The sequence below is a fragment of the Lysinibacillus sp. GbtcB16 genome (genome assembly GCF_019091145.1).
In the GTDB taxonomy this organism is placed as follows: Bacteria; Bacillota; Bacilli; order Bacillales_A; family Planococcaceae; genus Lysinibacillus; species Lysinibacillus fusiformis.
Genome location: NZ_JAGXJV010000001.1, coordinates 1,149,802 through 1,207,472 on the forward strand (window position 1 = coordinate 1,149,802; position 57,671 = coordinate 1,207,472).

General features: G+C 38.9%; 58 protein-coding genes and 1 riboswitch (1 of these 59 running past the window's edge). Of the genes, 43 read left to right on the forward strand and 15 right to left on the reverse strand.

The features are described from left to right. Positions 1 to 102 precede the first annotated feature (102 nt). Both KVT27_RS05555 and KVT27_RS05560 read left to right on the forward strand, forming a co-directional pair. Positions 103 to 1,782 (forward strand): methyl-accepting chemotaxis protein, encoded by a 1,680-nt coding sequence (locus KVT27_RS05555; RefSeq protein ID WP_150907797.1) that lies wholly within the window; start codon positions 103 to 105, stop codon positions 1,780 to 1,782. Positions 1,783 to 2,146: 364 nt separating this feature from the next. Continuing rightward, entirely contained in the window at positions 2,147 to 4,108 is a 1,962-nt protein-coding gene (locus tag KVT27_RS05560; protein WP_036146390.1) for a methyl-accepting chemotaxis protein, read from the forward strand. Positions 4,109 to 4,152: 44 nt separating this feature from the next. Here the strand turns inward: KVT27_RS05560 and KVT27_RS05565 are convergent, their stop codons facing one another. Then, positions 4,153 to 5,547, reverse strand: coding sequence for an alanine/glycine:cation symporter family protein (locus tag KVT27_RS05565; protein ID WP_217580905.1), 1,395 nt, complete (start codon positions 5,545 to 5,547; stop codon positions 4,153 to 4,155). A 187-nt stretch (positions 5,548 to 5,734) separates the two neighbouring features. On the opposite strand from KVT27_RS05565, the gene KVT27_RS05570 reads away from it, so the two are divergent. The 12 genes from KVT27_RS05570 (at position 5,735) to KVT27_RS05625 (ending at position 17,888) form a co-directional block, all read left to right on the forward strand. Continuing rightward, positions 5,735 to 6,433, forward strand: coding sequence for an aspartate/glutamate racemase family protein (locus KVT27_RS05570; RefSeq protein ID WP_217580906.1), 699 nt, complete (start codon positions 5,735 to 5,737; stop codon positions 6,431 to 6,433). A 1-nt stretch (position 6,434) separates the two neighbouring features. Continuing rightward, positions 6,435 to 7,493, forward strand: a complete 1,059-nt coding sequence (locus KVT27_RS05575; RefSeq protein ID WP_036125088.1) for a DmpA family aminopeptidase — start codon at positions 6,435 to 6,437, stop codon at positions 7,491 to 7,493. A gap of 223 nt (positions 7,494 to 7,716) precedes the next feature. Next, the gene (locus KVT27_RS05580) at positions 7,717 to 8,511 is read left to right on the forward strand and encodes a M15 family metallopeptidase (protein WP_254636050.1); all 795 of its coding nucleotides are present in this window, start codon (positions 7,717 to 7,719) and stop codon (positions 8,509 to 8,511) included. Further along, complete coding sequence (locus KVT27_RS05585; protein ID WP_217580907.1) at positions 8,508 to 9,302, forward strand: M55 family metallopeptidase; 795 nt, start codon at positions 8,508 to 8,510, stop codon at positions 9,300 to 9,302. The genes KVT27_RS05580 and KVT27_RS05585 overlap by 4 nt, the downstream gene beginning before the upstream one ends. A gap of 199 nt (positions 9,303 to 9,501) precedes the next feature. Then, positions 9,502 to 11,331, forward strand: coding sequence for a peptide ABC transporter substrate-binding protein (locus KVT27_RS05590; protein WP_254636051.1), 1,830 nt, complete (start codon positions 9,502 to 9,504; stop codon positions 11,329 to 11,331). Positions 11,332 to 11,414: 83 nt separating this feature from the next. Further along, positions 11,415 to 12,359 carry an ABC transporter permease gene (locus KVT27_RS05595; RefSeq protein ID WP_036125095.1) on the forward strand — a complete coding sequence of 315 codons (945 nt, stop codon included), beginning with the start codon at positions 11,415 to 11,417 and terminating at the stop codon, positions 12,357 to 12,359. Next, positions 12,359 to 13,333, forward strand: coding sequence for an ABC transporter permease (locus KVT27_RS05600; RefSeq protein WP_036146382.1), 975 nt, complete (start codon positions 12,359 to 12,361; stop codon positions 13,331 to 13,333). Before KVT27_RS05595 ends, KVT27_RS05600 begins: the two co-directional genes overlap by 1 nt. Next, positions 13,326 to 14,399 carry an ABC transporter ATP-binding protein gene (locus KVT27_RS05605; protein ID WP_217580909.1) on the forward strand — a complete coding sequence of 358 codons (1,074 nt, stop codon included), beginning with the start codon at positions 13,326 to 13,328 and terminating at the stop codon, positions 14,397 to 14,399. Before KVT27_RS05600 ends, KVT27_RS05605 begins: the two co-directional genes overlap by 8 nt. Beyond that, positions 14,386 to 15,339, forward strand: a complete 954-nt coding sequence (locus tag KVT27_RS05610; protein ID WP_254636052.1) for an ATP-binding cassette domain-containing protein — start codon at positions 14,386 to 14,388, stop codon at positions 15,337 to 15,339. Before KVT27_RS05605 ends, KVT27_RS05610 begins: the two co-directional genes overlap by 14 nt. Then, positions 15,336 to 16,268, forward strand: coding sequence for a S66 peptidase family protein (locus KVT27_RS05615; protein WP_217580911.1), 933 nt, complete (start codon positions 15,336 to 15,338; stop codon positions 16,266 to 16,268). The genes KVT27_RS05610 and KVT27_RS05615 overlap by 4 nt, the downstream gene beginning before the upstream one ends. A 7-nt stretch (positions 16,269 to 16,275) precedes the next feature. After that, positions 16,276 to 17,061 (forward strand): serine hydrolase, encoded by a 786-nt coding sequence (locus KVT27_RS05620; RefSeq protein ID WP_036125098.1) that lies wholly within the window; start codon positions 16,276 to 16,278, stop codon positions 17,059 to 17,061. Then, the gene (locus tag KVT27_RS05625) at positions 17,058 to 17,888 is read left to right on the forward strand and encodes a C40 family peptidase (protein ID WP_217580912.1); all 831 of its coding nucleotides are present in this window, start codon (positions 17,058 to 17,060) and stop codon (positions 17,886 to 17,888) included. Before KVT27_RS05620 ends, KVT27_RS05625 begins: the two co-directional genes overlap by 4 nt. A 123-nt stretch (positions 17,889 to 18,011) precedes the next feature. Here KVT27_RS05625 and KVT27_RS05630 read toward each other — a convergent pair whose 3' ends face one another. The 4 genes from KVT27_RS05630 to KVT27_RS26590 form a co-directional block, all read right to left on the reverse strand. Next, positions 18,012 to 18,455: a hypothetical protein gene (locus KVT27_RS05630; RefSeq protein ID WP_261613329.1), complete on the reverse strand. Its 444-nt coding sequence runs from the start codon at positions 18,453 to 18,455 to the stop codon at positions 18,012 to 18,014. A 109-nt stretch (positions 18,456 to 18,564) separates the two neighbouring features. Then, entirely contained in the window at positions 18,565 to 19,323 is a 759-nt protein-coding gene (locus tag KVT27_RS05635; RefSeq protein WP_036125103.1) for a glucosaminidase domain-containing protein, read from the reverse strand. 156 nt (positions 19,324 to 19,479) lie between these two features. Beyond that, positions 19,480 to 20,322, reverse strand: coding sequence for a hypothetical protein (locus KVT27_RS26585; RefSeq protein WP_254636054.1), 843 nt, complete (start codon positions 20,320 to 20,322; stop codon positions 19,480 to 19,482). Next, the gene (locus KVT27_RS26590) at positions 20,297 to 20,869 is read right to left on the reverse strand and encodes a hypothetical protein (protein WP_254636055.1); all 573 of its coding nucleotides are present in this window, start codon (positions 20,867 to 20,869) and stop codon (positions 20,297 to 20,299) included. The genes KVT27_RS26585 and KVT27_RS26590 overlap by 26 nt, the downstream gene beginning before the upstream one ends. A gap of 274 nt (positions 20,870 to 21,143) precedes the next feature. Between KVT27_RS26590 and KVT27_RS05645 the strand changes: the two genes are divergently transcribed. The 9 genes from KVT27_RS05645 to KVT27_RS05685 all read left to right on the forward strand — a co-directional run bounded on the left by KVT27_RS05645 (position 21,144) and on the right by KVT27_RS05685 (position 28,989). Then, on the forward strand, positions 21,144 to 22,097 hold the full coding sequence (locus tag KVT27_RS05645) for an ABC transporter ATP-binding protein (protein ID WP_036146363.1): 954 nt from the start codon (positions 21,144 to 21,146) through the stop codon (positions 22,095 to 22,097). Beyond that, positions 22,090 to 23,607, forward strand: coding sequence for an ABC transporter permease/substrate-binding protein (locus KVT27_RS05650; RefSeq protein ID WP_208704414.1), 1,518 nt, complete (start codon positions 22,090 to 22,092; stop codon positions 23,605 to 23,607). The genes KVT27_RS05645 and KVT27_RS05650 overlap by 8 nt, the downstream gene beginning before the upstream one ends. A 136-nt stretch (positions 23,608 to 23,743) precedes the next feature. Next, positions 23,744 to 24,382, forward strand: a complete 639-nt coding sequence (locus KVT27_RS05655) for a DUF2975 domain-containing protein (protein WP_217580914.1) — start codon at positions 23,744 to 23,746, stop codon at positions 24,380 to 24,382. Between the two features lie 11 nt (positions 24,383 to 24,393). After that, positions 24,394 to 24,606 (forward strand): helix-turn-helix domain-containing protein, encoded by a 213-nt coding sequence (locus KVT27_RS05660; RefSeq protein WP_008175687.1) that lies wholly within the window; start codon positions 24,394 to 24,396, stop codon positions 24,604 to 24,606. Between the two features lie 43 nt (positions 24,607 to 24,649). Beyond that, positions 24,650 to 24,973 carry a DMT family transporter gene (locus tag KVT27_RS05665; protein WP_036125112.1) on the forward strand — a complete coding sequence of 108 codons (324 nt, stop codon included), beginning with the start codon at positions 24,650 to 24,652 and terminating at the stop codon, positions 24,971 to 24,973. A 12-nt stretch (positions 24,974 to 24,985) separates the two neighbouring features. After that, the gene (locus tag KVT27_RS05670; RefSeq protein ID WP_217580915.1) at positions 24,986 to 25,357 is read left to right on the forward strand and encodes a DMT family transporter; all 372 of its coding nucleotides are present in this window, start codon (positions 24,986 to 24,988) and stop codon (positions 25,355 to 25,357) included. 65 nt (positions 25,358 to 25,422) lie between these two features. Continuing rightward, complete coding sequence (locus KVT27_RS05675; protein WP_036125114.1) at positions 25,423 to 26,085, forward strand: HAD family hydrolase; 663 nt, start codon at positions 25,423 to 25,425, stop codon at positions 26,083 to 26,085. 158 nt (positions 26,086 to 26,243) lie between these two features. After that, entirely contained in the window at positions 26,244 to 26,675 is a 432-nt protein-coding gene (locus KVT27_RS05680; protein WP_008175697.1) for a hypothetical protein, read from the forward strand. A 79-nt stretch (positions 26,676 to 26,754) separates the two neighbouring features. Further along, positions 26,755 to 28,989 carry a YheC/YheD family protein gene (locus KVT27_RS05685; RefSeq protein ID WP_081937013.1) on the forward strand — a complete coding sequence of 745 codons (2,235 nt, stop codon included), beginning with the start codon at positions 26,755 to 26,757 and terminating at the stop codon, positions 28,987 to 28,989. An 82-nt stretch (positions 28,990 to 29,071) separates the two neighbouring features. Here KVT27_RS05685 and KVT27_RS05690 read toward each other — a convergent pair whose 3' ends face one another. Next, entirely contained in the window at positions 29,072 to 30,283 is a 1,212-nt protein-coding gene (locus KVT27_RS05690) for an ATP-grasp domain-containing protein (protein ID WP_036146355.1), read from the reverse strand. A gap of 140 nt (positions 30,284 to 30,423) precedes the next feature. Here KVT27_RS05690 and KVT27_RS05695 point away from each other — a divergent pair, with 140 nt between their 5' ends. Next, complete coding sequence (locus KVT27_RS05695; RefSeq protein ID WP_036125116.1) at positions 30,424 to 31,818, forward strand: Mur ligase family protein; 1,395 nt, start codon at positions 30,424 to 30,426, stop codon at positions 31,816 to 31,818. A 146-nt stretch (positions 31,819 to 31,964) separates the two neighbouring features. Beyond that, a complete protein-coding gene (locus KVT27_RS05700) occupies positions 31,965 to 33,353 on the forward strand; it encodes a UDP-N-acetylmuramoyl-tripeptide--D-alanyl-D-alanine ligase (protein ID WP_036146352.1) in 1,389 nt (462 codons plus the stop codon). A 50-nt stretch (positions 33,354 to 33,403) separates the two neighbouring features. On the opposite strand, the gene KVT27_RS05705 is transcribed toward KVT27_RS05700, so the two are convergent. The 4 genes from KVT27_RS05705 to KVT27_RS05720 all read right to left on the reverse strand — a co-directional run bounded on the left by KVT27_RS05705 (position 33,404) and on the right by KVT27_RS05720 (position 36,628). After that, positions 33,404 to 34,750 carry a C40 family peptidase gene (locus KVT27_RS05705; RefSeq protein WP_217580916.1) on the reverse strand — a complete coding sequence of 449 codons (1,347 nt, stop codon included), beginning with the start codon at positions 34,748 to 34,750 and terminating at the stop codon, positions 33,404 to 33,406. Between the two features lie 243 nt (positions 34,751 to 34,993). Further along, on the reverse strand, positions 34,994 to 35,359 hold the full coding sequence (locus tag KVT27_RS05710) for a VOC family protein (protein WP_150907779.1): 366 nt from the start codon (positions 35,357 to 35,359) through the stop codon (positions 34,994 to 34,996). 79 nt (positions 35,360 to 35,438) lie between these two features. Then, positions 35,439 to 35,777, reverse strand: a complete 339-nt coding sequence (locus tag KVT27_RS05715) for a TetR-like C-terminal domain-containing protein (protein WP_217581358.1) — start codon at positions 35,775 to 35,777, stop codon at positions 35,439 to 35,441. A gap of 137 nt (positions 35,778 to 35,914) precedes the next feature. Further along, a complete protein-coding gene (locus KVT27_RS05720) occupies positions 35,915 to 36,628 on the reverse strand; it encodes an MBL fold metallo-hydrolase (protein ID WP_191967745.1) in 714 nt (237 codons plus the stop codon). Positions 36,629 to 36,813: 185 nt separating this feature from the next. Further along, positions 36,814 to 37,002, forward strand: a riboswitch (cobalamin riboswitch). A 30-nt stretch (positions 37,003 to 37,032) separates the two neighbouring features. Here KVT27_RS05720 and KVT27_RS27005 point away from each other — a divergent pair. The 9 genes from KVT27_RS27005 (at position 37,033) to KVT27_RS05760 (ending at position 45,463) form a co-directional block, all read left to right on the forward strand. Then, positions 37,033 to 37,155 carry a hypothetical protein gene (locus KVT27_RS27005; RefSeq protein ID WP_255350108.1) on the forward strand — a complete coding sequence of 41 codons (123 nt, stop codon included), beginning with the start codon at positions 37,033 to 37,035 and terminating at the stop codon, positions 37,153 to 37,155. A gap of 63 nt (positions 37,156 to 37,218) precedes the next feature. Then, complete coding sequence (locus KVT27_RS05725; protein ID WP_008175715.1) at positions 37,219 to 37,386, forward strand: hypothetical protein; 168 nt, start codon at positions 37,219 to 37,221, stop codon at positions 37,384 to 37,386. A 100-nt stretch (positions 37,387 to 37,486) separates the two neighbouring features. Then, the gene (locus tag KVT27_RS05730; protein WP_217580917.1) at positions 37,487 to 38,119 is read left to right on the forward strand and encodes a TetR/AcrR family transcriptional regulator; all 633 of its coding nucleotides are present in this window, start codon (positions 37,487 to 37,489) and stop codon (positions 38,117 to 38,119) included. A 16-nt stretch (positions 38,120 to 38,135) separates the two neighbouring features. Beyond that, positions 38,136 to 39,155, forward strand: a complete 1,020-nt coding sequence (locus tag KVT27_RS05735) for a 2,3-butanediol dehydrogenase (RefSeq protein ID WP_217580918.1) — start codon at positions 38,136 to 38,138, stop codon at positions 39,153 to 39,155. 408 nt (positions 39,156 to 39,563) lie between these two features. After that, positions 39,564 to 40,925 carry a PepSY-associated TM helix domain-containing protein gene (locus tag KVT27_RS05740; RefSeq protein WP_217580919.1) on the forward strand — a complete coding sequence of 454 codons (1,362 nt, stop codon included), beginning with the start codon at positions 39,564 to 39,566 and terminating at the stop codon, positions 40,923 to 40,925. Between the two features lie 181 nt (positions 40,926 to 41,106). Then, positions 41,107 to 42,585 (forward strand): sensor histidine kinase, encoded by a 1,479-nt coding sequence (locus KVT27_RS05745; RefSeq protein ID WP_036125129.1) that lies wholly within the window; start codon positions 41,107 to 41,109, stop codon positions 42,583 to 42,585. Continuing rightward, positions 42,563 to 43,249 carry a response regulator transcription factor gene (locus KVT27_RS05750; protein WP_036125131.1) on the forward strand — a complete coding sequence of 229 codons (687 nt, stop codon included), beginning with the start codon at positions 42,563 to 42,565 and terminating at the stop codon, positions 43,247 to 43,249. Before KVT27_RS05745 ends, KVT27_RS05750 begins: the two co-directional genes overlap by 23 nt. Before the next feature lie 140 nt (positions 43,250 to 43,389). After that, positions 43,390 to 44,100: an ankyrin repeat domain-containing protein gene (locus KVT27_RS05755; RefSeq protein ID WP_150907778.1), complete on the forward strand. Its 711-nt coding sequence runs from the start codon at positions 43,390 to 43,392 to the stop codon at positions 44,098 to 44,100. Positions 44,101 to 44,377: 277 nt separating this feature from the next. After that, positions 44,378 to 45,463 carry an Ig-like domain-containing protein gene (locus KVT27_RS05760; RefSeq protein ID WP_217580920.1) on the forward strand — a complete coding sequence of 362 codons (1,086 nt, stop codon included), beginning with the start codon at positions 44,378 to 44,380 and terminating at the stop codon, positions 45,461 to 45,463. A 58-nt stretch (positions 45,464 to 45,521) separates the two neighbouring features. Here KVT27_RS05760 and KVT27_RS05765 read toward each other — a convergent pair whose 3' ends face one another. The 4 genes from KVT27_RS05765 to KVT27_RS05780 form a co-directional block, all read right to left on the reverse strand. After that, the gene (locus KVT27_RS05765) at positions 45,522 to 46,127 is read right to left on the reverse strand and encodes a response regulator transcription factor (protein ID WP_036125134.1); all 606 of its coding nucleotides are present in this window, start codon (positions 46,125 to 46,127) and stop codon (positions 45,522 to 45,524) included. Next, positions 46,124 to 47,152 (reverse strand): sensor histidine kinase, encoded by a 1,029-nt coding sequence (locus KVT27_RS05770; protein WP_208704405.1) that lies wholly within the window; start codon positions 47,150 to 47,152, stop codon positions 46,124 to 46,126. Before KVT27_RS05770 ends, KVT27_RS05765 begins: the two co-directional genes overlap by 4 nt. 78 nt (positions 47,153 to 47,230) lie before the next feature. Then, positions 47,231 to 48,379 carry a DUF418 domain-containing protein gene (locus KVT27_RS05775; RefSeq protein ID WP_208704404.1) on the reverse strand — a complete coding sequence of 383 codons (1,149 nt, stop codon included), beginning with the start codon at positions 48,377 to 48,379 and terminating at the stop codon, positions 47,231 to 47,233. A 141-nt stretch (positions 48,380 to 48,520) separates the two neighbouring features. Continuing rightward, positions 48,521 to 49,117: a class I SAM-dependent methyltransferase gene (locus KVT27_RS05780; protein ID WP_309140231.1), complete on the reverse strand. Its 597-nt coding sequence runs from the start codon at positions 49,115 to 49,117 to the stop codon at positions 48,521 to 48,523. 294 nt (positions 49,118 to 49,411) lie between these two features. Here KVT27_RS05780 and KVT27_RS05785 point away from each other — a divergent pair, with 294 nt between their 5' ends. After that, complete coding sequence (locus KVT27_RS05785; protein WP_036146322.1) at positions 49,412 to 49,657, forward strand: hypothetical protein; 246 nt, start codon at positions 49,412 to 49,414, stop codon at positions 49,655 to 49,657. 51 nt (positions 49,658 to 49,708) lie between these two features. Here the strand turns inward: KVT27_RS05785 and KVT27_RS05790 are convergent, their stop codons facing one another. Continuing rightward, entirely contained in the window at positions 49,709 to 50,758 is a 1,050-nt protein-coding gene (locus tag KVT27_RS05790; RefSeq protein WP_036125138.1) for an NAD(P)/FAD-dependent oxidoreductase, read from the reverse strand. A gap of 147 nt (positions 50,759 to 50,905) precedes the next feature. Here KVT27_RS05790 and KVT27_RS05795 point away from each other — a divergent pair, with 147 nt between their 5' ends. From KVT27_RS05795 to efeB, 8 genes are all read left to right on the forward strand, one after another. Continuing rightward, positions 50,906 to 51,694 carry an ABC transporter ATP-binding protein gene (locus KVT27_RS05795; protein WP_036125139.1) on the forward strand — a complete coding sequence of 263 codons (789 nt, stop codon included), beginning with the start codon at positions 50,906 to 50,908 and terminating at the stop codon, positions 51,692 to 51,694. A gap of 16 nt (positions 51,695 to 51,710) precedes the next feature. Further along, positions 51,711 to 52,637 carry an iron-hydroxamate ABC transporter substrate-binding protein gene (locus KVT27_RS05800; RefSeq protein WP_217580921.1) on the forward strand — a complete coding sequence of 309 codons (927 nt, stop codon included), beginning with the start codon at positions 51,711 to 51,713 and terminating at the stop codon, positions 52,635 to 52,637. 23 nt (positions 52,638 to 52,660) lie between these two features. Then, the gene (locus KVT27_RS05805) at positions 52,661 to 53,662 is read left to right on the forward strand and encodes a FecCD family ABC transporter permease (RefSeq protein WP_036125143.1); all 1,002 of its coding nucleotides are present in this window, start codon (positions 52,661 to 52,663) and stop codon (positions 53,660 to 53,662) included. After that, complete coding sequence (locus tag KVT27_RS05810) at positions 53,655 to 54,662, forward strand: FecCD family ABC transporter permease (RefSeq protein ID WP_036125147.1); 1,008 nt, start codon at positions 53,655 to 53,657, stop codon at positions 54,660 to 54,662. The genes KVT27_RS05805 and KVT27_RS05810 overlap by 8 nt, the downstream gene beginning before the upstream one ends. 228 nt (positions 54,663 to 54,890) lie before the next feature. Further along, on the forward strand, positions 54,891 to 55,310 hold the full coding sequence (locus KVT27_RS05815; RefSeq protein WP_217580922.1) for a MarR family winged helix-turn-helix transcriptional regulator: 420 nt from the start codon (positions 54,891 to 54,893) through the stop codon (positions 55,308 to 55,310). A 13-nt stretch (positions 55,311 to 55,323) separates the two neighbouring features. Next, positions 55,324 to 56,526: an MFS transporter gene (locus tag KVT27_RS05820; RefSeq protein ID WP_150907772.1), complete on the forward strand. Its 1,203-nt coding sequence runs from the start codon at positions 55,324 to 55,326 to the stop codon at positions 56,524 to 56,526. A gap of 162 nt (positions 56,527 to 56,688) precedes the next feature. Further along, complete coding sequence (gene efeO / locus KVT27_RS05825) at positions 56,689 to 57,558, forward strand: iron uptake system protein EfeO (RefSeq protein WP_036125150.1); 870 nt, start codon at positions 56,689 to 56,691, stop codon at positions 57,556 to 57,558. 6 nt (positions 57,559 to 57,564) lie between these two features. Continuing rightward, positions 57,565 to 57,671: the 5' end (the start) of an iron uptake transporter deferrochelatase/peroxidase subunit gene (gene efeB / locus KVT27_RS05830; protein ID WP_036125154.1), read on the forward strand. The gene runs 1,153 nt beyond the window's last position; only the first 107 of its 1,260 coding nucleotides appear in the window; it begins with the start codon at positions 57,565 to 57,567; its stop codon lies off the right edge, out of view.

A 57,671-nucleotide genomic window follows, 5' to 3' on the forward strand; every position in this document is an offset into this window, starting at 1 on the left:
AAATTTTAGCGATGTTTTGTGAGGAAAGGTACATATTCTGTAGGATAATAGATTTAGGTAGGATATACTCAATGGTGATTACAGTAGAATTGAGGGAATCATATGAGATTAACTGTGGAACGTAAACTACAAATGGCTTTTGGTATAGTGCTAGCCTTCTTATTAATGATTACAGCCATTGCTATGTATTTCTTAACGAATAATAATAAGACACTAGCTGAAATCGAAGACAATACGGAATTAATCCATCTATATCAAGATATCTCGTTCCAAACTGTGCGTGCAAATGCAGCTATTCGAGGATATATATTATATGGTAAGGAAGAAATGTTGAACAATCATCATGAAATACGCAATACCTTACATACATCCATTAATCGCCTCCAAGAAATAGGCGCTCGCAATCAAGATTTTGAGCAATTTTTACAACAGCTTGATGATTGGGAAAAGGCGATAGATGGACAGATTATTCCGCTTTATAAACGCGGCGAAATAGAACAGGCTCAGCAAGTAGCCTTGCCGATTTTAGGGGAGGGCTCTTTGAAGCTTGTAGTCTTTGGTAAGACAATGGCTACTGCACAACAGGAGGACATGCTAGCACATATTGAGGCGACTAAGGAAAAAGGGGAAAGAAGTGGTATTGAAATAATGATATTGGCGGCAATTTCTCTCCTCATTAGCATCATTATTGCTACTGCATTTGGTAGAAGAGTTGCTAAAAACATCCAGCTAACAGTCAGAGAAATGGATACATTCTCGGAGGGGAATTTACACGCTCATCTACAATTCAAAACAAAGGATGAATTTGCACATCTAGCTGAGTCATTTAATAGCATGTCAGAAAAACTTCGCCAAATGATGAAGCAAGTTGGAGATTCCTCTGAGCAAGTAGCCGCTACCTCTGAGCAGCTAACGGCTAGTAGCTTGGAGGTTACACAGGCAACGGAAGTCGTCACTGAATCAATTCAAGACATTGCACAAGGAATTGATGAGCAGGATACGTTAACAGGCGATGTACGAAATTTATCGGCCCATATTTTGAAGAAAATGAATGATATTTCCACTAGCATTCAAAACGTTAATGATGCAACCGTCGAAACGAAAAATATGGCGAGTTTAGGTCGTTCTTCCGTCCATGATGCCACGGTACAGATGGATGAAATTTCAGCCAACACGAGTGAATTAAATACGCGCGTCCAAGATTTAGATGATAATTCAGCAGCCATTGTAGCAGCTGTGAATGTCATTAAAAGTATTGCGACACAGACCAATTTACTTGCAATCAATGCCTCCATCGAAGCAGCCCGAAGCGGTGAACATGGGAAAGGGTTTGCCGTTGTCGCTGAGGAAGTACGTAAACTAGCAGATGAGTCGAATCTTGCAGCAGTGGAAATTGAAAAAGTAGTAGCACAAATTACTGATAGTACAAGAATAATTGAAGAAGATATGGTGAATAGCAATGATTCGGTGCATGTAGGTCGTGATAAGGTCAATGTGGCAAGAGATAATTTTATACAAATTGATGATGCCATTACGGATGTACAAGCACAAACGGAATTAGTTACCGCAGCTATTCGTACTATCCATCAAGATATTGAAAAGCTGGTCCAAGAGATTGATTACATAGGCGAAGTATCTATGAAATCAAGCCGTCATGTGCAAAGCGTTGCCGCTTCTTCGGAAGAGCAAAATGCGGCGATGGAGGAAGTAGCGGCAGCTTCCACCCATTTAGCGAAAATGGCGATCGATCTACAGGAATCCATACAAACATTTAAATATTAAGCTCATGATAAAGGAGATGTCTAATGGTCCAATAGATTATTAGACACCTCCTCTTTTTTTACTTTCCAATCATTTCAGCAAGCTCAAATTCCTATAGAATCAGGATCAATAGTTGCCATTTATCATGTAGTTATGATTAGGAAGTGATGGGCTAATAGTTTGTTCTTACTGACAATTACAGGGATTTATAGTTATCTGTAAAGACTGAATAATAGAATAATCATAAATATGTTTGAAAAATAATATTTCATCCGATAAAAGCTATGGGAGAGATGTAAAACAGATACAGAGTGGGAATGGTTGTAGCAAATATCAGGCTGACAAGTGATATTTTTCACTTCAAGAAACAAAAGGAGAATAATATATGAAGAAAATATTTAGCAGTTTTAAGGGCAAGCTTTATACGCTATTTGCGCTAGTATTACTAATTCCTGTTATATCTGTAGGTAGTTTATCTTATTTATCAGCTAAAGATTCCATAGAAGAAGAAATCTTATTTAGTGCCAATGAAAGTGTAGGCATTTTAAATAAGCTTATCGATCAAACTATTACTGATAAGATGAATGACATTCAAGTGTTTAGTAGTGAGATAGATGCACAGCAATTTAAGCAATCACAAGCATCTATAGAATCGAAGTTTAAGCAGTATGGACAGCTTAATCCAGACGTTTTAAGTATTTATGTTGGAACCAATGATGGTTCGTTTTCTCAGGTACCAAAATTGAATGATGCGGATTATAATCCATTAGATCGAGATTGGTATAAACAAGCGACTGCTTTAAAAGGTGAAACTTTAATTACTAACCCTTATAAGGATGCAGGAACTGGTGATATGGTTGTAACGGTTGCTAAACAAATCAAGGACCGCTCAGGGGTTGTCGCTATTGATATTAAATTAACAAACCTTCAAAAAATTGCAGATTCCATTCGAATTGGGAAAAATGGGTATCCCTCTATTTTTGGAGAGGACAATCTGGTCATTTCACATCCTACATTAGAAGCGGGTGGCAAGCTCAAAGAAAGTTTCCTCGATAAAATGTATGAAAGTCCCTCTGGCACCTATGAATACGTCTTTAACGGTGATGATCGTATTTTGTTCTATACGACGAATGAGGTAACCAATTGGAAAATCACAGGTACGATCTTTTCTAAGGAAATTGATGAATCAGCTTCATCGATTTTATCTCATACCATCCTAGTTCTGCTTGCCGCTGTCGTTATTAGTTCTATAATCTTCTACTTCGTGATGAAGGCTGTCATTAAACCAATTAAAGCATTAAAAGATAGCGCCGTTACGATCAGTAAAGGTGATCTGACAGAGACTGTTACAATAACTTCGAAAGATGAAATAGGGCAATTAGGACAAGCCTTTAACGATATGCAGGAAAGTTTGCGGACGCTTATTCAAAAAATTGAACAAAATGCAGAGGAAGTGGCATCGTCTGCTGAAGAGCTAACAGCTAATGCGAATCAAACAAGTATAGCAACCGAAAAAGTCGCTATTTCTATTCAAGATGTTGCGTCAAGTGCAGATGGTCAAACGATTAGTGCCAATAAAAATGCAGAATCATTACATGAGCTTTCAACAGCCATTCTTCATATTGCTGAAATTTCTTCTGCTGTGACGGACCTTTCACAGCATGCGACATTACAGGCAGATGAGGGCGGACAAGCTGTCCAAAATACAAAGGATCAAATGCAGTCTATTCATTTATCTGTTGCAGATTCTAATGCTAAAATTCAAACCTTACATGAGCGTTCACAGCAAATTACATCCATTTTAGATGTTATTACAAGCATTGCGGATCAAACTAATTTACTGGCTTTAAATGCCGCTATTGAAGCAGCAAGAGCAGGGGAGCATGGAAAAGGCTTTGCGGTTGTCGCAGATGAAGTTCGTAAGCTAGCTGAGCAATCACAGGAATCGGCTAAACAAATATTTGATCTAATACGTGGGATTCAACAAGAAACAGAGCAGTCTGTTAGTATTATGGCTAAGGTAACGGAGGATGTTCAAAGTGGTTTACATATTTCTGATGAAGCCATTACGAAATTCCAAGTAATTAGGAATAGTATGAATGAAATTACACCGAAAATGGAAGAGGTTTCTTCTGCCTCAGAGCAAATGTCTGCTGGCGTACAAGAGGTAGCAGCGGTGACGGAAGATTTGGCCTTCTCAGCCAAAGGCAATGCTGCCGCTTCTGAAGATGTTGCAGCCTCAACAGAGGAACAATTAGCATCAATGGAAGAAATCAACGCCTCGGCACAAGCACTTGCACATATGGCCGATGAATTAAAACAACTCATTAGCCAGTTTAAATATTAAAATAAAACGCCCTTCCATTCATTAAATGGAAGGGCGTTCCTATTTTATCGATCTTCTTCCCAACAATCTGTATTTTTTAATGTCGGAATTGATTTGGCATAGAAGACAGGATTTTTACCTGCTTTGCGTTGGCCAGTAAAATCATCCAATACAAGGAAGGCAATTTTACCGAGAATCATGATGATAGCTATATTGATGAGAGCCATGAGCCCCATAAACAAATCTGCTAAATTCCATACAAGTTGAACTTGTGCTACGGAGCCAAACATAACCATGACTAGCACTAAAACACGATAAATAATCATCCAACCTTTATGGGCATTCATAAATTCGATATTAGATTCACCATAGTAATAGTTCCCGATGATCGAACTGAAGGCAAAGAAGATGATGGAAATGGCAATAAAATAAGGAGCCCAATCTCCAACATGAACAGCTAGAGAGTTTTGCGTCAAAATAATACCATCGCTTTCACCTTTATCATATAAACCAGCTAAAATAATGATAAAGGCAGTTGCTGTACAAATCATAATCGTATCGAAAAAGACACCTAAGCTTTGTACAAGCCCCTGCTTAGCAGGGTGAGAGGTATTGGCAGTGGCTGCTGCGTTTGGCACACTACCCATCCCAGCTTCATTGGAAAATAGACCACGACGAACCCCTTGCATTATCGCAACTCCAATTGCTCCACCAGCAGCTTCTTGTAGACCAAATGCATGTGTGAAAATTAATTTAAACACAGTTGGTATTTCTGATAAATTTGTCACCACAACAAAAAGGGCTACAAGTAAATAGAAGATGGCCATAACCGGTACAAGAACTTGAGTTACCTTTACAATTCTTTGTACACCACCAAAAATAATTAATGCTGTTAGTGCTACTAGTAAGATGCCAATGAGCTTTGGACTTATATCAAATGCTTCCCCAACTGAAGTGGCAATTGTATTAGATTGCACTGCATTAAATATAAATCCAAAACTTAGTGTTAATAGAATACTAAAGATAATACCTAGTTTTCTTTGACCTAACGCTTTTTCCATGTAATAGGCAGGTCCACCTCGGAACGTATCGCCATCCTTTACTTTGTAGACCTGTGCTAATGTACTTTCAATGAAGGCTGTTGCCATTCCTAATATAGCAATAATCCACATCCAAAATACTGCACCTGGTCCACCGACACCAATGGCTAAGGCAACACCTGTAATGTTCCCAGTGCCTACACGTGAAGCGGCACTAATCGTAAAGGCTTGGAACGGCGAAACCCCTGAATCGCCTTCTCTTTTTTCGACAATCAGACGAAACATTTCAGGGAAAAGACGTATTTGTACAAATTTTGTACCAAATGAAAAATATAGTCCTGCAGCTAATAGTAAGATAATCAGGATATATGTCCATAAAATATTATTTCCACTATCAACAATATTTGAAATCCATTCCATAAGTTGTTTCCTCCTTTCATAGTACGCTTTAGTCTACACTGTTTTTTTATGAAAAAGCAACTTTTCTAATATAATGAATTATAATACAATTTTGATTTTTATTAGAGTGATGTTAAATTCCGAAAATTCTCTTATTTTTATTCTGCAAACGCGTATAATAATAGAATAAAAGGAAGGAGATTGGATGATGAAAACAATCGGATTGATTGGTGGGATGAGCTGGGAATCCTCAGCCGAATATTATAGACTTCTAAATGAACAGGTCAAACAAAAGCTTGGGGGCCTTCATTCTGCCACATGTATTTTGTATAGCGTTGACTTCCAGCAAATTGAGCATTTTCAAGCGAGGGGACAATGGGACAAAGCTGGCTTCGTACTAGCTCAAGCCGCACAGTCACTTGAACGCGCAGGGGCAGATTTTATCGTTATTTGTACAAATACGATGCATAAGGTCGTAGCGGTTATTGAGGAGGCCATCACCATCCCTATTTTACATATTGCAGATGCCACAGCTAACCAAATAAAAGAGGCTGGGCTACAAAAAATAGCGCTCCTTGGAACTATGTACACAATGGAACAGGAATTTTATAAGTCGAGGGTAGAGGGGTATGGAATAGACGTTATTGTGCCAGATTACCACTCACGTATGGAAGTAAACCGGATCATATATGAGGAATTATGCTTGGGGAGCATTGTACCAAATTCGAAGTCCTATTATATCCAAGTGATCCATGACCTTGTGCAGGTAGGAGCGCAAGGCATAATTCTTGGCTGTACCGAAATTGGCTTACTTATACAACAGCAGGATATCGATGTTCCAGTATTTGATACAACGGCTATTCATGCACAGGCAGCTGTGTCGATGGCGATTCAGGAGGAAACGTAGTATGCAGGGAAAGGTAAGACAATTTGGCATTGAAGTGGGTACATTACCGGTTGGGCAGAAAAACTGTATTACTGATGTTGCTGGGGTACGAGTAGGACATGTCACATTGGATGAGTCACTAGATCATGAAGGTGGTTACGCCTGTACAGGAGTCACAGCTATTTTACCGCATGGGGGAAATTTATTTCAGCACAAAGTTACAGCGGCTAGCTATGTGTTAAATGGCTTCGGCAAAACAACTGGACTCGTACAGGTGAATGAGCTAGGTGTGATCGAATCACCGATAATGCTCACGAATACATTTGGGGTACCAGCGGTTACGCAGGGAACATTGCGATATATGCTCGACATGAATCAGGACATTGGGCATACGACTGGCACCATAAATCTTGTTGTGGGCGAATGCAATGATAGTTATTTAAATTCCATCCGAGCATGTTCAGTAACAGCTGAGCATGCCCTAGAAGCCATCAGTAATGCCTCTCCGAATACAGCGCAGGAAGGAGCCATTGGCGCTGGAAAAGGGATGATGTGCTTTGGCTATAAAGGAGGGATTGGCTCCTCTTCTCGTATTGTCAAAGTCGATAAAAATGAAATTAGCTATACGGTGGGCTGCATGGTGCTTAGTAATTTTGGTCATAGTTCTGAATTTTTAGCGGAACGTTATGTTGCTCCCATAAACCAATGTGCCTCGACTCTCGCTCCTACAGATGGGTCGATTATGATAGTCCTTGCTACAGATGCTCCACTTAGTAGTCGTCAATTGAAGAGAGTCATTAAACGCTGTGGGATAGGTTTAGGTCGGACAGGTAGTCATTACTCACATGGCAGTGGAGACATTGTGATAGGCTTTACAACTGCACATAACATCCCACATATGTCTGAACAACTTGTAGAAACAAGAATACAGCTCCGTGAGGATCATCCCGTTATGAATCAGTTATTTGTAGCTGCGGCAGAGGCAACTGAGGAAGCTATTCTCAATTCACTAGCTCAGGCACAAACAACAATTGGTCGCAATGGACATCAAGTTGAAGCCTACTCATTTCAAAAGGCATAGCGAAAAGGTTATTGAGACATAGACAATGTTTCAATAGCCTTTTTTGCGTAAGTACATAAGATTCATAATTTTTTTAGCATGTGTGGGTCATGAGATGAATAAATTCTTAACTAGAGGATAAAGGAGATTTTTCGACGATTTTTTGCTGAATTTTGAATCATTATAAGAGAATAGCCATTACTTTGTAATAATTGTATTTTTATCTAGTCAATGATAGAGAGATATGATACTATTCATTTTAAAAAAACTGAATTATCCAATAATTCAACGGAGGTGTTCTAGTATTGTAAACCTCTTTCAACCGATTGGAACGGCTTCAAATGGAAACTCTCCTGAGAGCCCATCTGTTAGGGAAAGCCAAGAGCCTCTAATACAGATTACAGCTGCACATAAAAGAATTTTTATAGAGCCTATCTACTATCAGCAAAAGATTCCTAATAGTTTACGAGCCATTTATGTACGTGCTGGTGTAGTTGAACGCTTGCAGCATGCTTTGACACTATTACCGAAGGAGTATAGCCTGCTCCTCTATGACGGCTATCGCCCATTCCAAGTTCAACAGTATTTATTTAATTATTTTTCACAGCAATTGGCGCACATTATGCCACACGCCACAGAACAAGAATTACTGCAGGCAACCAAAAAGTATGTCGCAATGCCAAGCGCAGATGCTGCTCATTTGGCACCCCATTTAACAGGTGGTGCTATTGATCTAACTCTTGCTGATAGACAAGGGAAAGCTTTGGATCTCGGTACAGCCTTTGATGAAATGAATGAAAAATCAGCTACACGCTATTTTGAACATAACCTAAACGAGAATCCAGAGGCTTGTCAACATCGACGTTTATTATACAACTGTATGACACAAGTAGGCTTGAGTAATTATGGAGAGGAATGGTGGCATTACGATTTCCATAATATGGCGTGGGCGAGACGAGTTCAAGCTAAAACAGCCTGTTATGGAGCCATTCAGGTAACGATACATGATCATGAAATAAAGGAGATTCGGTATCAATGAAAGTTTATATTAGCGCCGATATAGAAGGCATTACGGGTACAACTACATGGAGTGAAACGGAGTTAAATACACCTGACTATCAATTTTTTCAAAAACAAATGACTCGAGAAGTAGAAGCGGCCATTGAAGGGGCGATAGCGGGTGGAGCAACAGAAATACTATTGAAGGATGCGCACGATTCAGCACGCAATCTCGATATTTCTAATTTACCTATCAACTGTAAGGTAATCCGTGGCTGGACTTACGATCCGATGTGTATGGTAGCGGGTCTCGATCAAAGCTTTGATCGTGCGATTTTTATTGGCTATCACAGTAAAGGGGGAAGCGAGCGTAATCCGCTAGCCCATACACTTTGCACGTATGCTGATGTCAAAATAAATGGTGAGTATGCGAGTGAATTTTTAATTAATACGTATGCAGCAGCATTACATGGTGTTCCTGTTTCATTTGTCAGTGGTGATGTTGGCTTGACCGAAGAAATTCATGCCGTTAATAAAAACATTGTGACCTTCGCGACCAAAGAAGGAGTAGGGAATGCAACTATTAGTGTCAGCCCGAAGCTAACGCTTATGGAAACAAAGCGACTGGTAGCTTCCTCGATGAAGGTGCCACGTCAACATATTCAGGTACCATTACCAGAACGCTTTATGGTAGAAATCATCTATCGAGATCATACACGTGCCTATCGTAATTCCTTTTATCCAAATGCCACATTTAAACCACATAATACAGTAGAATTTTTCACAGGCGATTTTTATGAAGTATTACGTATTTTACAATTTTTAACTTGACTGTGAGGATGATGAGCTTTTGCTTAGAGCGTGTGAGCCAATAGGACACGCTGTTGTCATGTGGAATGAGTAATTTTGGATTCGTATATAGAGAGAGGGTCCATATAGAGGGACCTAGCTTATGTTTGAAAAATCCTATTGAAGGTCATGACATCGGTCCTTCCAATAGGATTTTCATTATAAAAAGATGACTAGGGGGATGCATGTGAGAAAATATTGGTGGCTTTTCGTATGTTTGGTCGTATTGTTTTGTGTAGCCTGCAATGATGAAAAATCGGGTGAAAAAGCATCGGAATATCGTGTGGTATATTCAGGGGAAATTAAAACATTAAATTACTTAAAAACGTCTGAAACAAATGAATTTGCGGTGGCGGCGAATATGGTAGATGGTCTTATTGAGTATGATAAATACGGGGTAGTCCAGCCGGGATTAGCGAAAGAATGGTCGGCAAATGAAGATGCAACCGTATGGACCTTCAAGCTGCGTGATGATGCCAAATGGGTGACACATGAAAGGAAGAAATATGCGGATGTAGTTGCACAGGATTTTGTGGACGGTTTGCAGTATGTCCTTGATGCCAAAAATGAATCCTCCACAGCCTGGATTGCGACAGTCGTCAAAAATGGAGAGGCATTCTATAACGGTGAAATGACAGATTTCAAGCAGGTAGGCATAAAGGCGTTGGATGAACATACAGTAGAATATACTTTAGAAGCTTCAACACCTTATTTTCTTTCTATGTTAAACTACGTTTGTTTCTTCCCAGTGAATGGTAAGTTCATTGCAGAAAAAGGGGCAGACTTTGGAACAACGCGTGAAAATTTCCTTTATAATGGCGCTTATATTTTAGATAAATTTGAGCCGCAAAATGAGCGTGTTCTTGTAAAAAATGATACGTATTGGGATCAAGACAAAGTACTGATTGATCGTATCCGCTATAGATATAATAAAGAAGCTGCAACGGTAGCACCCGAACTGTTTTTACGTGGAGAAATTGATTCCGCTAGTATTCCTACTTCTATTATTGATGAATGGTTTAAGGATGATAAGAAAAAATCTCAAGTTCGTCAAACACAAAATAACTTCTATACCTACTTCTACGCTCTCAACTTTAACCCACAATTTGACGCAGAATATGAACCAGATAACTGGAAGATCGCCGTCAACAACAAAGATTTCCGAAAATCAATATTCCATGCACTGGACCGTGTTTCCGCCATGTTAACGGTGGAGCCTTATAATCCAGCCGATTTGCTGAGCAACACGATTACCCCAAAAAACTTTGTAGATGTAGCAGGAGTAGATTACACACAATTAACGCCACTTGCAACTATTTCCAATGAAGATTCCTTTAATAAAGAACTAGCACTTGAATTCAAAGAAAAAGCAAAAGTGGCATTAGCGGGTAAAGCTACATTCCCTGTAAAAGTGTTATTGCCATATAATGCGGGTAGTCCAGACTGGGCAAATCGTTCTCAAGTAGTGGAGCAGCAAATTGAAAAATTACTGGGGACAGATTATATCGACATTATTGTAGAGGCAGGTCCAGCGACAGGTTTTTTATCTGAGGTGCGTCGTCCTGGGAAATTTGCACTTTTAGAAGCAAACTGGGGCCCAGATTATGCAGATCCATCCACGTATACAGATCCATTTACAGTGGACGGTACTTATAATAAACCTGAATTAGCTGAGGGTTACACAGAAGCCAATGGAAAAACGACGTATCAAAACCTTGTGGATGAAGCAAAGGTAACAATTGATGTGGCAAAACGCTACGAGCTATTTGCAAAGGCAGAGGCCTTTTTAATTGAAGAAGCCTTTGTGATTCCATATTCCGTTGGAGGTAGTGGCTATGTTGCATCCAAATTAAACCCTTTCGAGGCACAGTATTCACCATTTGGTGTGACAGCCGAGAAATTTAAAGGTCAGCAAGTATTGGAAAAGCCAATGAGTAATGATGAATTTAAGAAAGCGCTTGCTCAGTGGGAACAAGAGCGTGCTGACGCTTTAGCGAATGCTAAAAAGTAGTAGGGGCTCGTAGATGAAAAAGGAGATACCGAAAGGAACAGTCGGCATCTCCTTTAGTCTTTTTGACATAGGAGGATGGCGCGATGTTGCAATATATAGGAAAACGACTCTTACAATCTGTGTTAACCCTTTTTATTATTATTACAATTGTTTTTTCGTTATTACGATTAATGCCAGAGGAAGGATATTTAGGGGCGGCAGCCGATAAAATGTCACCTGCTCAGCAAGAAATTTATTTAACGAATTTAGGATTACGAGATCCATTGCTTATTCAGCTAGGAAACTTTTACACGAAATTATTACAAGGGGATCTCGGGAAATCGGTGACCTATCGTACAGATGTACCTGTTACAACGATTATTGCGGACAAAATTATGTATTCACTACTCTTTGGGTTAGGGGCCGTTGTCCTGTCACTCCTAATTGGTGTGCCGCTAGGTATTATGATGGCCTATCGTAAGGGGCGTTGGCTCGATCGACTTGGGACAGGCTATATTGTTTTTGTCGTTGCTGTACCTGCAGCCGTTTATTATTTAGTGATTCAAATGTATATTACAGATCTCTTTCAATTACCGATGCTCTTTGATGAGTATAGACCGATTACATGGATTCTCCCACTAACTTCTATGGCGTTGGCTCCTACAGCCTCCTACGCGATGTGGATGAGGCGTTATATGGTGGATGAATTGAACAAGGACTATATTAAACTAGCGAGGGCTAAAGGAGTAAAGGAACGAACATTAATGTTCAAGCACGTTTTGCGAAATGCCTTTATCCCAATGGCGCAATATTTACCTGCAACCATTTTGTTTACCATTACTGGCTCCATTTATATCGAATCTTTGTATTCCATTCCAGGGATGGGGGGCTTACTCGTTGATGCGATTCAACGACAGGATAATACGATTGTTCAAGGCTTAGTGCTGGTGTTCTCCTCCCTTGGTATTATCGGACTTATTTTAGGGGATATTGCCATGGCACTTGTTGATCCTCGAATTAAACTGGGCAAGGGAGGGGGAGTACGTTAATGGGCATGTATTCGAATGAAATTCATAATATTTCTAATAAATCACGGGAAACATTGTTTGAATTTGCGGAAGTTGATGCGCGACAAGCAGAAGAAACCGGTCATTCTAATTACTCATATTGGCGATCTACATGGCAATCCTTTTTGAAAAATCGACTAGCTGTTTTTTTATTAGTAGGCGTGCTTATTATTGTGGGCTTTACGATCCTTCAGCCGTATTTACCAGTACAAAAATCACCAACGGAAATTTACCTAGACGAGCAAACGGGGATGCAGGCACGTAATATTACCCCCAATGCTGAATTTTGGTTTGGTACAAACTCAATTGGGCAGGATTTATGGTCACGAATTTGGGCGGGGACAAGGACATCCTTATTTATTGGCTGTGTAGTTGCCCTAGTAGAAGCTGTGGTTGGGATTACAGTTGGTACACTATGGGGCTTTTCGCGAAAGCTAGAGGTGCCTATTACACAGCTGTATAACGTTGTTGATAATATTCCAACAACCATTGTACTCATTTTAATGTCTTATATTTTGCGACCAAGTATATCAACGATTATTATCGCCATGTGTATAACTGGATGGGTGGAAATGGCTAGATTTATTCGCAATCAAATTGTTATTTTGCGGGACCGTGAATACAACTTAGCCTCTAAATGTCTAGGGACACCTGATTACCGTATTATTGTAAAAAATCTATTACCCTATTTAATTTCTGTCATTATGTTACGTATGAGTCTAGCTATTCCCTTTGCTATAGGGGCAGAGGTGTTTTTAACGTATATTGGCTTAGGGCTGCCAATTAGTGAACCGTCCTTAGGTAATTTAATTAATGAAGGGCGTGTGCTCATGATGTCGCCAGACTTACGATATCAGCTAATTTTCCCGAGCATAGTGTTAAGTGTTATTACTATTGCATTTTATATAATTGGTAATTCCTTTGCTGATGCAGCAGATCCGAAAAACCATGTATAAGGAGATGGAATCAGTGACACCTAAAAAATCACGCCTATTAGTTATCCAAAATCTAGTTATTCAATTCACATTACGTGGTCGTGTTTTAACTGCAATTCGAGATATTTCTCTTGATTTATATAAAGGGGAAAGTCTAGCGATTGTTGGTGAATCGGGCTCGGGCAAATCTGTGCTAATGAAGTCTATTATGGGCTTGCTCGACAAAAATGGCAGCATTAAGCAGGGCAGAATCATTTACCAAGCACAGGATCTAGGACAATTTATGACAGAGCAAGAATGGCTCCATATACGAGGGAAGGAAATAGCGATGGTGACGCAGGACCCAATGACATCTTTAAATCCACTTAAAACGATTGGTAAGCAAATTGAGGAATGTGTGGTGTTGCATCAAGGCTTAAAGGGGAAGGAGGCTTATGAAGAAACATTAAAACTACTTATAGATGTTGGAATACATGATGTGAAAAAACGCTATAAGCAATATCCTCATGAATTTTCAGGAGGTATGCGCCAACGTATTGTCATTGCGATCGCGATTGCCTGTAAGCCAAATATTTTAATATGTGATGAACCAACAACAGCTCTAGATGTAACGATACAGGCACAAATTTTACAGCTATTAAAAAATCTTCAACTTAAGTATGGCTTAACGATCGTCTATATTACGCATGATTTAGGTGTGGTCGCCAAGGTGGCTGACCGTATTGCGGTCATGTACGCGGGTGATGTAATTGAGGTTGGGAAAACTCATGAAATTTTCTTTAATAGTAAGCATCCATATACATGGGCCCTTATTTCCTCTCTGCCGCAGCTCGGCTCTAAGGGAGAAGCGTTGTATTCGATCAAAGGGTCGCCGCCCAATCTTTTTCAGGAAATAAAGGGGGATGCTTTTGCGCCGCGCAATCAATATGCGCTGAAAATCGATTTTATGGAGCGCCCGCCTTTTTTTCAGGTTAGTGACACGCATTATGCACGAACATGGTTATTAGATCCGCTTGCTCCAAAGGTAGAACCTCCTGCTGCTTTACAAGCCTTTTTTGCAGAGGGGAGGCAGTATGCTAGTGAGTGAAAAAGAAATAGTACTAGAAGTGAAAAATTTAACCGTCAATTTTGGTAAGGGGAAGCATAAGTTTACGGCCATCGATGATGTCAGTTTTCATATTTTTAAAGGCGAAACATTTGGTTTAGTAGGTGAATCGGGGTCAGGAAAAACAACGATTGGTCGGTCTATTATGCGCATCAACGAGGTCACCGAAGGACAAATTTTGTATCATGGCAAAACTATTCATGGGAAAATTCCAAAAGATTGGGATAGGGAAATTACGCAGAAAATCCAAATGATTTTTCAGGACCCGATGGCGTCGCTCAATGAACGTGCCAAGGTTGATTATATAGTGGCGGAAGGACTATACCCTTCCAAAAAATATAAAGATGAAGCAGAGCGGCAAGAAAAGGTACGCAGGGCATTAATAAATGTTGGTCTACTTCCGGAATTTTCGAATCGATTTCCTCATGAGTTTTCGGGTGGTCAACGCCAGCGTATAGGCATTGCTCGTGCTTTAGTGATGGAACCAGAATTTATTATTGCTGATGAGCCAATATCCGCCTTGGACGTATCCATTCGGGCACAGGTGTTGAATTTATTAGCTAATCTTCAACGACAAAATCATTTAACCTTTTTATTTATTGCTCATGATCTATCCGTTGTCCGTTTTATCACGGATCGGACAGCCGTCATTTATCAAGGGAAAATTGTCGAGCTAGCTGCAACAGAACAGCTTTTTACCCATCCGCTTCATCCGTATACGAGAGCATTGTTATCAGCTGTACCGGAGCCAAATCCTTATAAGGAGCGAGAGAAAGTTGTAGAGATATATGATCCAACACAACATCGTTATGCGGACAGTCCTCCGTCATTTGTGGAAATTGAGGATGGCCATTTTATTTTAGCTAATGAAGAAGAGCTAACGGTTTATCGTACTTCATTGAAACGGGAGGTAAATGAATGATTTGTCCAAAAGCATTGAAAAAAGGTGACACAATTGGTCTAATAAGTGCTTCAGGTGCTACTCCACCCGATAGATTACAGCCAGCTATAGCCAGTATTGAAAAGCTTGGGTTGAAGGTGGTTGTAGGAGAGACGTGTCACGCGCGACATGGTTATTTAGCAGGTACTGATGATCAGCGGGCAGCGGATGTTCATCGAATGTTTCAAGATCCAACGATTGACGGTATTTTTTGTGTTCGCGGCGGCTATGGGGCTACTAAAATTTTACCGCTTTTAGATTTTGAGGTAATTAAGGCGAATCCTAAAGTCTTTGTAGGCTATAGTGATGTGACTGCTCTACATATAGCCTTCAACCAGCTTAGTGGCTTTGTTACGTACCATACACCAATGCCATCGACTGAATTTATTAGGCAGGAGATGGACGATTACACATGGCAATCCTTCTGCCAGCAAATAATGGCGGTAGGGGTAGAGGAGTATGACTTAGAAAATCCTGTAGACCAACCAATGTCCAAGTTCGTAGCTGGTAGTGCTACAGGTACACTTATTGGGGGCAATTTAACATTAGTGACTGCATCACTTGGTACACCCTATGAAATTGATACAAAAGGAAAAATCCTATTTTTAGAAGATATTGATGAAAGTGAGCAACGAGTTGACCGGATGTTAACGCAATTAAAACTGGCGGGGAAATTAGATGACGTAGCAGGTATCTTATTGGGAGCATGGACAAATTGTGGACCTGAAAATCCACAAAAGCCCGAGCAAAGTTTATCGCTACAAACGATCTTTGAGGAAATTCTAGTGCCTATTAACAAACCTATTATTTCAGGGATCACGTGTGGACATTGTTTACCAACGATGTCACTGCCTTTAGGAAGAACCATTACAATGGATGCAGACAATCACCGAATTCGTGTTGTTAGGTAGGTGTCTAATGGAGAATCAAATCCAAGATCTCATCCAAAAAACTCCCTATAAGGTGCATCTCTTTGTTAAAGATCCAAAAACCGAGCAATTCCTATTTAGTCATCAACTAGAGGAGTCATTTTCTAGCGCTAGTATTATAAAAGTGCCGATTCTTCTAGCTGTTTTAGCGTATACCGAGAAACACAACATATCCCTTCATTCAGCCTTAACAATCACTCCTGCTGATTGGGTAGATTTTAGTGTAATAAGTGAGCAACGTCTGACGCAAAGCACAGTTTACGAGCTATTAGTATGGATGATTATAACGAGTGACAATACAGCAACAAACGTCCTAATTGATGTAGTGGGAATGGATTTTTTAAATGATTATTTCCGTCAAATAGGCTTACAGGAAACATTGCTACAGCGAAAAATGATGGATGTCGAGCGACTTGCAATGGGGATCGACAACTTTACGTCTGCACGGGACATGGCCCATCTTTTTACACGAATATATCAACAGGATTTACTAGCATCACCTTACAATGAGCTGGTCATCGACATTTTAAGTAGACAGCGCGTACATGAAGGCTTAAAGCGCTACCTCGTGGATGATGTAAAACTGGCCCATAAAACAGGTGGGCTTGACACAGTCGATCATGATGCAGGAATTGTCTACAGTAGCTCGTTTGATTATCTGATCGGTGTTTTCATAACAAATGTAACGGATAATGATCTTGCTCGCCAACTTATTGGTCGTCTTTCAAAGGTTGTTTATGACTATATGATGGGGCAGAGGGAGGAACAGCAATGAAGTCTATCGTAACAGCCATGATTGCCAATTTGCATGCCAAGCCTGATGAAACTTCTGAATTAATAGATGAGGTACTTTATGGCATGACAGTAGATATTCTGACAGACTGTCATGAGGATTGGGTATATGTCCAAACTGCTTATCGTTATAAAGGATATTGTCAGAAGGCTGATTTGCTACTGGATGAAGAAACGGCCGCTAAATGGCACAGCGAAGCACAGCCTATCATTATTCAAAGCTTTGCAGATGTTTTACAGCAGCCTCGTATCCAAAGCACAAAGCTGATGACTCTTGTGAAAGGTTCTAGTATAGGCGTTGTTACGCAAGAGGACGTACCGGAAGAGTGGTCTGCGGTACAATTAGTGTCTGGAAAAATAGGCTATGTTCGCACAAAATGGCTACAGGAAAAGCCATCTCAAACTCAAATAACAACCGAGCATTCCTTTCGAGAAAACGTGGTCCAAACAGCGCTAAGCTATTTGGCTACACCTTATCGTTGGGGTGGTAAATCACCATTAGGCATTGATTGCTCCGGTTTATGTTCAATGGCCTATTTGTTAAATGGGGTTACTATTTTTCGGGATGCTAAAATGGTAGAGGGCTTTCCTATTGTGAAAATAGAAAATGAGGATAGACAAAAAGGTGATTTGCTCTATTTTCCAGGCCATATCGCTTTATATATGGGCGATAATCTATATGTCCATTCTTCACTTGGTGGTAATGAAGTGACCATTAATAGCTTAGATAAACAGCATGCACTCTATCGCCATGATTTAGCCACATCCCTAACAGAAGTAGGTTCTTTATTTCCGGAGAAGCCAAAATGATAGGCTTCTCTTTTTGATTTCAAGGACAGAAGGGGAGTAGTTAGGGCAAGGTTAAGAAGAATTAGCACTCTCCAATCACCGGCTAATCAATTCTGTCCATATTTATTGTCTTGCTTTATGAGGTCAAAACCTATAAAGCTTTTTTTTATGGTCATTATTTCGGATGGTTTGCCAAAATAAATAAACGACAAACGTACACATATTGATTATAAATAATGCGACCAGCTGCCATAATCCAATTAAAAAAGTGACCATGTATAAATCAAAGGCTGCTTCACCGAGAGGCATATGTGGGAAGGGCGTTAATTGACTATAATGCCACACGAAATAACAGGCTAATGCAGTACCTTGTCCTACATAAATAAAGATCCAATGGGTATAAAATGATATTTTTAGTCGCCAGCAACAAAGGAACAGGTTCAGGACAATAATGAATAGTGGGAACAGGAATATTTGAAACAAACTTTCAGCTATTTGAGTCATAAATAATAAATTGTAGCTAAGCTGAATGATTGGCAATAGTACTAGATTGATGATGATCAGGCTGAGCAGTTGTGTACGAGTCACTATATTCCTATCCTTTCCTTGCCTCATTTTTACATAAGGACGTTTGAAAAAAAGAATGGTTTCGCACAAAAAATCTCCATGCACAATGTCTGAGCATGGAGATTTTCGACTAATAGTGATAAATATTTAATTGCATACCAGCCTCAAGGCGATCTGACCGCAGCTGATTCCACTGTTTAATAGAAGTCACGTTGACATTATAGACCTCGGCGATATCTCCTATAGAGTCACCATCCGTGACCGTTATCGTTTTCTTATTCTTTACGGGGCTGTCATATTGTTGTAGGTCGTATTGCGCGATAAGTGAATTTAATTTTTCGTTATATTTTGAATCAGTGGCATAGGAGCCTGTTAAAAACTTTGTCGCATCTGAATAGGATTTGGTGTTACTTTTGAAAACACCTGCATAAAATTCCTTGTTCCACGAAACACCATTGCGCATTAGCTTTACATAGTCCTGCATAGAAGCCTCATAGGAGGGGTATTTGCGGAAATCAGCCATAATGGTTGACAAATTACCTGATCCATCATCTTCTGATGTTTCGAGTTTTACAGAATTATTCTGATAGCTGCCTTTCATGCCAAACAGATTATAGTTGGGGGCAGAGCCAAGGCCACTTTGTCCGCTCTCGCTTTCTAGTATAGCTTGTGCAATCATCACGGATGCATATAAGTCATTGTTGGCTCCAAGATTTCGTGCAGTTTCAGCGATTTTGCCAATAAATTCTTCCGCACTCGGGCGATCATCAATGACGACAGGCTCTTCTTTTTCTGTCGTATTAAACAACTGAGTCACCATAAAAAAAGAAATACAAATAACAACGACAGCAATCATAAGTCCTTTTAAAAAATTAACTACGTATTTCATGGTAGGCTTGATGTTGGTAGTGACCACATCTCCCTCCCTTCTATTAAAAGATTAGCTATCTCTTATTATGACAAAGAGTGAAAGAGAAATAAAGAACTGTATATATAAATAGCTTGTATCATTAATAGAACGTTGCGAACATTAAATAGTTCCATGTCATTCCGCTGAAATGTCTATCTTAAAATTTTGAGACATAAATTGTTTAAATCTCTCAAAATATTGTTCGGAAGCCTCCCAGCGTCTCGTATTTAAAAAAGCTATTTCGTGGCGACCAAAATGGTTGGGTGGTTGGTAGTGTCGAGAAACATAGGATGGATTTTCTAATGAATAAAAATAATACGCTTCATCAGGTGTCTTAATTTCAATACGGGCATGAATGAAATCACCATCTTCATCCGTATAGGCCTGACGAAAACTATAATATTTAGAACCGTCCCAGAAACCATCGTCATCCTCGTCAAGCCCTTGAATTTCTGGAAGTTGTAAAATTCGTTCTACATACTGAACCTCGATTTTAGGCACATAAAGGGTAGCAACATTTACACAAGTTAATAACATAATCCAGTGATCCTGAATATCCACTAATTGCTCCTGAGGTAAATCCGTAATGTCCCACCAGTCATCTCCTTCATCTAATGATTTTCTCAATAGGGAGACGGTTTGATCTTCATTGAGCCAAATAAAATAATGATACTGGGAGGTTTTCATATAAATGCTATCATTCGTCTTGTCTCCGTCATCATCGATATGCGCTCGCTGAACAGTGAAATGCACTCCTTGTTCCTCAAGGTCAAAATAAGGCTTGTCTCCAGTCATCAAAATACACTTAGTTAGCTTTAGTATATTTTCCACATCAATATGATTGTCCGTAAAATATACATGAGTTGCCTTCTTGATGTGGGGGTTTTCCTGTAAATTAGTCAGTGCGGAGCGTCCTTCTTTAAGGATACTCACCAATGTGACGAATGAAAATTCAAACTCTTCTTTCATCCATATCATAAAAAACCTCGTCAATTAACACATCTTGTATACGGATAGGGAGTTCTTGAAAAACGCCATCTCCGTGCCAAACGTTGACGATACATGGCAGTGACTTCTGTCCATGGACGTTGAAGCGATACTCATCATCTTGAACTAATACGGTTGCCTGAAGATGACCATTGACAATCGTTTCCCCATGATTATAGGAGCCACACAAAATGTCCTCTACTGTCAGATGACCGTGAACATAGATTTCCTGACCACCTACAGCTATATTTTTAGCTGTCAAATTGCCCATCACCATCAGTCCAATTGCACCATCCGTTTCTGCGTTGTATAGATGATCTACCGTCAAATGACCATTAATAAAAATAATGATCACATTGTCTTGCTGTGGGAAAGGAACGTCCCAATCCAAATCAAGAAAAGGAAGCTTCAAATCTCCTTCATAGTAAGCAACAAGGTCATTCTCACTAAATTCCGTGTAATGGCTTGCCCACCAAGAGTTTTCGGGAAACCTATCAGCTAGTTTGCTAATAGGTATAAATTGAAAGACATTACTCATAGTTCACTACCTCCCAATTGCCGTTTTTTTTATCTTCTCATACGGAGGAATTAACAGTCAATTTAGTAGATTGGTAGAGTTATGTGTAATTGGGAATAAAATGCTATGATAAATTTCAAAGAGGTTTTATGATCATTATTACCAATTGCTGAGAAGTGGGAGGTGAGGTGAACCAACTAGCTTTCGTACAGATGTTTGGAAGGGCTATTATTGGTGAAATATATAGACGAATATGAATTTACTATGTCATTAGCGAATTATAAGGAGCTGGCAGATGATAACATTTGATAATGTCTCAAAAATGTATAGTAACGACCATGTGGCTGTCAAAGCCCTCAATGTGGAGATTAAAAAAGGTGAATTCTTCGTTATTATCGGCCCGAGTGGATGTGGCAAAACTACTTTATTGAAGATGATTAACCGATTAATTCCATTGACGGAAGGAACTATTTGGATAAATGGAAAAAGAGTAAGTGATTATAATATTCACGAGTTGCGCTGGAGTATTGGCTATGTGTTACAACAAATTGCTCTTTTTCCGCATATGACTATTGAAGAGAATATTGCGATTGTCCCAGAATTAAAAAAATGGAGTAAAACAAAAATTCAGAAGCGAGTAGATGAGCTTTTGGAATTGGTAGGGCTTGAGCCTGAAAAGTATCGTCAGCGTAAGCCAAAGGAGTTATCTGGAGGAGAGCAGCAAAGAGTGGGCGTTCTTCGGGCATTGGCGGCTGATCCAGAAATTATTTTGATGGATGAACCTTTCAGTGCCTTGGATCCCATTAGTCGTACGAAGTTACAGGATGATCTACTGGACATGCAGCGTAAGATTCAAAAAACCATCGTCTTTGTCTCGCATGATATGCAGGAGGCGTTGAAGTTAGGGGATCGACTATGTGTCATGAAAGATGGAGAAATTGTTCAAATTGGATCTCCTCAGGAAATTGTAGAAAATCCAGTGAATGAATTTGTCCAACAATTTATAGGGGTAAATACAGTTCACAATAGGTTTGATATTCGGACGGTTATGCAACCAATCGTAAGTGTTAGTGAGCTAGGGGATACTATTACTATCAATGAGCCGATCACAACTATTCTTGAAAAACTGACAGAGCATAACGTTCTTGGCGTGGAAGAACATGGAGAGATGATTGGTATGGTGACTCGAACAACTATACTGCAATATGTAGCAAAGGATTTCAAGGAAAGAGGTCGAGCCCATGACTAATTTTGTAGCAATGTTTCAGGAACGAAAGGGACAGCTTCTATCAGCCTTACTCGAACATATACAAATCTCCTTCATAGCGCTATTTTTTGCTATCATGATTGCCATTCCTCTAGGTATCTATTTAACCAATAAAAAGAAAATAGCTGAAACGGTTATTGGTATTAGTGCAGTGCTACAAACAATTCCATCTCTAGCGTTACTTGGGTTATTAATTCCATTATTCGGTATTGGGAAAGTTCCTGCCATCATTGCCTTAGTGGTCTATGCACTGTTACCGATTCTCCGAAATACTTATACAGGCATTAAGGAAGTGGACCCTTCATTGAAGGAGGCAGCTTTGGCAATGGGCATGAACACGCCTAAACGTTTATTAAAAGTTGAATTGCCCCTTGCTTTGCCTGTCATCATGGCAGGTATTCGAACAGCGATGGTATTAATTGTTGGAACAGCCACATTAGCTGCTTTAATTGGAGCAGGTGGTTTAGGGGATATTATTTTACTAGGCATTGATCGTAATAATACCGCACTCATTATTTTAGGGGCTGTGCCTGCTGCGATATTAGCATTGATCTTCGATGTTTTACTGAAAAAGCTTGAATCGCTATCATTCAGAAAAACAGTAACAACTGTAAGTATCGTTAGTATTGCGGCTTTGATAATGGTCTGCATTCCTCTTCTCAATAACAAAGACCAAGATGAAATTGTCATCGCTGGAAAACTTGGAGCGGAGCCTGAAATTCTCATCAATATGTATAAGTTATTAATTGAGCAGGATACAGACTTAACGGTGCAATTAAAGCCAGGACTTGGAAAAACTTCATTTGTATTTAATGCGTTGAAGTCTGGCAGTATTGATGTATACCCAGAATTTACAGGCACAGCCATCTCGGAGTTTCTAAAGCAGGAAGCAATCAATAACAGTGAGGCAGATGTCTATCAGCAGGCGAAAGATGGGATGCTAAAGCAATTTGATATGGTTATGCTTAGCCCAATGAACTATAACAATACGTATGCGTTAGCAGTATCGGAGGATTTGGCTGAAACGTATCAGCTCCAAACTATTTCGGACCTTAAATCGATAGAACAAGCTGTTAAAGCAGGGTTTACATTAGAATTTAATGATCGTGAAGATGGCTATGTTGGCATTCAAAAACGCTATAATATTGCGTTTCCTTCTATTGCAACTATGGAGCCTAAGCTACGCTATCAAGCGATTGAATCGGGAGATATTAACCTACTCGATGCTTATTCAACGGATAGTGAAATTCGTCAATATAAGCTCCACGTATTAGAGGATGATCAAGCGCTGTTCCCCCCTTATCAAGGAGCTCCATTATTACGGCAAGAAACGCTGATCAAGTATCCAGAGATTGAAACATCTTTAAATAAACTGGCTGACCAAATTTCAGATGATGAAATGCGAGAAATGAATTATCAAGTGAATGTCGAAGGAAAGCTAGCAGCAGAAGTAGCAAGAGAGTATCTACTGAATGCCGGCTTATTGAACTAAACGATCAGGACCCTCGAGCATTAATATGCAAGAGGGTTTTATTTCTATCAATAATAATTTAATGATAAACGTTAATTTATTATTGATAGAGATAAATGAAACTGTATAATAAAATAGAGGGAAGGGGATGCTGACAATGGAGAAAACGATTCAAAGTAAAGAATTTCAATTGTTGACAAAGGGGCTTCGTACGATTTTTACAATCATCATGGTTCTCATGATTTTGGGCATGGCGTTAATGGCAGTTATGTTGGTTGGAGCAATAATTGTGTCAGAAAATAATGTAAATGGTTGGTTAGCCAAGGCAAGTGTGACAGCTTCCATCCATTTTGAGGGGGTGGAAATGCTGCTGTCCGAGCAGGCAGTTCAAGATATGCACTACTCCAAAATAGATGTCGTGAAATTAGTATTAACAGCTACAATATACATAACTATTTTATTTTTAATGGTTGTTCAAGTAAGGAAGATTTTAAATAATTTATCAAAAGGGATCATATTTTCGCTAGATAATAGTAAAAAAATAGAAAGAATTGCGTATTGTGTGATAGTCTTAAGCTTAACTGTGAGTGCATTCCGTACATATATCGTCTATCTAATGATGCAACCATTTAAGCTTGAATCACTATTTGTAGAGACGGATTTTATTACAGGGATTAGCTATCATTTCACAGGCATTAATTGGACACTATTACTTTGTGGCTTGGTGATTTGGACCATTGCGCGTATTTTCCGTTACGGTGCTTTTCTCCAAGATGAATATGATGCAACAGCTTAGGAAGTGAAAATATGACTATAATTATTCGCTTAGACCGGATGCTAGCGGATCGTAAAATGCAGCTAAGTGAGCTTGCAGAAAAGGTTGATGTGTCGATCGTCAATCTTTCAAATTTAAAAACAGGCAAGGTAAGAGCAGTGCGTTTCTCTACCTTAAATGCCATCTGTAAGGCTTTGGGCTGCCAGCCAGGAGATATATTAGAGTATGTCGAGGATGAAGATTAATTTTTGTCATCTAAACATAGCAGCAAGAAAGGGTTTTTAAAAAATGAAGGTTTTCAGTCTTTTATTCATCGCCATTGTAGCAGAAGTTTTTGCTAGCTCTATGCTCAAGCGCACCGAAGGCTTCTCCCGTATTTGGCCATCTATCGGTGTGGTGGTCGGCTATGGAACGGCCTTTTATTGTTTAGCCTTAACCTTAAAAACCATACCCATTGGCACCGCCTATGCAATATGGGCAGGATTAGGCACAGCACTAACAGCGATCGTAGGGGTTGTGCTATATAAGGAAATATTCAATCGTAAGAAGGTACTAGGGATTCTTTGTATTATTGTAGGTGTCGTGGTGCTCAATCTTGCGGGTGGTCATTAGGAGGCAAACGCGATGAAAGGCTATTTATTTTTAATATTATCGATTATTAGTGAGGTCTTTGCGACAACTATGCTGAAGCTATCGGATGGATTTACTGTTCCAGGACCATCTGTAGCGGTGGCACTTGGCTATGGAATTTCATTCTACAGCCTATCCCTATGCTTGAAAACCTTGCCATTAAGCCTAGCCTATGCCATCTGGTCAGGTGTCGGTACCGCTTTGACGGTGATTGTAGGCATTGTCATTTGGAACGATTTGTTTAACCTCTACTCTGCGCTTGGAATCGCACTCATAATAGGCGGCGTGATTTTGCTGAATCAAGGAGACCGAAATGGCAGAGAGGCCGATAGCAAAGGGGAAGAGCCTGATAGCATGCGTGGATAGACGGATAGCACCGGCAAAGTGCCGGATAGGATGCGGAAATAGCAGATTACCTTTTTGGTAGGAGGATGTTAATGAAGGCTATTATTTTTGATTTTGATGGGACGATTATTGATACAGAAACAGCTTGGTATACAGTTTTTAAGGATGCTTATGCATCATATGGTGTGGAATTATCGTTAGAGACGTATGCGAAATGCCTTGGGACAAATCTTCAAGATTTTAATCCTTATACTTATCTCGTGACACATCATCACATGGATTTGGATGTGGAGGCATTTCGTACATCTATTCAAGCAAGGCATACAGAGCTAATGGAATTGGAAGTGATACGACCTGGTATTTTAAATCTTTTGCAGCAAGCAAAGGAAGCGGGTTTAAAAATGGGTATTGCTAGTAGCTCAAGTCGTCAATGGATTGATCGGTTTGTGGATGCACTAGGAATACGCAAGTTTTTTGATTGTTATTGTACGGCTGATACGGTGACAAATGTTAAGCCACATCCTGAGCTGTATTTGCAGGCCCTTGAACAGCTAGGGGTAAGTGCTGGTGAAGCGATCGCTATGGAGGATTCGCCAAATGGAGCACGTGCAGCTTTGGCAGCAGGGCTTCATACGGTAGTTGTTCCCAATACCATCACCAAGCAATTACCTTTTGCTACAGGTCATTATACAATAGATACCTTAGAACAATATGATTTAGAAAATCTACTGGCATGCTTTATCAAATAATGAAATGCTTCGAACCTCTAACCATTCATTTCGAATGGTAGAGGTTTTTTTAGTTTCTTTGTGAAAAGGTCGTCATATTATTGATCGCTACATATTATAACGAGAGGGCAACTTACGGGGACCAAGATACTTATTCAGACTAGGAAGGGGGCTACGATTTGAATAGTGAGAAAAAAAGAAATCATTTTTTATGCGAAGCTTTATGCGATTTGAAGGATCTTCAGGATATTATGATGGATTTTCATTCTAAATATTTCGGTCAGCTGCTTGTCAAAATAGTTGGGAGTGATACGATTCCGTTTTTTTTAATTACCAATAGTGGCGCTCATTTAAGATTAATGGATACGGTAAAGAATTTTGAAACGGAATTTTTCCGTATAGAGGATGTCGATAAGGATCGATATCGTGGCACTGTGTCATTGCTGCGCGCCTTTGACTATGAGGGGAACGATACAAATTTCCTTGCAGATGTAGTGAGGCTAGAGAAAACAAGTACAGAAAAATCCATAGAACTTAGTGGCATTTCAGCGATTCAGCTATTAAAGCCAGATATGCTAAAAGGGAAATTTATCATAGAGCCTAAATGGTAGCCTTATATTAAACTACTAGAGCTAGAGCATCTGTCTATATATAAGGGATTAAGTGTGAATGTAATAGAGAGAGAATCTAATGAAAGGAAGTTTAGCTATGACGATTATTGGTATGCTGCATCATCGACTTGATCCAACGACAGTTCTCAAGTCTTATGCATATGCAGCAGTTGCAAAGGCAGAAGGGGCACAGTTTTTTTATTTTACACCTAAAAGTGTTGATTTTGCGAAACGTTCCATTCGAGCTAAGGTTTATGAGGATGGGCAGTGGCAGGAGAAAACAATGCCTTTTCCAGATGTTATTTATAATGCGGGGAGTCCCGAGAAGCTATCTGTGTCCAAGGAGATTATTGAGCGCTTAAAAGAAGAGATTCCCTTTACGACGTATTCGATAGGGAATAAATGGAATGTAATGAAGCGATTAAAGGAAGCCAAAGAATTCGAACAGTATTTGATTCCTTCTGAAATTGTCAAAGATGCCGATGTATTTCATAAGTTCATTAATTATTATAAAAGGGTTGTGTTTAAGCCGATTGATGGACGTAAAGGAAAAGGAATTTATTTTATTACGAAGGCGGGACCGAAGAATTTTGAGGTGAAAAAGGATAGTACGAACACAATCTATTCCAAGCCGCAATTAGATGCTTTATTAAAAGAGCAGTTAGCGTCTGGAACTTTTATTATGCAGCCTTATATTCAATCGATTACAAAGGCAGGCCAAGTATATGATTTCCGTCTGCATGTGCAAAAGAATGGGGAAGGAAAATGGGTGGTGACGACTGTTTATCCTCGGATTGCTCCAAATGGCTCTATCATCCCGAATATTAACAATGGAGGATTCACCAATTACTTAGATCCATTTTTAGAGCAAGAGTTCAAGGAAGAAGCCTACAACATTCGGCGAATGCTCGAGCATTTCTCTTTAGCACTGGCTCATCATCTAGATGACATACAAATGGAGAAATTTGGGGAAGTCATTGATGAAATTGGCATTGATGTTGGTTTAGATCAACAACAAAAAATTTGGATGTATGAGGTAAATTGGCGTCCAGGCTGTCCTCCTGCTTTTTATTTAGAATTAGATGTCGTGATTAATTCCATCCGCTATGCGATGTATCTTGCAAAAAATCCAAAACGTGTAAAAAAGAAAATTGTTCAACAGAAGAGCAATCCAGTGGAGGTCAAAAAGGAGATTGTACAACAAAAAAGCAATCCAGTGGAGGTCAAAAAGAACCTTCCTATTATTGCGATTACGGGAAGTGCGGGAAAAACAACAACCAAAGCATTTGTCGGTTCGATTTTATCAAAACAATGGAATGTGTTTGAATCAAAGGATTATTGGAATACGACAGAGCATACAAAAAAGCATAAGGAAGAAATTAATGATTCCCATCAGGCTGTCGTATTAGAGTATGGCATGGCCTACCCAGGTATTATTACGAATCACTGCAGCATCATTCAACCGAATATTAGTATAGTGACGAATATTGGTTTAGCCCATGTAGGTAACTTTGATGGGGATGTAAGAGGTGTTGCAAAGGCGAAATCTGAATTGATTCATGGGATGGATCAGCAAGGGCTATTAATCTTGAATAAAGATGATGACAATTCAAGATTTTTAGAGACCCAGCAATTTAAAGGGAAAATGCTAACAGTGGGCATAAAAAGAGATGCTGATTACCGGGCATATGATCTTCAGTATAAAGATATTGGCATGTCCTTTAAAATGAAGCTGCATGGGCAAGAAATAGAATTGTATATTCCAATTCTGGGAGAGCATCATGTTTACAATGCCCTTAATGCTGTAGCTGTAGCAGATTATTTAGGGTTTAGTCCATTGGATATTCAAGCGGGGCTCAACTTTAAAAAGCCACCAAGACGCTTAACGATTTATAACTTGCGCGATGATATTACGGTAATAGATGATACGGTTCACTCCCATCCACAAGGAGTCCGAGCAGCGATTGATGTATTGACGAATATTGCCAAGAAACGTAAAGTGGCGATTATTGGACAAATGCGAGAGCTTGGCGTGTTGAGGGAAGAAGAATATCGGAAGGTTGGCGAGTATATTTACGAGGAAGGCATTGATGAATTCATTACCTATGGATTTAGGACAGATGAAATGAGCAATGCAGCAATTGAAATGGGTATGGACCCATCTAGAGTACATCATTTTATTAATAAAGATGCCTTGCATGCACTGCTAGATAAACTCATCAAACCTCATGATACGATTCTCGTCAAGGGTGCTAGTAAAACGAATATGTTTGAAACGGTGAAATATTTGGACCAAACATTAAAAGAAGAATAATCAATGACGTCAAGGTAAATGAATGTATATAAAAACCCGAGTAACTGTCCACTGGCAAGCGGCAATTATTCGGGATTTTTTTTCATACTCTTAAAATAAATTTAATTTCTTTAGCGGCAGTTGTTGCATGATTCCGAGCTTCTGATAGAGTTGAGCCTTGTGCAATGACATAGGCATAACGGTGACCCATTGATAAAGGAGGGGTTAATAAAGTACCTTTCCTTGGCTTAACATAAACCTCGACTACTCCAGTTGAATTCGTCGCTCTTGTTCTGCCAATCACTTTTTCTAAAATTCCTTTGCTTTCCACAATGACATATTTTGTGTAAACAAACTTTTTATGTCTAGGCTTAAGATTAGGCTCTTCACCAAGAAGGAGCTTTAGTGTTTCTTCCACTAAACTAAATCCGAGAGCCGCTTGAAGCATATTGTTCATAGCACCTCCAGAAATCCTTGGGTTAATCTCAATGAGCTTCCAGCCGTTTTTTGTCAGGCGGAGTTCCAAATGAAGAGCACCATTTTCAATATCAAAAGCTTTAACGATGGATTGAAGAACTTCCTCAATGCCTGCCTGTATATCCAAAGGAGCTTTCACTAATACGCCATAGCCTGTTATGATAAACCGTTTTCCTTGGGTAATTTCCTGCTCAATAATGCCAATGACATGTGATTGACGTTGATATACGACCGCCTCCACTAAATATTGGGGGCCTTCCAAATATTCTTCAATCATAATCGTTTCATAGGGGTTTTTACTGCGCAATGCTTTGAGGTGGTTATTCAGCTGGTCGGCATCCGTTGCTAATAGTACATCTTTTGATCCTGTTGACTTTGGTGATTTCACGATTAATGGAAATGTTAAATTTTTCGCAATAGGTTCATTAGGCTTCATGAGTGAAAATTTTGGTGAGTAGGGTTGGTCTTTCAAATAATTTCTTGTTTTTTCCTTATCCTCCATAATTTCAATAGCGGAGGAGGATGTATAGTTATGACAAAATTCATCACATAGCATGGAAGCAACATGGACAAATGGATCAACAAAACTAACGATACTTTTTATCTCTAATCCGGTTTTTCCTAATTTATCAATTTCCTCTTTCATTCTTTCGATATTCAAAGTATCAATGAGTATCATTCTATGAATATCGGGGTAAGATCGGCGCTGCTGAAGTTGTTTTTCATTATTGGTGAAAAGTATTGTGAAATAGCCTAATCTTTCAGCTGCTCTTGTTGCTTCACGACTAGACCCGGATTTGTTTGTACCGATAAATACAATCGCTTTCAGGTATATCACTCCTTCTATTGGTACTTAGATACTTAATCACCTTTATATATATGCAACGAAATAGTTTTCTTCTAGTTGTGTATCTTGTCTACATCCAAGCAACTTTTAAGAGATTACATATACTAGAAAAGAAAGGAGGGAGAAAAGATATGAAGCCTCTTTCGGTGAAAAATTTAGCAATGATTACGGCGGGCTATTTAGTGCAAGGGTCTGAGGAAATGCTCATACAGCATGGTGCTTATCGATTAAAACAAGTGAAAAAGCCCAATACGGCCCTTTTTACAAGTAAACGTATTGTTAATTGGAAAAGTCTTGAGCCACTTTCTCCTCTTGTAATAGTGACCGACAGAGCATATCGGCCAAATGACATTCCAGCCCAAATCATCATCATACAGGTTGCGAATGTAGATGAGGCATATTGGAGATTTGTTCATTTTTATCGCAATCAGTTTCATATCCCGATTGTTGCGATTACGGGTACTTCAGGCAAAACAACAACGAAAGAGATGATTAAACATATTCTTTCTGCTGATCGACAAGTGACAGCAACGACCTTAAGTAGTAACTCAAGAACGGCATCATTGCAATATTTACTGAATATTGAAGATGACACAGAGGCAGCTGTATTTGAAACAGCTGTTGGCTCACCGGGGGATGTCACGAATGCAGGGAAATATTTTAAGCCGACTATTGGGATTATTACTAATATTGGTGCCCATCATTTGAATTATTGTAAGACGCTTGAAGGCTATATTCAGGCGAAGGGAGAAATGCTAGACATCATTCAGCCAAAAGGGACCCTCATCATAAACGCTGAGGATATGAATACTAAAAAGCTAGATATCTCTAAGTTTAATGGGCGCGTATTGAAGGTAGGCATCCATGATTCCTGTCATTTTCGTGCAAGCCATATCCAATATTATCAAAAGGGTATGAATTTTAAGCTGCACCATAATAGAAAAATCTATGACATTTTTGTACCAGGATTTGGCCAACATCAAGTGTACAACGCCCTTGCTGCCATTGCAGCGGCCTATGAAATAGGGGTACCCATTCCGGTGTCAGCCAATCAACTCCAATCTTTCCGTCAATTGAAAAAGCAATTACAGCTCTTTGAGGGCATTAATCATTCCATGCTTTTAGATGATACATGGAGTATTACTACAACTTCCTTAGAGGCAGGCTTAAAAGTGTTGAATGATCTCGGAGTAGGCAAGAAAAAAATTGCTGTTATTGGCACGATTACCGATTTGGGTTCATGGGGCTATATTATTCATGAGCAGGCGGGTGAATTAATTCACCGTATTGGTGTGGATGTGCTCATTACTATTGGAGAGCACGCGCGAATCATGGCTGATCATGCTGTGAATTTAGGGTTTAACGCTCCTGTTTATACCTATAAAAATAGCACGCTTGTTTATCCATTGTTACAGCAGATTGTAGATGAAAATACGATAGTCCTTATAAAGGGTGATATGTATAGTGAACAGGTTTCGAAATTAGCAGCTGAGCTTAAATTTAAACCACCACCTCCCACAGTTTAGCTCACTTCTTTATTTATAGGATATTAACTGTGTCATATAGAATGCCACTCTAATAAGGTATAGTAATTGATCAAAAATGTAGCATTCTTGTTCAAGAGAATTAATAGGTCTGTACAAGATTGATAAAGAAAGGAGGCGTAGTACACTTGCAATCCATTAGTGTGCAAAAAATTAGAAGCGTCCTACAGGGGAAAATTATCCATGGATCAGATCAATGGTCTGTGAAGCATGCAATCTACTATAATCGACATGATTTAATTCACAATCACACACTTATGTTTGTTAGTCGAAGTGATAAAATCAATTGGCAAGAGATTGATAGAAAGGGGCCATCCCTTGTCATTTCCGATAAACCAGCTACTGAGTTGAAAAATGCGTTAGATAATACAACGGTTTTACACGTCAAAAGCGTTGCGCAGGCATACTGGACATTTATCGAATATTACCGTGGCCTTTTTCAAATTCCAGTAGTGGCATTGACAGGAACCTGTGGTAAAACGACAACGAAAGAGATGCTAAAACATATCGCTAGTAAACATTGGCAAGTGCAAGCATCTGTTAGTAGTAAAAATGAACCAAGGCAATCATTGCCCTATTTGACGGGTGTTGATGATAAGACACAGGCAGCCATTTTTGAACTAGGCTTAGGGAATACAGGTAACATAAAACATCAATGCATGATCTATCAGCCGACTATCGGCATTATTACAAATATTGGTGTTCACCATTTAGATGGCTGTCTCAATCTTGAAGGTTATATTAAAGCGAAAGCAGAGATAGTCGAGGGAATTCGAGCAGATGGTACACTAATAATTAATGCAGATGATGCCAATATCGCAAAAATTTCATTACAAAAATTTAAAGGGAAAATGATTAGATTTGGCTTACAGGATTCGGCTGATTACAAAGCTTCCGCTATAGAATTTGCTCATACAGGCATGAAATTCGTGCTAGAAGTAGCAGACACTAAGTATAATGTGTTTGTACCTGGTTACGGTGAGCATCAAGTATATAATGCTTTAGCCGCCATTGCTGCCTGTAGCGAAATGGGACTTTCCATACGTCAAGCCATTGCAGGGTTAAGAACCTTTAAACAGATGGCGAGACATTTAGAATTTACGACAGGCATAGGTGACAGTACGATTATTGATGATACGTGGACCAATAATCCGACTTCTGTCGAAGCAGCCTTGAAAGTGTTAGATACAGTAGGGAAAGAGAAAAAAGTTATTCTTGTGCTAGGGGATATAAAGCGATTAGGGAATTTTGAAGAAAAATATCATCGGGAAATTGGCTCCAAAGTAGCTGAAAGACAGATAGATACATTAATTACAATCGGCAAAAGGGCAGAGGCAATTGCCGACCAAGCGAAAAAAGATGGAACTAAAGCAGAGGTTCATACGTTTAAAGATGTAACAGGTGTTTTAGAATTATTGAAACCAAAGCTTGACGCGGACACGATTGTTCTTATAAAAGGACCGATGTCGAGTAGATCTATGATTGAATTTGCCAATAATCTTAAAAATTTATCCTAATTTAAAAGGGTGTCTCTATTATTTGAGACACCCTACCATTTAAAGCTTTGTTATTTTAACACACGGCGAGCTGTAACATAATTCTTTTGCGCCCAAGTGGAACTTAAATTTTGTTTGACAACATTGTTAGTTGTCATACTAATATATTGATTATTTCCTAAATAGATACCTGTTTGTGTAATATTTGCTCCTCCATCATTCGTTGAGAAGAACAATAAATCACCTTTTTGAAGCTGAGACTTGAGCACTTTTGTACCAACTAAAGCCTGTTTGCTCGCTAGTTTATCCTTTAAATCAATGCCGTTCTTGTTAAATACATAGTACGTAAACCCCGCACTTGTGAAAGTTAGTGCACTCTCATTATACGTATAGCCAAATTTTGCTTTGCTAGTTAAACCTGAAGCTGTAGCAATAATTTTATCGGCAGACGTATTCGCTGAAGGTGCACTTACCGAGGGGGTGTCAGAGAAAACCCGCTTAGCTGTAATATAGTGTTCTTTATAATAATCAACTAATAAAACTCTCGTCATTACACCATCGGAATTAGGGATGATAATACGGTGATCACCAGCATAAATCCCAACAATTGAAGGATTTTTTGAGCCTGCCACACTATTGAAGAATACTAAATCACCCTTTTTCAAGTTTGCACGTGCTACCGTTGATCCTTGGTTCATTAAATCAGTTAACGATTTTGCGCCTAATGTCACACCGCTTTTACGATAGACGAAATCGACAAATGCTGGAGCTGTAAAGCGTAGGCTCGATTCATTCGTTGAAGAACTAATCGTTGCTTTATTTTTATAAGTTAGCGCATTCTCTACAATTTTATCGCCTTTTGTTGCTGGGTTGGCAGATAGTAGGGTAGGTAAAACGCGTCGTGCTGATACATAGTTTTCAGTATAATATGGTTTACTATTTAAATCTGAGATTACGATATTTTGCTTGGAATCAGCCATGTGGATCATTTTATTGCCACCAATATACATACCTACATGATCGGGATCCGTGCCTGTTTTTTTACTCTTAAAGAATAGTAAATCACCTTTTTGTAATTGGTTTCGCGCTACATATGTGCCTTGTTGTATCATATAGTTTTCATTATACGTCCCAAGATCTACACCATTTTTCTCGAAGATATACATTAAAAATGAAGCACAAGAAAATTTATAAGGATATGTAGGCTTGTAAACCGTATTGCTATATGTCGATTGACCCATTAAGCTTTTACCAGTTTGAATCAATTGATCGGCTTTAGCGGCAACTGCCTGAGCGTTGTTTTGTGTATTTGTTGTAGCTGCCTCTACTTGAATTGGCTGCATTGCTGTTTGGACTAATCCGAATGAGCTAAATCCAATTGTTAATGCGAGTGTTGTAGATAAAAATCGTTTATTCATGTTGTATATTACCTCCTGAAGCATCTAGTAGGATTTCTCCTGTATCGTCTTGCCTTGGAAATAATCGTAGCATGAAAATATAGGGCTTCTTGGCGGTAAATGTTTCCAGGGAGAAGTGGGGAGTGCCTCAACGCCTGCTATAAATGGCTTTATCGAAGGAATTTACAGTTATATTACAAATGTTTCAGTAAACTGTAATATGGGCGGGTTTCATACAAAAAAACTGCCCTCAACTAGGACAGTTTAGGCAATTGCCTGTATGATTTCTAATCGATTACCAAATGGATCTCGGAATTCAAAACGCTCATAGCTTGGGATAGGTACAGATTCTATTATTTCTATTTGATGTTCGACTAGTTTTGTCTTCCAATAATCAATATCTTCAACTTGATACGCAATATGAGCCTTTGTCGACAATCGATCAAAGCCATTCTCTGTTCCTACATGTACCTCTTGGTGACCGAGCTGTAACCAAAACCCGCCTCTACCTTTCAGAGAATCGGGTTTTTCTATTTCTTTTAGACCTAAGATACCGCAATAAAAATCTTTCCCTTGCTCCTCTGAACCTTTTGGAATAGTAATTTGCACATGATGTAAAGCAATAATCATAGTTATACCTCCCATTATATTTATAGTTAATTATAAATTAATCCCTAAATATTTACAAAGTAGGGTGGTATGGCAACATCTACGTCTCAGGCTGATTGAGCATAACTGCATGAATACCTTCTATAAAAGTGTTTAGTAAGATGGAAAAGCTTTTATTTCTATCAAGAGGCATCCCGAATTCCCCTAATTGTTCAATAGAGGTGAATCCATGAAGAATACTGCGTAGTCCTCTACCCATATGAATCGCCATTTCATCTTGCAAATGATAGGTTTCTAATACATCAAGTACAAGCTGTTCGATAGATTCTTGAGCCTGCTTTAAATTAGGGTCATTAGCATCTGGGAAGCGAGTGCATGCATTATATAACCCGGGGTGATCTCGAACAAATTGAATATAAGCTTTACTGATTGCACGGATGGCATCATCGCCTGAGCGTCAAACTGTTGCTTGAAGCATATATGCATACAGGCCCTTGACCTAATTTTTTTGCTTCAATTCAGGGAATCCATCAAGATGGCTATACAGGGTAGGAGGTCGCACTTCCAATTTCTCTGCTATTGTCTTTGTAAACTTTTTTCTGCTTCTGCAATAGCTATTGCCAAAAGCTTCTGTGGCTGCATTAACATCTTTCCATGACCGACAGCTAGTAGACTTGGCTTTAATTTACTTAATTTTTTTGCGCTTTCAAGTGCTGTGCTTTTATCCCATGTAGCAAGGGCAGGAAACGGAAATAATGGATTCATCATACCTGATACGACAAGCTTTCCTCTTGTTATAAGGGCGTCTCCAGCAATTAAACTTCTATTGCGTGTGTCGAAAAGAGTAATAGAACCAGGAGTGTGACCTGGGGTTGCAATCACTTCTAATGAACCAACCCGTGCACCTTCTTCCAGGAATAGGTCTGGTTTCGTTTTAATGTTTTTAGGGAGCCCTCCCTTGATCGGTACAGACTTTTCATGGGGAAGCAAAGTTTTATTCCCCTCCAATAATAGGGCATCCCTTGAAGAGATATACACCTGACAATCAGGTATTTCTTCTTTTAATGTATCTAACGCTCCTATATGATCATTATGTGCATGGGTAATTATGATTTTCGTTATTGGTTTTCCTATAGTTTTAGCTACATCCATAATACTTTTTGCACTATATGGTAATGCGGCATCAATCAGTGTTAGCTCATGTTGCTCTTCTACAAAATAACAATTAACAGGAAATATTCTCGGCATAAATGACAATTGATATACGGCGTTAATAGTCGAAACCTTCATTCTGATAATACCTCCTATAAACTAATCTTATTTTTATTTTATCTAATGTAATTAGTCTTTGCATTATTCACTTTAAGTGAGGTGTACAGTGCTAAAAATATGGTCGAAATAGCTGGATGGGTGAATAAACTATAGTTTTTTGGAATCTATTAAGATCGTACAAACCTTATGGTATAATAATAAAAACGGAATAATAGGATAGAGGTACAAACCAAATTGGGTTTGTTTAAAAGGGAAGATCGGTGAAAATCCGACGCTGTCCCGCAACTGTAAATGGGAGCACATTTCAAGAGACCACTGTTACGCCTTGTAATGGGAAGGTGAAAGGTGTGATGAACATAAGCCAGGAGACCTGCCTTTATCTAGTACAGCCAAAAAACCTACGCGGATAGGGGGTGTTGAGTGTGACTAGAGAAATTCTCCTGCATGCTCATAGTACGATGATTGCTAACAAGGTAGCTTCTATGAATAATAGAAAGCTTATTTCCATATGGCAAACATCGTATTATGTCGTGTATTTGTCATAAAAGACATCTTTCTAATGAGGGAAAGATGTCTTTTTTATGTAAATTATTAAAGGAGTGGTCCACATGAATCCACAAGTTGTTGAGTACTATGAAAGTTTATTTAAATTTGAAATTATGCAAGAGCCAAAGCCTTTGAAGGAGCTTGTTGAACAATATGTTGGGCATGATACGGCACATGAGCAATCTATTTTAGCAGCGTACGCGAATGTGATGAAGGAATTAATTGGATAATCAAGGTTTTGAAGGCTACTTCTTTATGGGGTAGCCTTTTTTATTGCGCATTTGTTGACAACATTTTGTAAGAGGCGTAAGATTCTATTGAACAATCGTTTTGAACACTTGTTCAAAAAAAGAGGTGAGACCTGTCGATAAGAAGGATTTAATACTAAAAGAAAAAAATAAAGAGGTAAAAGATCAAATTTTACAGGCGGCAAAATTATTGTTTTCTTCAAGAGGATACGATGGAACGACGGTGAGACAAATTTGTGATGAAGCAAATGTATCACTCGCCCTTGTTTCCTATCATTTCGGTGGCAAAGAAAATGTTTTTAATGCACTATTCGAGCCACTCCGCCATACTTTTATGAATGCGCATTATGATGTCAATGATTCACTAGAAGCACTTCGTAGCTTTTGCAGAAACTTTGTCCTTTATCGCATTCACGAGCATGAATTAATTGATATTTTACAGCAAGAGATTGTGATGAATAGCCCACGATTAGAGATGCTGAAGGACGTATTTCTACCTTCCTGGGAGCAGCTTCGGACAATTTTACAAGCTTGTTTAGAGCAACGAACAATTCATTTTGATTCCATTGATATTGCTCTTAACTTCATCATGGGGACATTAATGTACTCACTCAATAATCCATTTTTAAATCGATCTGCATTGCCATTAACACCTGAACAAATTGCAGATCTTGCAGTCGATTTCGTGTTAAATGGTCTACAAACAAACTATTAAAAAGAAGGTAATCACAATGAAAGCAGCAAAATTTTATGGCATGAAAGATATACGGGTAGAGGAAGCCGAACTACCTGTACTAGAAAATGGAATGGTGAAAGTAAAAATTGCGTTTGCAGGGATATGTGGCAGTGATTTACATGAGTATGTAGGTGGTGCTTATGCATTCCGTACACAGCCCGTATTAGGACATGAATTTTCGGGAGTAGTTGTGGAGGTCGCAGAGGGTGTCACTCATACCAAAGTGGGAGATCGTGTGGCAGTGGAACCACCTATCCCATGTGGAAAATGTGCGAACTGTAAACATGGCTATTCTAACTTATGTAAAAGCGGCCAGTCATATGGTTATACGATTTCAGGTGGTTTTGCTGAATATGCTGTTGTTCGTGAGGAAAATATTTATCATCTTCATGAAGGTATGAGCTTAGAGCTAGGCGCACTTGTTGAACCTACAGCCGTAGCCGTTCATGCTGTTCGTCAAAGTCAATTAAAGCTTGGAGACACAGCCGCTATTTTTGGTGCAGGTCCCATTGGCTTATTAATTTTGCAAGCTGTGAAAGCAGCAGGAGCAAGTGAAATCTTTGTAGTAGAGGTTTCGGATGAACGACGCCAAAAAGCATTGGAGCTAGGCGCAACCTATGTCATTAATCCAATCGACACAGATGCTGTTGCCTTTATTCGTGAAAAAACAAATGGCGGTGTGGATGTTGCATATGACGCAGCAGGTGTACAAGCAACCTTCTCAAGCGGCGTAAGTGCTGTTCATCCGGGTGGTGAATTTAAAATCGTCAGTGTTTGGGAAAAACCAGTTGAATTCAATCCGAATGCGGTAGTTTCCCCTGAAGTGAAAATTAGCGGTTCATTCGCTTACGTAAATATTTTCCCAGAGGTCATTCGATTACTAGCCCGTGGGGTAATCGATGGACAGGCAGTGATTACAAGCCAAATTGCTTTAGAGGATATCGTTGAAAAAGGCTTTGAAGCACTCATGAAAGATCGTAGTCAATGTAAAATCCTTGTGAATATGAGTTTATAAATTTACCCTATTTCGTAGCCAAACTTGTATGATTACTTGTTTGGCTATGATTTTTTTATTGATAAATAGCATAATACCACTAGGAATACATTTGTTTGTCATAAAACTGCCTTTAGGACTTCATTCATATTTCACTTTTACTTTATATAATAAATTTGATATTTATCTTCATTCAGCAAATGTTTGTACTGAAAGTAGTACCAAATTCAGAAGGTTCCTCCTTCATAGGGGCGATAGATGCTAATTGAGTGTTCAAACGCCTACTGAATCAAGATAATGCCTCAAGCGGATATCACAGATTTTGAAGAGGAACTTTCCGGCCAAGCTCCTCTTCAAAATCTGGTCGCAGCCTAACAACAGCGGCAATTACGGTGAGGCGTATTTGATCAAATAGATTGGAGACTAAAAATGAAAAATCTGCTTTATTCAAGGTTTTGGCGTTTGCATTTTTTCGCAGCTCTGTGTATTACGCCATTACTGCTATCTCTCACATTAAGTGGGATCGGTTATTTGTTTTTTACAGATGTAGAAAATCGCTTATACGATGATTATTTTTTTGGCGATAGCCATAAAGAAGAGGTCTTAACAATTGATGAAGCAGTGGAAAAAGCAGAGGCAGCATTTGCAGGATACTCCACGACAAAAGTGATTATGTTGGAAGAGCCTTATAATACACGTTTAACTTTATCAAATGGCAATGAACAGAAATATGTATTTTTAGATGATCAAAATCAAATGGTTGGTAGTCAGGATGCCAATTATACATTTTCTAATATTATGAGAAATACCCATAGCTCTCTATTTATTGGGGGGACATTTGTCAATTATTTAGTAGAACTTGCGGCATGCTGGACGATCTTTTTATTACTATCTGGACTTTATATGACATTTAAAGGCGATTTATTGAAAAAGCGCAAGTCGGAAAATAAACGACAAAAAAGTAAGAGATACCATGCGCTTGTTGGGACAATCATTACTATTCCAATGGTGATGTTTATTTCTACAGGGCTTTTATGGTCGGCTTTTCAAGGTTCAATACTGGCCAATATAGCATCAGAAAGTCCAACTTTCGGCTACCCATTATTACAGCAAAAGCCACCAACATCAGATGTGTCTGAAATTCCATGGGCAACTCGTCAATTAGAGGCTCCAACATCTGAGGGAGAACATGCACAGCATCACGGTGGTGGGTCTGTTCGTTATACAAACGACAACCAAATGACGATTGCTAATCTTGAAAAAGAAATCACGACCATGAATATCGCCAAACCTTATTCGATTATTTATCCGTCAGACGAAGAAGGCGTTTATACAGTGGCAAAGGCTAGTAACTCAGGTGTAACAGGGCTTGATGTCAAGCCGACAGACGAAGCAACCATGTATTTTGATCAATATAGCGGCAAGTTTATTGATCAAGTTAACTACGAGGATTATGGTATGCTGGCGAAGTTCTTTACATGGGGCATTCCTTTACATGAAGGTCATTTGTTTGGCTGGCCAAATAAGCTGTTAAACTTACTCGTATGTTTAGCCTTTTTAGCAGTAATTGTATGGGGAATTCGCACTTGGATTTTACGTAGGAAAAAAGGTGAGCTGTCTGCGCCACCACAAATTTCACATAAAATCTCACTTCCTTTCGTTATCTTCCTTATTATTTTAGGGATTATCATGCCATTATTCGGTGCATCATTGATCGCAGTGGTGTTGATTGAATATGTCATTTTAGGATGGCAAACTAAAAAGAAACTAAGAGCAGAAGAAACTAAATAACGATAATGGATACGGCACAACCAAAATGTGTCGTATCTTTTTTGTGTTGATTATTTCAGTTGGTGTAAGCCGAATACTATGTTGATGCAAAATTATTTATAGATTTTTCAGCGCGATTTTATAAAGTTTTAAGATTTGTATGATACATTGCTAGTAGTTTCAGCTAATTGGGGGAATTTAGATGTCGATTAAAACGAGGTTTTTGCTATCGTATGTAGGCGTTATTATTATTGCGATCACGCTTTTACTTGCAGCGGTTTTTCTTTTTGCCTTTGCGATCACAGGTGATGTGAAAGCAATTGAGCATTTTTACAAAAAGTCATATGTCCAAAAGCCTTTAACAACAGTAGAGGAAAATGCTTTTTTAGATTTGAAATTATTGGCTAAAAAAAATCCCCAGCAGCTTTTAGATATTGAACAGCTACAAACGATCAATGCTCCTTCCATTGAGATTGTAGTGCGGAAAGACCATCAAATTGTTTATGCCACACAGCAAGAGCATCAACAATTATTACTGCAAAGTTTACCAGGTTTTGAGGCGACCAATATTAATTCACGTGACACAATCATGATTAATCAAGCGTTTTATACGTATGTGAAGTTTGATTTTTATTTCCCTGACAAAACGGAGGGGAGTATATTTGTTTTAAGAGAGGTAAGTTCACATGCGGAAATAACGCGAGAATTATTACCTATTTTATTAGGTATCTTATTTGTATTATTTCTAATGATTATTGGTTTATTAAATTATTTAGTGTCTAGAAGTATCATTAACCCTATTACAGCCTTAAAAGAAGGGGCTCAACGAATTAAATCGGGCGATTTAGATTTTGAAATTACATCCCATTCTAATGATGAAATAGGTCAGCTCAATCGATCGTTTGAGGAAATGAGAGTTAAGCTCAAGGAGTCTGTACAAATTCAGCTTCAATATGAAGAGAATCGGAAAGAACTTTTATCGAATATCTCCCATGATTTAAAAACACCGATGACCTCTATTATTGGCTATGTAGAAGGTATTAAAGATGGTGTAGCGAATACCGAAGAGAAAATGGATAAATATTTAACGACGATCTATACGAAAGCTAAGGATATGGACGTATTAATTGATGAATTATTCTTATTTTCCAAATTGGATTTGAAAAAAGTTCCGTTCCAGATGGACAGTGTGAATCTTCAACAATATATGCATGATTATGTGGAGGATGCTAGTTTTGACTTTATTGCCAGAGATATTCATTTACAATATATATCAGCAGGCTCACCGCTTTTTGCTATGGCAGACAGGGATAAGTTAAGACGTGTCTTATCTAATTTATTGAGCAATAGTGAAAAATATATGGATAAACCCTATAAGCAGATTATTATTTCCCTGCATGAACGAGTAGATGATGCCATCATTCAAGTTACGGATAATGGTACGGGAATTGATCCTACTGCATTACCACATATATTTGACCGTTTTTATCGTGCGGAACCTTCTCGAAATTCGCAAACAGGTGGTAGCGGTCTTGGGTTAGCGATTGCAAAACAAATCGTCCTTGAAATGGGCGGCGATATTTGGGCAAAGAGTGAATTGACAAAGGGAACGAGCATTTTCATTTCATTGAAAAAGGATGAGGAAATGAGGAAAGATCATGAAAAAAATACTATTAATTGAAGATGAAGTGAGCATAGCAGAGCTCCAACGTGATTATTTAGAAATTAATGATTTTATGGTAGATATACAACATAATGGCGATGAGGGGCTGAAGCAGGCGCTTCATGGAGATTATGATTTAATTATTTTAGATATTATGCTTCCAGGTATGAATGGCTTTGAAATTTGTAAACAAATTCGAGCAGTGAACAATATTCCCATCTTATTTGTGTCGGCAAAAAAAGAGGATATAGATAAAATCCGAGGGCTTGGTTTAGGAGCAGATGATTATATTACCAAGCCCTTTAGTCCAAGTGAGCTTGTGGCAAGGGTTAAGGCGCATTTATCAAGATATGAGCGTTTAGCCTCTAACCAGCCAACGAATAATATGTTGTCTATCCATGGTATTACGATCGATACATCCGCTCGTAAGGTGTTTGTGAATGGTGAAGAAGTGGCCTTTACAACGAAGGAATTCGATTTGCTTGTATTTTTTGTCAAACATCCGAATCAAGTGTTAAGTAAAGAACAATTATATGAGCGAAACTGGGGCTATGAATCCGCTGCAGATGTTTCCACTGTTACTGTGCATATACGAAAGCTACGTGAAAAAATTGAACGTGATCCTGCACAGCCAAAGTTTTTGGAAACCGTATGGGGTGCAGGTTACCGCCTAAATGTATAAGATCAATGCCTCGTCGTCTTGACGAGGTTTTTTATTGAAATTTTAGACTTTTTTAAGAAATGGTTAATAGGCAATTTAGCAATGACTTGTAAACTAAGACTATTACAACAAAATTAACTAGTGAGGACGGTGCAGAGCAAATGAAAAAAATGCAAGCGGTCACGATCGCTTTATCATTTTTACTGCAGGGATGTGCCCCAAATGATACGGAGGCCATAAAGATTAATAAAACTGGAAATGAGGAGGTGGCAACAGATTTGGCAAGTCAATTGTTTCAAGCGGTAGAAAAAAGAAATATAGAATTGCTTAAAAGGGTTATCAATGAAAAAGTAGATATTAATGCGCAGGACTCAAATAATCGAACAGCATTAATGATTGCTACTTATAATCAGGATGTGGAAGCAGCGAGATTACTAATCGATGCAGGTGCCGATGTAAACATCCAGGATGATATGAAAAACACGCCTTTCTTATATGCAGGTGCGGAAGGCTATTTAGATATATTAAAGTTAACGATTCAAGCAGGTGCCGATCCTACAATTGTAAATCGCTATGGGGGAACGGCATTAATTCCTGCAGCTGAGCACGGCTATATTAATGTCATTGAGGAATTATTAACTACCACTAACATCGATGTGAATCATATCAATCATTTGGGATGGACGGCATTAATGGAAGCGATCGTTTTAAATGACGGCAATCCAACACAGCAAACGGCCATTCAACTATTGGTTGATCATGGTGCTGACGTCAATATTCCAGATAAAAATAATGTGTCACCCTTACAGCATGCGAAACAGAAAGGATTTAAGGAGATTGAAGAAATCCTTATTGCCGCAGGAGCCAAGTAAAGCCGGTATGGGAGTCGTCGCCCTTTGTTCCAAGCACTTTTCTGCATAAAGTACTATATTTCTCATTTCAGCCTAAAGTCATTCATCTAATAGTCGTGCTGAAATAAAGGCCATCGAGAATTCACTCTCGATGGCCTTTTTTCTATCGTCAACGCTAATCTTAAATATATTTCTCTATTTTTTAATTCTTTTTTAATAGTTTATTTATTGGCAGTTTAGATATGGACTTTATGATAAATATTGTAAACCAAATTAAACCAAAAGAGGAGTTTGTAAGATGAAATTGAGAAAACGTATCGTCCCAGCAGCACTAGCTTTATCGGTATTATCAGCAGGTCTAGTTACATTTAGTGAGCCGTTAAATGCAGATGCAGCAGGTCAGAAAGTAGTAGCAGCTGTGAACAATGAGCAGGTGGCGAGAATTACTAAAGTTAAGCCAATAAACACAATGACATTACAAGTTACATTTACCCAACCTTTAGCAGCAGCCGATATTGATCCAAACAATTTAGAGGCCATAAAAAAAGATTTTAATTTTAATGGAAATTTAGAGATTGTCAATGTTCCACGATTAATGACCGGTTCTACGAGTACATATATTGTACCTGTTACGTTCCAGGAAGATGATTTCATCTACAGATTAAGCTATAAAGAACAACGTAATAGAGTCTTTGGAGGGACAGATGAAAAAGTACTTGTACGAAATGTGGCGCAAGTAACGGATGATACTTTTACATTGGAGTCATTCCAAGAGGATGGTGTAGTGGATTATGCTAATATCATTGAGGCTTACCGTGGAGGACGTGGAGATCTTGCATTTAGCATAGATCGTCAAAATCGTGATGCAAGTGGGAAGCGTTTTGATGTTATTTCTTCTTTACGTGATCGCTATGTGATAGTGAAAACAAGTGAAGGGGAGGAGTTTGTTGCTAATTATGTGCCTTTCACACAAGCAGCTGATGGTAAACAAGCACCTCAATTTAGATTACCCGCAGGTCAAACTTTAAAACAGGGTGTCACGTACCGAGTGTACTCTCAATGGGCAGAAATTGATGTAAAGAGCTTTGTTGCCAATAAAAAGGCACCATTTACATTGCAATCAGCTAATGCTATCGATAGACAATCATTTGAATTACAATTAACAAATGATCCCCAATCGGATTTATTAGCTGGCAGAAGTGTCGAACTTCGTGGTAATGATGGCAGCACATTACAAGCTCAATATCGATATTCATCACGTAAAGGGGCAGTAGGGATCTTTGATATTGCGAATGGTGGCACATTAAAAGCTGGTGTAAGCTATACAGTAATGCCATTAAATAATTGGGCTACTGCGAAAAATGTAGTTCTACAAGGTAAATAAACAGTCATACGTTCTCCTATAAAAAAATCTCGTCACAGTGGTGGCGAGATTTTTTGATTTATAGCCAGCCTTTATCACTCGCAATTTGAGCAGCTTGCTGTCTTGATTCTACTTGTAGTTTCTGAATAGACGTTGATAAATAATTACGAATGGTACCTTTAGTTAAAAATAATTTTTTACTGATTTCGTGAGTGGTTAAGCCTTCCTTCACTAGTTGTAGCACGGCAATTTCTCGCTCATTTAAAGGATTTTGCTCCTTCATAAATAAAGTAGCGGCTAAATCTTTACTGACCACCTTTTCACCCTGCATAATCTTGCGAATCGTAGCGATTAAATAATCAATCGGTTCATCTTTCAGTAAGTAGCCGTGTACTTCACAATCCATTGCTTTTTGTAAATAGCCTGGGCGTGCAAACGTTGTGACAATCATCACTTTGCAGGGCAAATTGGCCTCTTTAATTTTTTCTGCAAGCTCTAACCCTGAGAGATGGGGCATTTCAATATCTACAAGGCAAACATCGGGTAATTCCTGCTGAATGTAGTCCCATGCTTTTTGACCATCAGAAACTTCAGCGATTACTTCAATATCGGGTTCGAATGACAAAAGGGATGTTAAGGCACCACGTAACATTTGTTGGTCCTCTGCTAGTAAAACTCGTATCATGACGGGGGCTCCTTTCCATCTTGAATGGGTATGCTCAATATCACCTTTGTGCCTGTCTTTGTATTGTCTTCAAACAGGGCATTCCCCTGTAGAACACGCATTCTTTCTTTCATCGAGCTCATGCCATTGCCCAGTCCCTTCTGTTCCAAACCAATCCCATCATCTTGAATAGCAATGGTATATTGTCTAGTTCGACAGTGGATTTGCATATGGCAGTTCTGAGCTTGACTATGCTTTAGCATATTAGTAGTAGCCTCACGTACACATAAAGCTAGCATTGTTTCCTCAACACTTGAAAGAACAATTTTGGGACAGTGATTGTGAAGGGTGGTCTTAATATTGGCACTTTGTAATAGCTGCTGGCAGTGATGCAGCTCCGCTTGTAGAGATACGAAATTCATATCCGAAACAAGCTCACGTACTTGCTTTAGGGCTGTACGTGTTGTAGCTAATATGTCGTTTAATTCTTGTTTGACACTGGAAGGGTCCCGGTCGATAAGCTTAGTAGTCAATTCTGTTTTCACTTTAATCATCGTCAGGGTGTGACCAATGGTGTCATGAAGATCTCTAGCAATGCGCTGTCTTTCCTCCTGCTGAACAAGCTGGGTATTAACATCTGCCAATTCGTTCTGTAGATTTTTCGATTTTTCGACAAAATAAATGAGGATAGGAAATACCAATTGAATGATCATCATCGGTATTAGTACCTGTGAATCAACAAGTGCTAGGGAATTTGTGGTCGCCAAGAAAACGATTAAAAACATGACAGCCATCCCCAAAATTCCGCTAGCAATATGCCATTTTGATTTCGCTCTCCCTAATAAATCGGCAAAGGTAAATCCGAAAATTAACATGAAGATGTCCTCGTAAATGGCAAGGATAGTAATAAGAAGAAAGCCTATAAGTGAGGCAAGTAGTAGCTTCCAATTTCGATTCCATAAAGCCATATAGAAGGCGCCTAGGTACAAGAATAAAATAGCTAACTTAGCTATGAAAGGGAGTGTGGATTGAGACCATAACACCATGGCTACTAATACAATTATAGATACAACATCGATGATTAAATAATGTTTAACTTGTTCTCTGGGATATATTTTTATGGCTTACACCATCCTCTGTTGCTTATTCTTTGTCAAAGCGTGAATCGTTTTTTTACGTCCCCATTCCATCGGGCCAATCTGGAATTGCTGCTGCCAAAATGTTGCTAGGACTAGCTGCAGGCAAGAAAGGGCAATCCAAATACTTATGATAATAATGCTATTTACATGACCACCTAAGCCAAGTCCCCAGCCGTAAAAAATAATAGACGCCAGCACATTTTGCAGCACATAACAGCTTAATGACATTTTGCCGACATTGGCAAATCGTTGCCAAAGCCAATCAAGCCTCTTATATTCTACCAGTTTACCTAAAATTCCAATATAGCCAATCGATAGAATCGGCGCACATAAATAACGAACAGGTAAATCAAAAAGCCCCCCTGGAATAAAAATTAGCAGATTTAATGGAATGCCAATGAATACACCGATTGTAAACAGCTTTTGTCGAGCCTGATGACCTTTATTCGTTGGTGAAAAAACCTCATTGCGCATGAACTTGACGCCAAGAATAAATAAAAAAACATTCATGGGGATAATAAAAATAGCTTCTGTCCGATAAAATAAAAAGTTTGTTAGGCGATGCTGTACTTGCTCCAGCCATGTACCGTTTGCATAGATGGCTGCGACAGTTTCCATACCATTTAGGGAAACACTACCTGCAAGCAAGGAAATGACAAAAATAAAGAAAATGAGGAGGACATGAAAGCTACCAAAAAGATAGAAAGCCCATGTCATCACTTTGTCGCCTAATCTAATGACAATGGCCACGATAAAAGCAGTAACGGCGTAGCTCATTAAAATATCATATTCCATGACAAGTGTGTAATGAAGCAGTCCCTCCAACCCTAAAAAGACAATCGTCCATAGATACACGCCAGGCCAAGCATTTCCTCTACGAAGTGCTTGCTGGTATTTTAGCTGTAATCCAACCCCAAACATAATCGTTAATAATCCTAGAAGCTTTCCATTGACAAAAAATAGCACTAACATGCGTAAAAAATCATTGAAAGACCACCAACCAGTATAATTACTCGTTGTGATATACGATAAATCACCGAGATAAGCAAAAATCCAAATATTTGTTCCAAGCGTTCCTAAAACAGCGAAGCCTCTTAGCATATCGATAAAGGGAAGCCTTTGTTTTGTTTGCATTGTTCTATCACTCTTCCTTTGTTTTTCTTATATTCATGATAAAAAAAACAGGAGGGGAAAACCTATTCACACGAGTCAAAGAAACTATATGACAGGTGTCATAACAAAAAACCAGCAACGCTTTGGATGCTGGCTAAAAGATTATTTTGTACATATATAGATGCGGTAATCTAAAATAGTATCGTATTTTTCGTTCATCCTCAAATGCTGATCCATGACATCATACAAGGTGGATTCAATATCCTTAGAAATGTGGAATTCTGGCTTGGATGAGATATCCTTGTTTTTTTGTATGCGAATATCTTGAAACCCTGTCTCTTGGAATAAAGCAACCCAATCCTTTTTCGTGAGGAGCGCATCAAATCCGTAAAATTGTTGGATGTCGTCTGCCTGCAGTGTGGAAAGGAGCATAGGGACGGTAAATTCAATGGCAATTAAGCGTCCACCTTTTTTCAATAAACGGAAAATCTCTTGCAATGCACGTTGTTTATTTACAAAGGCAAGAACTGATTCAGCAAGGACAAAGTCAAATGCTTCATTGGGTAATGTAGTTTCCTCAATCGAGCCTTGAATGACATTGACTGATAAATGTCCTTTTTTCATGCGGTGACGTGCTTTTTCTATCATAATAGGATTGATATCGATACCCGTTACGTGGGCTGCATAATGGGAAGCTAAAAAGGCAGCTGTTTGTCCTGTACCACAGCCAACATCTAAAATATGAGAGGCTGGTAGAATACTCTAATTCTTCATGATTTCCTTTGATAGATTAATGCCCCCAGGATGGGCACCACCCACACCAAATTTCGCTAACAATTGAAGATAATTAGAATTTTGAATGAAAACCACCTTCTTTTTTTATATAGTATGAAAAGAAAACTAGTATGGTTCCCTTACATATGGTGAAAAGCTAGAAATCCCTATATTTTATAGGACAAAAATAGATAATTTTTGATACTTCTTCATACGTCTAATTCCTTCATAAAAGGCGCACATATACTAGGGAAGAGCTTTTAGATAGGAGGTGTATAAATGCCACATTTTCAGCCGAATTATAGAAGAGGAGTCTATCCTTCAAACAATATGGGAACTTTTGGTCCTCCATTTCGAGGTAGAGCGATGCAACCTAACTATCCACCCAATCAGCAATTTCAAGGTCCTAGAATAGGAGGGAGGTTGCCAGATCATCTAAATACAATTATGGGTCATGCTGGAACGATTACGAATGGCGTAAATATGTTAAGACAGATGGGGGCACTATTAAGTTTATTCAAATAAAAGAAAGAAACCCTCTTAAGATTGCTTTCTTGAAGAGGGTTTCTATTATGATTAATGGGATGGGACAAGTTCTTTTTCGATAATGGAGCGGTTTTTCTCTTTAAATAGTTCATTATGAGAGGACACCATTCCATGGCGATAAGCAGTTGGCTCTAAATAAGTTTTAATAGAGTTGACCGCATTGGCTGCATCTTGGAATGTCCCAAGTAGCAAATTAATTTTTCCTTCAAATGATAAAATATCTCCTGCCGCAAAAATACCAGGCTGTACTGTTTCACCTGTTGCTTTGCCTTCGAAATAATAATCATCCTTTTTAGGAATCGAAATCGCTTCATCAAACGTGAGGGACGCTTCACAATTATAGCCATGACTAATGATGACCTCATCAATTTGACGAGTGTAGCTTTCCTTTGTTTTTGAGTTTTCACATCTCACTAATTGAATAGCCGTTTTATCTTCATTAGCTAAAAGCTTTGTAATCGTCGTATTGCATTCAATCAGGACACCAGCATCAAGGGCTTCTTTTACGGTTGCCTCATGCGCTGATAATGTTTCTTTACGGTAAACCACTGTCACACTTTTAGCAATGGGGCTCAGTTCGACAGCCCAATCAATGGCCGCATTCCCGCCCCCAGAAATAAGGATATCCTTATTCACAAAACGTTTATAGGATTGAACGGTATAGTGTAAATTGGACATTTCATATTTCTCAGCACCTTCCAGCGTTAGTTTCTGAGGATTAATAATACCTCCACCAACTGCTAGTAGAACTGTTTTTGAATAATGCTTTTCACCAGTAGCTGTATGTACAATAAATAGATTTTCTTGTCGTTCAATAAAATCTACTTTTGTGTTTGTTAGGATCGTAGGGTCAAATGTTTTAGCTTGCTGGATCAATTGTTTAACAAATTTCTCGCCTAAAATAGGGGGGTGACCTCCTATATCCCAAATAAGCTTTTCAGGATAAAGTAATACTTTTCCACCAAGTTGAGATTGGCTCTCGATTAATTTTGTTTTTAATCCTCGTAAACCACTATAAAAGGCGCTATACAAGCCGGCAGGGCCTCCGCCAATAATTGTCACATCATACACATGTTGCATTTTTATTGCCACATCCTTAATTAATAGTAAAAAAGTAATTGACAAAATCTTATCATAAAACTAGACTAATTTTAGTGATAATGATTATCATTTTTATCAGTGCCTATAATAGCATGGAATGAAGTAAAATGAAAGAGAGGGTCCGAATTGCGTTTAGAAGTAGAATCGATTCGTGTTGGTTATGAGAATAAAACGATTGTGCATGACTTATCGCTGCAAATTCCAGATGGTAAAATTACAACCATCATTGGTTCAAATGGTTGCGGAAAGTCTACCTTATTAAAGGCCATTACACGTATTTTAAAGCATGAGAGTGGACAGGTCATTTTGGATGGTCAAAATATTTCCAAGATGAACACGAAAGAATTGGCGAAAGAACTTGCCATTTTACCGCAAAGCCCAGAAAGTGCACATGGTTTAACAGTGGAAGAGCTTGTATCCTACGGTCGATTTCCCTATCAAAAGGGCTTTGGCAATTTATCACAGAAAGATAAAGAGGTCATTGACTGGGCTTTACAAGTGACAAAAACAGAAGACTTCCGCTTGCAATCTGTAGACGCTTTATCAGGTGGACAGCGTCAACGAGTGTGGATTGCAATGTCTTTAGCTCAGGAAACCGACATTATATTTTTAGATGAGCCGACAACCTATTTAGACATGGCACATCAATTAGAGGTTTTAGAGTTACTTTATAAGCTCAATGAAGAACAAGGGCGCACGATTGTTATGGTCCTCCATGATTTGAATCAAGCCGCACGTTTTTCTGATTATATTGTGGCACTGTCACAAGGAGAGCTTGTTAAATTTGGAACAGCTGAGGAAGTCATGGTTCCAGAAGTATTAAAAAAAGTGTTTAATATTGATGCTGTAATTGGCCAAGATCCACGAACAAACAAACCAATGTGCATTACATATAACTTATTACAAACCGTTTAAAGGAGAATGAAAGACAATGAAGAAGTGGTTATTACCAATGTTTATGATGCTTGTACTAGTACTAGCGGCGTGTGGCAATAAAGAAGAGAAAGCAGAAAAGGCTGATGAAGGCTCGAAAGATGCAACTTCAGCTGAGACAATTACGTATCAATCAGAAGCAGGTCCTGTTGAAGTACCGGCAAACCCTAAACGTGTAGTCGTATTATCTTCTTTTGTAGGGGATTTATTACAGCTTGATGTTGATGTTGTCGGTGTAGATGCATGGGCAGCAAAAAATCCAAACTTTGAAGATGCTATTAAAGATGCAGTAGTTGTAGAAAATACAGATGTTGAAAAAATTCTTGAGCTAGAGCCAGACTTAATCATTGGTTTAAATGGTATTGAAAATGCTGATAAATTATCAGAAATCGCACCAACTGTATTATTTACGTATGGGAAAGTAGATTATTTACAACAATTTATTGAAATCGGTAAAGTTGTAAATAAAGAAAAAGAAGCAACAGCATGGGTAGAAGATTTTAAAGCACGTGCAGCAGAATCAGGTAAAAAAATTAAAGAAAAAATCGGTGAAGATGCAACTGTAACAGTGGCAGAGAACTTTAATAAACAATTTTATATTTATGGCGATAATTGGGGTCGTGGAACAGAGATTTTATATCAAGAAATGGGCTTGAAAATGCCTGAAAAAGTTAAAGAAACAGCTTTAGAGCCTGGCTACTATGCAATTTCTCAAGAGGTTTTAGGGGATTATGCAGGGGATTATGTGATTTTCAGTATGTTCCAAGACCAAGACAACTCATTTACAGATGCAGCATGGTTTAAAGATTTAGAGGCAGTGAAAAATGGTCATTTATTTGAAGTGAATGCAAATGCCTTTTATTTCAATGACCCGATCACGTTAGAGCATCAGCTGAAGTTCTTTGAAGAGAAATTTTTACAATAATTAGTAGAGAGTAGCGAAGGCAAATGACAAAGTTTCGACAGTTACCATTTTGGCTTCAGGTATTGCTTGCATTGATCGTATTAATCGGCACGGCTTGTATCTCGCTGTGCTTAGGTGCAGCGAATACGAGCATTCAAGATGTCTATCAAGCAATTGTCGGACAAAGTGGTGGTAAGCATTACACGATTTTACGTGAAATTCGATTTCCTCGTATCATTGCTGCTATTTTTGTTGGCAGTGCACTCGCAGTTGCGGGAGCGATTATGCAGGGGGTTACACGCAATCCATTAGCTGATCCAGGGCTACTTGGTTTAACAGCAGGGGCAAATGCTGCCCTTGCTTTAACGATGGCATTTATCCCGAAATTCTCCTATTATACGTTAATTTTAGCCTGCTTTATTGGAGCTGGAATTGGTATGATGATCGTTTATGGGATCGGTGCCTCTACTAAGAAGGGCTTCTCTCCATTGAGACTTGTTTTAGCTGGTGCAGCAGTTACTGCTTTATTACAAGCAGTTGCTGAAGGCACGGGCATTTTATTTCAAATTTCCAAGGATGTTTCGATGTGGACAAGTGGCGGATTCATTGGCACGACATGGCAGGCGTTATTGATCGTTCCGGTCATTGTCATTGGTCTCCTATTGTCGTTTGCTTTTAGTCGTCAATTAACGATTTTAAGTTTAAATGAAGAAGTAGCGGTAGGTGTTGGGCAAAACACAACATTGATTAAAGGTATTATGATGTTTGCTGTCGTTATTTTAGCTGGCTCTGCCGTAGCACTTGTTGGGAATCTAGCATTTGTTGGCTTAATGGTTCCGCATATTGTTCGCGCATTTGTAGGGACAGACTATCGTTTTGTCCTACCGATGAGCGCAATTGTTGGCGGCTGGTTTATGGTGACGGCTGATTTTGCAGGACGTATGATTAATGCACCATTTGAAACGCCGGTTGTAGCGATTGTTTCGATTCTTGGTCTACCATTCTTCCTACTATTAGTACGGAAGGGAGGACGCCAATTTGTTTAAAGAAGGTCGCAAAAAACAGCGAAAATGGTTTTTTACTTGGCTTGTCGTCACGTTATTCATTTTTGTTTTAGGTATTTCTTTAGGACCTGCCTCAGTTTCGTTTGATCGCATTCTCCCAACCTTGCTAGGCGATGGTAGTTTTAAAGAATCCTTCGTATTATTCTCAGTTCGCTTACCACGAATGTTGGTATTAGCAGCGGCTGGGATGGCATTAGCTTTAGCAGGTGCAGTCCTACAAGGGGTTACACGCAATGATTTAGCAGATCCAGGGATCATTGGTATTAATGCAGGAGCAGGTGTCGGGATTACAGTCTTTTATTTACTTGTAAATGGAGATCTTCCACACTTTGCTTATATATTGCCAGTTGTAGGATTTTGTAGTGCGCTTTTCACTGCCCTTTGCATTTACTTTTTCTCTTATCAACGCAATAAAGGAGTGCAACCCGTCCAACTGATTTTAATTGGGGTAGGGGTAGCCTCTGCTTTATCTGGCGTTATGATGGTATTAATTTCCTCAGCAGAGCGAAGTGATGTGCAATTTATTGCCCAATGGCTTGCAGGTAGTGTTTGGGGTACGGATTGGCCATTTTTCTGGGCTTTAGTGCCTTGGCTTGTCGTGGGAATTCCATATATTTTCTATAAATCCAATGTCTTAAATGTCTTGGCGATGACGGAGCAAACAGCCGTAGGTCTTGGGATGAATATCGGGCGCGAGCGGTTACGCTTATTAATCGTCGCTGTGGCACTAGCAGCAGCAGCAGTTTCTGTAACAGGTGGTATTGCCTTTATAGGGTTGATGGCACCTCATATTGCCAAACAGCTTGTCGGACCACGCTACCAATTCTTTTTACCATTGACATTATTCATTGGCGCAAGTCTATTAATGCTGTCCGATACTATTGGTCGTGTTGCCATTCCTACTGCAACTGTACCAGCGGGGATCATTGTTGCCTTTATCGGGGCACCTTATTTTTTATATTTATTACGGAAGAATGTATAGAAAAGTGATAGCACGAGTAAACGGATGCTCGAAAGCAAAGGCTTTTGAACTACTGAAATGAATGAAGGATTTATTTTACTAAATGTATATGGCAAGTTTTTAGGAACCTCATTTGTTGAGGTTCTTTTTTAATACCCTTATTCTATAGATGCGAAATCCCGACTAGACAAATAGAGATTTTAGGTATATAGTTAGCTAGGCTAACTAATGTAAAGAGGAAGTGATTTTTTGACAATCGAGCAGGAGTTTTTTAATCAGTATCGTTTAATGTATAGACCATTTATCAATAAGCTGAATGTGCAACTTGAACCGTATCAGTTATATAGCTCACAGTGGGCAGTTCTTCGTTTTTTAAAGGATAAAGGTCCGCATTCCTTTGTGGATATCGCGAATTTTATGTCTATTGAGAAGTCGAGTGTGACGAAGCTTGTACATAAACTTGTGGAGCTTGGCTATGTGGAAACGATCCCGGGCAAGGATAAGCGGGAAAAGCTTGTTCATTTATCGGCGCATGGAGAGGAGCTTGTGCAGGAGATTAAAGCGCACTTGAAGCCATTTTTTGAGCATGCACTGGCAGGTGTACCTCAACGAGATATTGAAATAGCGACACAGGTTTTTGAAAGAATTTGTATGAATATTCATCAATAGGAGAGCGAGTAACGTGGAAGGAACAACAAGAAAGAAACTATGGACAAAGGATTTTTTAATTGTCTCACTTATTAATTTTACCATTACGTTAATCTTTTATTTATTAATGGTTACGATTGCTGCTTATGCAGTGGAACATTTTAATGCGTCTACAAGTACAGCGGGTCTTGTATCGAGTATTTTTATTATCGGAACATTATTAGGGCGTCTTGGAACGGGCCGTATTATTGGGGATTGGGGCAGTAAGAAAACATTATTTTGTGGATTGCTTTTATTTATGCTGTCAACGATGTCCTATTTTATTGCAGGGAATTTACCTTTACTTATGCTGAATCGTTTAGTACAGGGGATTGCCCTAGGGGTGGCAAGTACAGCGACGGGGACGATTATTGCACAGATTTTACCTCCTGAGCGACGCGGTGAAGGAATTGGTTATTATAGCTTAAGTGCGATTTTGGCCACAGCTATTGGACCATTTGTCGGTATTTTATTAACACAGCTGTTTGAGGATTACCGCATGATTTTTGCTGTAGATTCAGTTTTAGCTATTATCTGCTTTTTCATGTATTTTATCGTAACAGTGCCAGATGCACCGAAGAAGGCAAAGGATGCGGCAGCAAAGGCTGGCTTTAAGGTGACGAACTTCATTGAATTGCGCGCTGTACCGATTGCTTTTGTTGCACTGGTCATCGGTTTTGCGTATTCTGGCGTCATGTCCTTTATGACCTTTTATGCGAAGGAGCTTGATTTAGTATCAGCAGGTAGTTATTTCTTCATTATCTATGCGATTGTCATTTTAGCTACACGTCCATTTACAGGGAAATTGTTGGATACAAGAGGCGCTAATATTATCATTTATCCATGTTTGGTGATTTTTGCTATTGGTATGTATGCATTTAGCTCAGCGTCAACAACGATTGCTTTTTTAATTGCTGCTGCTTGTATCGGTATTGGATATGGTAACTTCAACTCAGTTGCACAGGCTATTGCTATTAAAGTAACTCCGAATGAACGTTTAGGACTTGCGACATCTACTTACTTCATTTTTTATGATTTAGGTTTAGGCGTAGGGCCTTATTTCTTAGGATTATTTGTTCCATCTGCGGGCTACAGAGCCATCTTCTTTGCGATGGTCTTTGTCATTGTATTATCAATTGTACTTTATTATTTCTTACATGGTAAATATGAAAAATTGAAACAATCAAAAATTTCGTAGATTAGAATCATTATATTGTGGAAAAAACGTCTTTTTTCTAGTTGTTCTTCGAAAACAACTTAAAAATGACGTTTTTTTCTTTTTCAAAAAAATTATCTTGCATTAGAGGATGATAATCATTATCATCACAATATAAAACAAAATCGGGAGTAGGTACGAAGTATGAAAAATAAATCATTATTGTCAGTATTAGTAGCAGGAGGCATTCTAATGGCTGGCTGTGGTAATACAGAAGATACAAAAAAAGAAGATAAGCCTGAAACAGAGCAAACAGACAAAGCAACACAAGAGGTTGATTTATCTTCTGAACTATCAGCCTATCAACAATTTGCATTAGAGCAAATGGATCAATTTTTACTAGAAACAGAGAAATTTGTGAATCTTGTTAAGGCTGGCGATATTGAAGGAGCAAAAGCGGCCTATGCACCAGCGCGTATGTATTTTGAACGTTCTGAACCAATTGCGGAAAGCTTTGGTGACCTTGATCCACGTATTGATGGTCGTTTAGCTGATATACAGGAAGAAGGAAAAGGCGAAGAAGAGTGGTCAGGCTATCATAAGCTTGAGTATGCACTATGGGAAGAAAATACAACAAAAGGCTATGAGGCTGTGGCTGACCAGCTACTTGCAGATGCCAAGGAATTACATGCCCTTGTACAAACAGTTGAAGTGACTCCTGATTTAATGATTACAGGTGCAGTTGATTTATTAAATGAAGTGTCCACATCTAAAATTACAGGTGAAGAGGAAATTTATTCACATACAGACCTGTATGATTTTAAAGCGAATATTGAAGGTGCTGAAAAAATCTTTGAAATTTTACGTTCAAAATTAGAAGCGAAAGATTCAACATTAGTTACAACACTTGATGAAAAATTCAAGGCGGTGGACGATTTATTAGCACAGCATGCAACTGCTGATGGTGGCTATGTTTCCTACGAAGAATTAACAGAGGATCATACAAAAGCGCTTGCGGCAGCGGTAAATCAGCTTGGAGAACCATTAAGTCAAATGGGTATCATTTTGGAGTGAACATAAATGACAGCGTCAAATGAAGAAAAATGGATGAATAAAAAAATCTCTAGACGTGATATGTTGAAACTGACAGGCATTGGGGTGGCAGGTGTTGCTATTGGTGCCTCTGG

Bases quoted from the DNA above. Each gene is read 5' to 3' on its own strand.
- KVT27_RS05555 (WP_150907797.1), top strand. From the start codon at position 103: ATGAGATTAACTGTGGAACGTAAACTACAAATGGCTTTTGGTATAGTG.
- KVT27_RS05560 (WP_036146390.1), top strand. From the start codon at position 2,147: ATGAAGAAAATATTTAGCAGTTTTAAGGGCAAGCTTTATACGCTATTT.
- KVT27_RS05565 (WP_217580905.1), bottom strand. From the start codon at position 5,547: ATGGAATGGATTTCAAATATTGTTGATAGTGGAAATAATATTTTATGG.
- KVT27_RS05570 (WP_217580906.1), top strand. From the start codon at position 5,735: ATGAAAACAATCGGATTGATTGGTGGGATGAGCTGGGAATCCTCAGCC.
- KVT27_RS05575 (WP_036125088.1), top strand. From the start codon at position 6,435: ATGCAGGGAAAGGTAAGACAATTTGGCATTGAAGTGGGTACATTACCG.
- KVT27_RS05580 (WP_254636050.1), top strand. From the start codon at position 7,717: ATGATACTATTCATTTTAAAAAAACTGAATTATCCAATAATTCAACGG.
- KVT27_RS05585 (WP_217580907.1), top strand. From the start codon at position 8,508: ATGAAAGTTTATATTAGCGCCGATATAGAAGGCATTACGGGTACAACT.
- KVT27_RS05590 (WP_254636051.1), top strand. From the start codon at position 9,502: ATGCATGTGAGAAAATATTGGTGGCTTTTCGTATGTTTGGTCGTATTG.
- KVT27_RS05595 (WP_036125095.1), top strand. From the start codon at position 11,415: ATGTTGCAATATATAGGAAAACGACTCTTACAATCTGTGTTAACCCTT.
- KVT27_RS05600 (WP_036146382.1), top strand. From the start codon at position 12,359: ATGGGCATGTATTCGAATGAAATTCATAATATTTCTAATAAATCACGG.
- KVT27_RS05605 (WP_217580909.1), top strand. From the start codon at position 13,326: ATGTATAAGGAGATGGAATCAGTGACACCTAAAAAATCACGCCTATTA.
- KVT27_RS05610 (WP_254636052.1), top strand. From the start codon at position 14,386: ATGCTAGTGAGTGAAAAAGAAATAGTACTAGAAGTGAAAAATTTAACC.
- KVT27_RS05615 (WP_217580911.1), top strand. From the start codon at position 15,336: ATGATTTGTCCAAAAGCATTGAAAAAAGGTGACACAATTGGTCTAATA.
- KVT27_RS05620 (WP_036125098.1), top strand. From the start codon at position 16,276: ATGGAGAATCAAATCCAAGATCTCATCCAAAAAACTCCCTATAAGGTG.
- KVT27_RS05625 (WP_217580912.1), top strand. From the start codon at position 17,058: ATGAAGTCTATCGTAACAGCCATGATTGCCAATTTGCATGCCAAGCCT.
- KVT27_RS05635 (WP_036125103.1), bottom strand. From the start codon at position 19,323: ATGAAATACGTAGTTAATTTTTTAAAAGGACTTATGATTGCTGTCGTT.
- KVT27_RS26585 (WP_254636054.1), bottom strand. From the start codon at position 20,322: ATGATATGGATGAAAGAAGAGTTTGAATTTTCATTCGTCACATTGGTG.
- KVT27_RS26590 (WP_254636055.1), bottom strand. From the start codon at position 20,869: ATGAGTAATGTCTTTCAATTTATACCTATTAGCAAACTAGCTGATAGG.
- KVT27_RS05645 (WP_036146363.1), top strand. From the start codon at position 21,144: ATGATAACATTTGATAATGTCTCAAAAATGTATAGTAACGACCATGTG.
- KVT27_RS05650 (WP_208704414.1), top strand. From the start codon at position 22,090: ATGACTAATTTTGTAGCAATGTTTCAGGAACGAAAGGGACAGCTTCTA.
- KVT27_RS05655 (WP_217580914.1), top strand. From the start codon at position 23,744: ATGGAGAAAACGATTCAAAGTAAAGAATTTCAATTGTTGACAAAGGGG.
- KVT27_RS05660 (WP_008175687.1), top strand. From the start codon at position 24,394: ATGACTATAATTATTCGCTTAGACCGGATGCTAGCGGATCGTAAAATG.
- KVT27_RS05665 (WP_036125112.1), top strand. From the start codon at position 24,650: ATGAAGGTTTTCAGTCTTTTATTCATCGCCATTGTAGCAGAAGTTTTT.
- KVT27_RS05670 (WP_217580915.1), top strand. From the start codon at position 24,986: ATGAAAGGCTATTTATTTTTAATATTATCGATTATTAGTGAGGTCTTT.
- KVT27_RS05675 (WP_036125114.1), top strand. From the start codon at position 25,423: ATGTTAATGAAGGCTATTATTTTTGATTTTGATGGGACGATTATTGAT.
- KVT27_RS05685 (WP_081937013.1), top strand. From the start codon at position 26,755: ATGAAAGGAAGTTTAGCTATGACGATTATTGGTATGCTGCATCATCGA.
- KVT27_RS05695 (WP_036125116.1), top strand. From the start codon at position 30,424: ATGAAGCCTCTTTCGGTGAAAAATTTAGCAATGATTACGGCGGGCTAT.
- KVT27_RS05705 (WP_217580916.1), bottom strand. From the start codon at position 34,750: ATGAATAAACGATTTTTATCTACAACACTCGCATTAACAATTGGATTT.
- KVT27_RS05710 (WP_150907779.1), bottom strand. From the start codon at position 35,359: ATGATTATTGCTTTACATCATGTGCAAATTACTATTCCAAAAGGTTCA.
- KVT27_RS05720 (WP_191967745.1), bottom strand. From the start codon at position 36,628: ATGAAGGTTTCGACTATTAACGCCGTATATCAATTGTCATTTATGCCG.
- KVT27_RS05725 (WP_008175715.1), top strand. From the start codon at position 37,219: ATGAATCCACAAGTTGTTGAGTACTATGAAAGTTTATTTAAATTTGAA.
- KVT27_RS05735 (WP_217580918.1), top strand. From the start codon at position 38,136: ATGAAAGCAGCAAAATTTTATGGCATGAAAGATATACGGGTAGAGGAA.
- KVT27_RS05740 (WP_217580919.1), top strand. From the start codon at position 39,564: ATGAAAAATCTGCTTTATTCAAGGTTTTGGCGTTTGCATTTTTTCGCA.
- KVT27_RS05745 (WP_036125129.1), top strand. From the start codon at position 41,107: ATGTCGATTAAAACGAGGTTTTTGCTATCGTATGTAGGCGTTATTATT.
- KVT27_RS05750 (WP_036125131.1), top strand. From the start codon at position 42,563: ATGAAAAAAATACTATTAATTGAAGATGAAGTGAGCATAGCAGAGCTC.
- KVT27_RS05755 (WP_150907778.1), top strand. From the start codon at position 43,390: ATGAAAAAAATGCAAGCGGTCACGATCGCTTTATCATTTTTACTGCAG.
- KVT27_RS05760 (WP_217580920.1), top strand. From the start codon at position 44,378: ATGAAATTGAGAAAACGTATCGTCCCAGCAGCACTAGCTTTATCGGTA.
- KVT27_RS05765 (WP_036125134.1), bottom strand. From the start codon at position 46,127: ATGATACGAGTTTTACTAGCAGAGGACCAACAAATGTTACGTGGTGCC.
- KVT27_RS05770 (WP_208704405.1), bottom strand. From the start codon at position 47,152: ATGGTGTTATGGTCTCAATCCACACTCCCTTTCATAGCTAAGTTAGCT.
- KVT27_RS05775 (WP_208704404.1), bottom strand. From the start codon at position 48,379: ATGCAAACAAAACAAAGGCTTCCCTTTATCGATATGCTAAGAGGCTTC.
- KVT27_RS05785 (WP_036146322.1), top strand. From the start codon at position 49,412: ATGCCACATTTTCAGCCGAATTATAGAAGAGGAGTCTATCCTTCAAAC.
- KVT27_RS05790 (WP_036125138.1), bottom strand. From the start codon at position 50,758: ATGCAACATGTGTATGATGTGACAATTATTGGCGGAGGCCCTGCCGGC.
- KVT27_RS05800 (WP_217580921.1), top strand. From the start codon at position 51,711: ATGAAGAAGTGGTTATTACCAATGTTTATGATGCTTGTACTAGTACTA.
- KVT27_RS05805 (WP_036125143.1), top strand. From the start codon at position 52,661: ATGACAAAGTTTCGACAGTTACCATTTTGGCTTCAGGTATTGCTTGCA.
- efeO (WP_036125150.1), top strand. From the start codon at position 56,689: ATGAAAAATAAATCATTATTGTCAGTATTAGTAGCAGGAGGCATTCTA.